The sequence below is a fragment of the Streptomyces indicus genome, from assembly GCF_900100315.1.
GTDB classification, from domain to species: Bacteria; Actinomycetota; Actinomycetes; order Streptomycetales; family Streptomycetaceae; genus Streptomyces; species Streptomyces indicus.
This window is the reverse complement of sequence record NZ_FNFF01000015.1, coordinates 170,599-217,351: the sequence shown is the minus strand read 5'-3', so window position 1 is coordinate 217,351 and position 46,753 is coordinate 170,599. Positions and strand designations below refer to the sequence as shown.

Sequence of the window (46,753 nt, the reverse complement as noted above, 5' to 3'; positions counted from 1 at the left end):
GTCGTGGTCCAGGTGGTCGCCGAAGCGGCGCTGCTCGGTGGAGTCGCCACCCGTCACCACGTTGAGCAGCAGGCGGCCGCGCGTGATGCGCTGGTACGTGGCCGCCATCTGGGCGGCGAGCACCGGCGAGATCACCCCGGGCCGGAACGCGACGAGGAACTTGAGGCGTTCGGTGTGCTGGGCGAGGGCGACCGTGGTGAGCCAGGCGTCCTCGCACCAGGTGCCGGTCGGGGTGAGCACGGCCTCGAAGCCCAACTGCTCGGCGGCCTTGGCGATTTGGGCCAGATACTCGATGTCGGGCGCGCGCACCCCGCTGACCGGGGTGATGCGGGAGCGCTTGATGCCGCCGTCGGTGTAGGCGTGCCGGTCGACGAGGGTGCGGCCGTCGCCGCCGGTCGGCAGGAACCAGTGCAGGTGGACGGTCACGGTCACTTCTCCTTGTAGATACGGGCCGGGGTGGTGGAGGGCGGCAGGTCGCCGTTGAACCGCGGGTCCACGAAGTCGGCGAAGGTGACCTTGCGCGGGATCAGCTTCAGTTCGGCGAAGGTGTCGACGATCCGCTGCTCGGAGTCGATGGCGGCCTGGTCCACGGCGACGGGGACGCGGGTGCCGTTGGAGCGCTTCACGGCCGCGAGCGCCGCCTCGTACGGCAGTCCGGTGTCCTTCGCCCAGACCTTCGCCCACTCCTCGGGGTGGTCGAACACCCAGTCCTGGGCCCGGCGCAGTCGCTCCAGGTAGTCCTCGATCGCGGCGGCCTTCTTCTCGTCCTTCAGGGCGGAGGGCGCGGCCACCTGGAAGCCCAGCCCGTTGACCACGCCTTCGCCGTCGGTGAGGACCTTGCCCTGCTTGGCCGTGAGCACCTGCGAGGTGTACGGGTCCCAGACCGCCCAGGCGTCCACCTTGCCGCCGTTGAAGGCGGCGAGCGCGTCGGCCGGCTGGAGATAGCTGACCTTGACGTCCTTCAGCGTCAGACCCGCCTTCTTCAGCGAGGCGACCAGCTGGAAGTGCGCCGAGCTGCCCTGGGCGACGGCGACGCTCTTCCCCTTGAGCTGCTCCAGCTTCTTCAGCGGGGAGTCGTCCGGCACCAGGATCGCCTCGCCCGCGGGGCTGCCGTGGCTCGCGGCCACGACGGTGATCTTCGAGCCGGCGCCGGCCGCGAAGACCGGTGGCGTGTTGCCCACCGCGCCGATGTCCACGGCTTTGGCGTTCACGGCTTCGAGGAGCGGAGGCCCTGAGGTGAACGTGGACCACTTGATCTTGTAGTCGAGGTCGTCCAGCTCCCCGGCGGCCCGCAGCACGGCCTCCGAACCTCCCTTCTGGTCACCGACGTTGAGGGTCACGGACCCCTTGCCGTCGGTGCCGTCGGAGCCGCCGCCGAGGGTGTCGGCGGAGGAGGAGCCGCCGCAGGCGCTCGCGAGGAGGGCGAGGGGCAGGAGCAGGGCGGGCAGGATGCGGCTTGGGCGCATGGTGGAGTTCCTTAGGTTGTACGGGGGTTGAAGGAGGCTGTCCTACGGGGCCGGGGGCATCCGGAAGGGACCGGGCGTCCGGACAAGGCGGGGAGGCTTCCGTACGGGACGGGGTCAGGCGGCGTGGGCGGTGCCCGGGCCCGCGCCGAGCAGGTCGAGCAGCTCGCCGCGCAGGGCCGCGAACCGCGGGTCGGTGAGGTCGCGGGGGCGGTCGAGGCCGACGGTGACCTCGTGGGCGATCACCCCGTCCTCCATCACGAGGACCCGGTCCGCGAGCAGCACCGCCTCCTCGACGTCGTGCGTGACGAGCAGCACCGCGCAGCCGCGCCGCTGCCACACCTCGCCGACCAGGCGCTGGGCCTTGAGCCGGGTGAGGGCGTCGAGGGCGCCGAACGGTTCGTCGAGCAGCAGCAGGTCGGGCTCGCGCACCAACGCGCGGGCCAGCGAGGCGCGTTGGGCCTCGCCGCCGGAGAGGGTCTTGGGCCAGGCGTCGGCGCGGTGGTCGAGACCGACCTCGGCGAGCACCTGCTCGGCCACCTCGCGTCCCGGGCGGCCGGGCAGCCCGAGCAGGACGTTGCGCCACACCTTCTTCCAGGGCATGAGGCGCGGCGCCTGGAAGGCGGTGGCCTTGCGGCGCGGCACGAGGACCGTGCCGTCGATCTCGCGGTCCAGGCCCGCGAGGATCTTCAGGAGCGTGGACTTGCCGCAGCCGCTGCGGCCGAGCAGGGCGACGAACTCGCCCGGGCGCACGGTGAGTTCGAGCTCGTCGATGACGCGGCGGCCGTCGAAGGAGCGGGCGAGGCCCTGGACGCGTACGGCTGCGGGCCCCTGTGCGGCCTCGGGCGCGCTCGTCGATGCCGTCTCGGGCGCGGTCGCGGGTGCCGTCTCGGGTGCGGTCGAGGGTGCCGTCTCGGGTGCGGTCGAGGGTGCCGTCTCGGGCGCGGCATCCGCCGCCGCCCCGGACGCGGTCACTGGCCGGTGAAGGTCGGTCGCCATTGCAGGAGCAGCCTTTCGAGGAGTCGGACGGCGAGGTCGGCGAGCAGGCCGAGGAAGGCGTAGACGATCAGGCAGACCACGATCACGTCGGTGCGCAGGAAGTCGCGGGCCTGCATCATCAGGAACCCGATCCCGGCGTCGGCGTTGACCTGCTCGGCGAAGACGAGGGCCAGCCAGGAGACGCCGAGCGAGTAGCGCAGCCCGGTGAGCGCGCCCGGCAGCGCGCCGGGCAGCACGACGTGCCGGACCAGGCCCCAGCGGGTCAGGCCCAGGGACTGCCCGGCCTCGATCAACTGGGCGTCCACGCCGCGGATCCCGGCGTACGCGTTGAGGTAGAGCGGGAAGACCACGCCGAGCGTGATGATGGCGATCTTCGGGGCCTCGCCGATGCCGAACCAGATGATGAACAGCGGGATCAGGCCGACGAACGGCACGGTCCGCAGCATCTGCATCCCCGCGTCCACCAGGTCCTCGCCGACCCGGAAGAGGCCGGAGAGCAGGGCGAGCGTGGTGCCGATGACGGCGCCGAGCAGCAGGCCGCTGGCCACGCGCTGGACCGAGACCCCCATGGCCTGGGTGAGCGAACCGTCGGCGATCAGGTCGCGGGCGACGCCGGCGATCGTGCCGGGCGAGGCGAGGATCTCGGGCGGCAATGCGCCGGTGGAGCTGAGGAGTTGCCACAGGGCGAGCAGCAGGAGGGGCCCTGTGGTGCGGCGCAGCCAGCGGGGGACGCGGGTGCGGCGGGCGCGGGTGGAGGTGAGGGGTTCGAGTTCGGGTGCCTGCGCCGGGGCGGCGACCGGCGCCTTTTCCACGGATATTTCGGGTGTGCCGGATTGCGGCGGGGCATGACTGACGGTCATGGGGACTCCAGGCGTACGCGGCCTATGGGCACGCTGCGTGAGAACAGCGGGAAGCACGCCCCGGTACGGGCACGCGGGAATCAGCGCGCCGAATTCAGGGCGGTGGGAAAATGCGAGCGACGGCTCGGGGAAAAGCGGGACGGGACGACGTCAGGAAACGCTCAGGCGTGACGTCGGCACACGCCGGAAGGCGTCGTCAGCAGCCGCGGCGACACGCGGCGGAGGCCACCCGCAGCAGGTCGATGTGACCGCGCGTGGTGAGCAGAGCTGAACGCAACATGTCGCCGAACGTAGCGAGTTGATCCTTCTGCGGTCAATCGGCGTCTCGCTCCGCGGACAACGACCCCCGGGGTCCTACCCGTTCGCTCGGATATCGCCCGCTTCGCCCCCGGTGACGTATGGCGGAAGTACGCCATGGCCCCATCCCGCCACGGAGTGCCCTCCTCAAACAGCGGTCCCATACGTAATGCTGAGCGGTCATTCGGCACCGGATTACGGACCGAACCGGAATACGGACCGGTCCGCGACAACGGACCGGGTTTCACTTTCCTGCCCGTCTTTCACACAGGGACGCAGATGACGCTCGAATCCCCGCGCGCACCCCGAACGGGTGCCAGACGCGCGGCCCGAATAGCCGTGGCGGCAGGGCTTGTTGCGGCGCTCGGCGCCGCAGGGCCCGTACCCGCTTTCTCAGCCGACCCGGGTGGTGAGCCCGCTCCCGCGAAGTCCGCCGCCGAGAAGCTCGGCTCCGACGACGCCAAGCTGCTCGCCCAGGCCGAGGCCGAGGGCGAGAAGACCGTCACCGTCATGGTGGCCACCACCGAAGGGGCGACCGAGCAGGCCGCCGAGACGTTCGACGAGGTCAAGGGCGGCATCGTCGGCAAGCGGGACGACAAGCTCGGCTACGTCCGCGCGACCGTCCCCACCAAGCAGGCCAAGGCCGCGATCAAGGAGGCCTCCGCGCTCTCCTCGGTCAAGGGCATCGATCTCCTCCAGGAGATCAAGATCGACGACCCGACACCGGCCGGCGACCGCGCCAAGGGCGCGCAGACGCAGGACACGGCCCCGGGTTCGTACCCGGCGCCCGGCAAGAACACCCCCGCGAAGAACCCGTACAACCCGTCCTTCGAGACGGGCGCGGTGGACTTCGTGAAGGAGAACCCGAAGGCCGACGGCCGCGGCGTGACCATCGGCATCCTGGACTCGGGTGTCGACCTCGGCCACCCCGCGCTCCAGAAGACCACCACGGGCGAGCGCAAGATCGTCGACTGGGTCACCGCGACCGACCCGGTGGTCGACGAGGACGAGACCTGGCGCCAGATGGACAACGCGGTCTCCGGGCCGACGTTCACCTTCGACGGCAAGACCTGGACCGCTCCCGCCGGCTCCTACGCGGTCGAGTGGTTCAACGAGTCGGCCTCCATCGGCGGTGACGCCAACGGCGACCTGAACCGCGACGGGGACACCACCGACCGCTGGGGCGTGCTCTACGACGCCGCCGCGGGCACGGTGCGCGTGGACCTCAACGGTGACAGCGACTTCACCAACGACGTCGCGATGAAGCCGTACAAGGACGGCCACCAGGTCGGCTACTTCGGCACCGACAACCCGGCGACCGACGTCGTCGAGCGCGTCCCGTTCGTGGCCGAGATCCGCAAGGACGTCGTCTACAACGGCGACGGCGACAAGGCCGACTACGTCAACATCGGCATCATCGAGGGCTCGCACGGCACCCACGTCGCCGGGATCACGGCCGCCAACTCGCTGTTCGGCGGCAAGATGAACGGTGCGGCGCCCGGCGCCAAGCTGGTCTCCTCGCGTGCCTGCACCTGGAGCGGCGGCTGCACCAACGTCGCGCTCACCGAGGGCATGATCGACCTCGTCACCAAGCGCGGCGTGGACATCGTCAACATGTCGATCGGCGGCCTGCCGCCGCTGAACGACGGCAACAACGCGCGCGCCACGCTCTACACGCGCCTCATCGACGAGTACGGCGTGCAGCTGGTCATCTCGGCCGGCAACAGCGGCCCGGGCACCAACACCATCGGCGACCCCTCGCTCGCCGACAAGGTGATCTCGGTCGGCGCCACCGTCTCCAAGGAGACCTGGGCCGCCAACTACGGTTCGGGCGTGGAGAAGAAGTACGCCATGATGCCGTTCTCCTCGCGCGGTCCGCGTGAGGACGGCGGCTTCACGCCGACCCTGTCCGCCCCGGGTGCCGCGATCAACACCACGCAGACCTGGATCCCCGGCGGCCCGGTCGCCGAGGCGGGCTACCAGCTGCCGGCCGGCTACTCGATGCTCCAGGGCACCTCGATGGCCTCGCCGCAGGCCGCGGGCGCCTCGGCGCTGCTCCTGTCGGCCGCCAAGCAGCGGAAGATCGACCTCGACCCGCTGACCCTGCGCACCGCGCTGACCTCGACCGCGAACCACATCCCGGGCGTCAAGGCGCACGAAGAGGGTGCGGGTCTGATCGACATCGTCGACGCGTGGGACTCGATCAAGGACGGCGCCACGGCGCACGGCTACCAGGTGAAGGCCCCGGTCGACACCGCGATCGACGAGTTCCTGAAGACCCCCGGCTTCGGCACCGGTCTCTACGACCGTGAGGGCGGCCTGAAGGTCGGCGAGCGCAAGACGTACGAGATCGAGATCACCCGTACGTCGGGCTCCTCGCGTCCGGTGGAGCACGAGCTGGAGTTCGAGAACAACGACGGCACGTTCCGCATCCTCGGCGACGACGAGATCCGGCTGCCGCTGAACCAGCCGGTCAAGGTCAAGGTCCAGGCCCGTGCGGGCTCCGCCGGGATCCACAGCGCGATCCTGGAGCTGGACGACGAGCGCACCGAGGGCGTGGACCGCCAGATCATGACGACGGTCGTGGCCTCCGCGCAGCTCGCCAAGCCCTCGTACGCCTTCAAGGCCTCGGGCTCGGTGCAGCGCAACAGCCACAAGTCGTACTTCGTGACGGTCCCCGAGGGCGCCAAGACCTTCGAGGTCGCGCTCGGCGGTCTGAAGGCGGGCAGCCAGACCCGCTTCATCTCGATCCACCCGTACGGCGTCCCGGTCGACCCGACCGGCACCCCGAACTGCTACCCGAACTACAACAACCCGGCCAACACCTGCCGCCCCGACCTGCGTTCGTACGCGAACCCGCAGCCGGGTGTCTGGGAGATCGAGGTCGAGTCCCGTCGTACGTCGCCGCTGCTCGACAACCCGTACGAGCTGACGGCCACCGCGCTCGGCGTCACCTTCGACCCGGCGGTGCAGACCGTCGCCGAGGCGAAGATCGGCACCCCGGCCGCGGTCGACTGGACCGTGACCAACGACTACGCCCCGATCACCGGCGGCAAGCTGGCGGGCGGCGCGCTCGGCTCCTCCAAGCAGGCGCGTCCGACGATCGCGCACGGTGCGGACCAGCAGTACCGCATCGAGGTCCCGGCCGGCTCCGAGCGTCTCGACGTCTCGATCGGCAACACCTCCGACAAGGGCGCCGACCTCGACCTGGCCCTGTACCGCATCGTCAACAATGCGGCGCAGCTGGTGGGCCAGTCCGCCGACGGCGACTCGGAAGAGGCCGTCTCGGTGGCGAAGCCCGCGGCCGGCACGTACATCGCGCTGGTCCAGGGCTACGCCGTTCCGGCCGGCTCGACCGAGTTCGACTACCTCGACCTGTACTTCGCCCCTTCGCTCGGCGAGGTGAAGGTCGACGCGTCGAAGCCGGTGGACCTGGCGCAGGGTGCGTCGGCGAAGGTCGCCGCGGAGATCGTCGTCGCGGGCGCCGCACCTGAGGGCCGCCAGTTCTTCGGCGAGGTCCGGGTGCTCAACGCCAAGGGCACGAAGGCCGGTTCGGGCAGTGTGCGGATCGAGAAGGTCGTTCCGTAAGGAGCTGACTTCTTCTCGTCACGAGTGAGGGGCGGGCGTCCGGGTTCCGGGCGCCCGCCCTTTCGTGTGCGGTCTTTCGTGTGCGGTCGGGGAGCTCCGGCTCGGCTAACTCTTCAGAGGGTTCGGGCAGTCGAGTGTCTTCGCCTCCGGGAGCGCCGCGAGGAGTTCGGGGCGGACGTCGGCCACGCCCCAGCCCGTCTCCACGTCGTACCCGTCCTCGGGGTGCCGGTAGACGCTGATCAGGACCGGTTCGCCGACCGAGATGTCCGCGGCGTGGTCCTCCGGCAGGGCGACGGTCGTCGTCGGCTGCTCGGCCGCGGTCCGCTCCGGCCGGTACCAGCGGTCCACCTTCACGGTCACGTCCACCGTGCCGTCCGCGTGCGGCGCCAGCTCCGTCGCCGTGCCCTCGACCAGGATGCGGGTGCAGGCGATCTGCCGGGCGCGGTCGAACGGGGCGCGGTCCTGGGCGGCTTCGGAGGAGTCGGCGTCTTTCTCCGCGTCGCCGCCCTTGTTGTCCTCGTTGCCGTCGGTCAAACCGGGCGCGTTCTGCCCGCTGTCTCCGGCCTTGTGCCCGTCGGCGCTCCCCAGGCCGTTGTTCGCGCCCAGCCACAGCACCCCGCCGAACGCCGCGGCCACCCCCGCCACCGCGACCGCCCGCACCGCCACGGCGAACATCCGGCGCCTCCGCACCCGCACCGGCTCGGCGCGCACCGGCGGCTCGGTGGGCTCCGGCTCCTCCGCGGCGGCCGGCTCGGCGGCCAGCTCCTCCCCCAAGTCCCGCAGCACGAGACGCAGTTGGCCGAGGTCCGCGACCGCCTCGCGGTACTCCGCCGAGCGTGCGGCCTCCTCGGGGACCTCCTCCCCGGTGATCGCCGCCATCAGGAGGTCGTCGCCGTCGTACGCCCCGGTCCCGAAGACCTTCTCGCCGGCCACTCACACCACCTCGTCCTCGTGCAGCCGTGCGCGCAAGGCCCGCACCGCCCCGTGCAGCCTGCTCTTGACCGTGCCCTCGGGGACGCCGAGCCGCTCCGCGATGGCGCGCACCGGCAGATCGGCGTAGAACCGCAGCACGACCACCTGCCGCTGGGTGTCGGTCAGTTCGTCCAGTCCCTTCGCGACCGCCATCGAGAGCACCTTGGACTCCTCGGTGTCCTTCGCGGGCTGGCTCTCCGTGCGCAGCGAGGCGAGCCGCTCCCCCAGGCGCTCCTGCCGGCGCCGGGCGCGGTGGTAGTCCATGGCCCAGTTGGAGGCCACGACGGCGGCCCAGGCGGAGACGTCGCGCGGCGCCTCACGGCCGTCGGCGGCGCGTTCGAGCAGTTTCAGGCGCACCTGCTGCACCCCGTCCTGCAGCTCGGACGCGGGCACGCCGCCGAGCGCGAGTACCGCCCTGACCCGGCTCACCTGCTCCGGGGCCAGCGGATCCCGCGGATCCTCCGGCCCGGCTCCCCGCCCGCGCCGAAGCGTCCCTCTGCGCAGCAAAGCCCACCCCTCCCTCACCCCGTTCCGCCTCTACGACGTCGGCGCGGCGGAAAACGTTCGGTGCGGCCGGGAAGTTTTTCCGCTGCCCCGCGCCCGCACCGGTCCCGCTCAAGATCACACCGGACATCCCCGCCGCTGTCCCCTCATGTCCTCACGAACGCAAATATCGAACTACTCGTCGACTCACGGCAGTTCAACTGGAACGATGAGCCCATGACGCACATGATCAAGGGCGCCAACGTGCCGGTGCCCACCGAGCTGCTCCGCGTGGCCGTGAGCCGCCTCGCGCAGCCCGGTTCACCCGCCGTGGACGCCTCCGCCCTGCTGCTCGACGCGGCGGGCAAGGTGCGCGGCGACGCGGACCTCGTCTTCTACAACCAGCCGCAGCACCCCTCGGGCGCCGTGCGTCATCTCGGGGCGACCGAGGGCGGCGGGCAGCTCGCGCAGTGGCTCGAACTCGACCTCGCGCGGATCGAACCGGCCGTGCAGCGCGTGGTGATCGCGGCCTCGACCGACGGCGGCGTGTTCGGCGCGGTGCCGGGGCTGTACGTACAGGCGGTGAGCGCCGGCTCCGGGGCGCCGGTCGCGCACTACTCCGTGACGGACGCGGCGGCCGAAACCGCCTTCGTGCTCGGCGAGTTCTACCGGCGCGACGGCACCTGGAAGTTCCGCGCGGTCGGCCAGGGCTGGGCCACGGGCCTCGCGGGCCTGGCCACGGACTTCGGCATCGTGATCGAGGGCGCGGCGCCGGCTGCGGCTCCTGCTCCGGCTCCGGCTCCCGCTCCCGCTCCCGCTCCGGCTCCGGCTTACGGGACCCAGTCCGCGTATCCGCAGCCTCAGCCCCAGTCCCAAGTACCGCAGTACGCCCAGCCCCACACCCCCCAGCCCGCACCCCGACACCCGCAGCCCACACCCCAGTTCGGACAGCCCGAACCCCAGGACGCCCGCCCCCAGACCCCGCACCCCTCCGCACCCCAGGACGCCCGCCCCGTCTCCTTCGGCCCCGAGTTCCCGCTGTACGTGCAGCGCGGGCGCGGGCAGGGTGTCGTGTCCGTGGACGGGCTGCCCGAGGGGCCGGTGCTCGTCGAGCTGTGGCACCAGGGCGAGGGCTACACCTGCGTCTACACGCTCAACCGGCGCAACAAGGACGACGACCTCCTCTTCAACACCACGCTCGAGGACCTGCGCGGCAGCGCCGCCGTCCACCACAAGGGCAACCGACCGCTGCGCCTGCGGGTCGACGCCGACAACGACTGGACGGTGCAAGTCCGTCCGCTGTCGGTGGCCCGCGAGCTCGGCGAGGGTCTGCGGGGCCGCGGCCCCGAGGTGGTCACGTACCGCGGCCGGATGGCGGACCTCGACGTGAGCTTCAGCGGGGACGAGGACGGGGACGACGACAGCGGCTCGATGTCGATCTACACGGCACCGGCCGGCACCGTGCACGAGGACAAGCGCGACCTGCTGATGTACGAGGTCGGCCGCTTGGAGCAGACCTTCCCGCTGGCCGAGGGGCCGCTGATCCTGCTCATCGAGGCGGACGGCGCCTGGTCGCTGCGCACCCGCCCGGTGCCCGTGCCCGACCCGGTGGTCGCCCAGCGGACCGGCATGTACGAGGGGCGCGGCGAGCAGACGGTGACGCTGGTCAACCCGACCCCGGGACGACCCTGTCTGCTCGACTACACGATCGTCTCGGAGGACAGCTGGGGGTACAGGACCGAGCTGCTCGACGAGTACGACGAGTCCGAGACGTACCTCGAAGGCCACCAGGACGGTGAGACCGGCCGGGTCGTCTCGTTCCGCGAGGGGCAGGTGGAGCAGCGGATACGGATCAAGGGTGCGGCCGACTGGAGTCTGCGCCCGATGCCGCTGGAGCACGCGCCGCCGCTCCAGGGACCGGTCGAGGGCGTGGCCTGCGCGGTGTTCCGGCACACGGGCGGTCCGATGATGCTGACCCTCGAGCGCACGTCCAGGGACGAGGACCGCTTGGTGGTGAACGCCGTGCAGGCCACGGGACGCGCCGCCATCGTCGCGCAGGCCGGCAACGGGCGGCGGCCCGTGACCGGACCGGTCTGGGTGCAGGACGGCGAGTGCTACGTGAGCGTGCGGGCCGCGGGCGGTACGGCGTGGAAGCTCACCCCGGCCGCCGCGCAGTCCGCAGCGTCCTTCGACAGCAAGACGGAGGGGCGCGGCTACAGCCTCGTGTACTACTCGGGTCCCGAGTCGGACCTGGTCTTCAAGGGCGACGGCGGGGCGATCGGCGCGGTCTGGGGGCTCGACGCCTCGTTCGAGCCGGTGGACCGGCTGCATGTGGGCCCCGGGGTGTTCCACGTCGCGGGCCCGGGCTTCCTCCAGGTGCGGATCGCGGGCAAGTGGGAGCTTTCGGTGCAGCGCTGAGGCATCTCGCACGGCACTCCCGCGGGACCAAGGGCCCCGGTGACCGAGGACGGACGTCCCGGACACCGGGGTCTTTCGCCGGGCACCGACGGCCTTTGGTATGCCTCAGCCTGGGCGGGTACAGCTTGATCTTTTCCGCTGGGGAGTGCCCGCATGTCCGCGCCGATGGACACCGAGTCCGCATCCGGGGAGCAGCCGCTCCCCGCCAACCACCGCTTCCTGCGCCGGGCCGCCCTGCGCCGCCGCAACCCGAAGCTGCGCGAGACCGACGTCACCGTGACGCCCGAGCCCGCGGTCAAGCGCGCCGTGAAGGCCACGATGCTCGGCAACGCCATGGAGTGGTTCGACTTCGGCGTCTACGCGTACCTCGCCGTCACCATCGGCAAGGTGTTCTTCCCCTCGGGCAACGACACCGCCCAGGTGCTTTCCTCCCTTGCGACCTTCGCCGCGGCCTTCCTCGTACGGCCGCTGGGCGGCATGGTGTTCGGGCCGCTCGGCGACCGGATCGGCCGCAAGAAGGTCCTCGCCCTGACGATGATCCTGATGTCGACCGCGACCTTCGCGATCGGCGTCCTGCCCGGCTACGCCACGGTGGGCCTGTGGGCCCCGGCCATGCTCATCCTCTTCCGCATGGTGCAGGGCTTCTCCACGGGCGGTGAGTACGGCGGCGCCGCCACCTTCATCGCCGAGTACGCGCCCGACAAGCGGCGCGGGTTCTTCGGCAGCTTCCTGGAGTTCGGCACGCTGATCGGCTACACGTTCGCGGCCGTGCTCGTGACCGTCCTCCAGACCGTGCTCAGCGACGCCCAGATGCTCGACTGGGGCTGGCGCATCCCGTTCCTGGTGGCCGCGCCGATGGGCCTGGTGGGTCTGTACCTGCGGATGAAGCTGGAGGAGACCCCGGCGTTCAAGGAGATGGAGGAGTCCTCCGCACAGAGCGCGCCGCAGGAGCGGGTGCCGTTCCTCCAGCGGTTCGCCGGCCTGTGGCCCGCCATCACCGTCTGCATCGCGCTGGTCGCCGCGTACAACGTCGCCGACTACATCCTGCTGTCGTACATGCCGACGTATCTGCAGAACACCGTCGGCTACTCGGGCACCGCCGGTCTGATGGCGATCGTGATCGTGATGCTGATCCTGATGGCCCTGATCAACGCCGTCGGCCGGCTCTCCGACAGCATCGGCCGCAAGCCGCTCCTGCTCGCGGGCTCCATCGGCTTCCTGGTTCTGCCCGTGCCGGCCTTCCTCCTGATCGGCACCGGCCACTGGGCCTCGGTCTTCGCGGGCCTGCTGCTGCTCGGCCTGCCGCTGCTCTGCCTGCTCGCCACGATGTCCTCGGTGCTGCCCGCGCTGTTCCCGACGGCGCTGCGCTACGGAGCGCTGGCGATCGCGTTTAACGTCTCGGTGTCCCTCTTCGGCGGCACCGCGCCCCTCGCGGTGGAGGCGCTGGTCAGCGCGACCGGCAACGATCTGATGCCCGCGTACTACGTGATGGCCTTCGCCGTGGTCGGCATGATCGCGGCGGCCACCCTGAAGGAGTCGGCGGGCAAGCCGCTCGAGGGCTCGCCGCCTTCGGTGGCCACGCGCGAGGAGGCCAGGGAGCTGGTGCAGGCGCAGTACGAGCGGGCCTGACGCCCGCTGTGGCCCGCGCCACAGCGTCTCGCTCCCCGGTCAATCGATTGGACAGGGGTGCCCCACGTCACCGCATGATGGGGACTGTCCACGGGCAGGCGCATCGAGCCAGAAGCGCACAGCGAGAAGGAGTCACCGTGAGGGTCGGAATCGTCGGAGCCACCGGTCAGGTCGGCACAGTCATGCGCAGGATCCTCGCGGAGCGCAAGTTCCTGGTGGACGAGCTGCGTCTGTTCGCCTCCGCCCGCAGCGCCGGCAAGACCCTCGACGGCATCACGATCGAGGACGCCGCCACGGCCGACTACTCCGGCCTGGACATCGTGCTGTTCTCCGCCGGCGGCGCCACCTCCAAGGCCCTCGCCGAGAAGGTGGCCTCGCAGGGCGCCGTCGTGATCGACAACTCCAGCGCCTGGCGCAAGGACCCCGAGGTCCCGCTCGTGGTCTCCGAGGTCAACCCGCACGCGATCAGGAACCGCCCCAAGGGCATCATCGCCAACCCCAACTGCACGACGATGGCCGCGATGCCGGTCCTCAAGCCGCTGCACCAGGAGGCGGGCCTGACCGCCATGGTCGCCACCACCTACCAGGCCGTCTCGGGCTCCGGTCTCGCCGGTGTGGCCGAGCTGCACGGCCAGGTGCAGAAGGTGGTCGCGGAGGCCGACAAGCTCACGCACGACGGCTCGGCCGTGGACTTCCCCGAGCCCGGCGTCTACAAGCGCCCCATCGCCTTCAACGTGCTGCCGCTCGCCGGCTCCATCGTCGAGGACGGTCTGAACGAGACGGACGAGGAGCAGAAGCTCCGCAACGAGTCCCGCAAGATCCTCGAGATCCCGGAGCTCAAGGTCTCGGGCACCTGTGTGCGCGTGCCGGTCTTCTCCGGTCACTCCCTCCAGGTCAACGTCCGCTTCGAGCGCCCGCTCTCCCCCGAGCGCGCCACCGAGCTGCTCGCGGACGCCCCGGGCGTCGAGCTCTCGGAGATCCCCACCCCGCTCCAGGCCGCCGGCCAGGACGTGTCGTACGTGGGCCGCATCCGCACCGACGAGACGGTGGAGAACGGCCTCGCGCTGTTCATCTCGGGCGACAACCTGCGCAAGGGCGCGGCGCTCAACGCGGTGCAGATCGCGGAGCTGGTCGCCGAGGAGCTCGGCGCGAAGTGACGCGCGGGGCGCAGCCCCCTGCCTGTGCCTGAAAGGGCGGTCACCCCTCGGGGTGGCCGCCCTTTTCGCGTACGGCGATATCCCGATGCCCGCCCCACCGCCGACGTGGAAGGATGGCCGAAAAGTCCTGAACCGAGGAGACCGCGTGCCCGGCACCAATCTCACCCGCGAAGAGGCGCAGGAGCGTGCGCGCCTGCTCACCGTCGACTCGTACGAGATCGATCTCGACCTCTCCGGTGCGCAGGAGGGCGGCACCTTCACGTCGGTGACGACGGTGCGCTTCGCGTGCGCCGAGCAGAACGCCGAGTCGTTCATCGACCTCGTCGCCGACGCCGTCCACGAGGTGGTGCTCAACGGCAAGTCCCTGGACGTCGCGGCCGTCTTCCGCGACGCGCGGATCGCCCTGCGGCATCTGAAGCAGGGGGACAATGTCCTGAAGGTCGTCGCCGACTGCGCGTACACCAACACCGGCGAGGGCCTGCACCGCTTCGTCGACCCGGTGGACGGACAGGCGTATCTGTACACGCAGTTCGAGGTGCCGGACGCCCGCCGTGTCTTCGCCTCCTTCGAGCAGCCGGACCTCAAGGCCACCTTCCAGTTCACGGTGAAGGCGCCGAGCGGCTGGACGGTGATCTCCAACTCGCCCACCCCGGAGCCGAAGGACGACGTCTGGACCTTCGCGCCCACGCCGCGGATCTCCTCGTACATCACCGCGCTGATCGTCGGCCCGTACCACTCGGTGCACGCCACGTACGAGAAGGGCGACCATAAGGTCCCGCTGGGCATCTACTGCCGGCCCTCGCTCGCCGAGTTCCTCGACGCCGACGCGATCTTCGACGTCACGCGGCAGGGCTTCGACTGGTTCCAGGAGAAGTTCGACTACGCGTACCCGTTCGAGAAGTACGACCAGCTCTTCGTGCCGGAGTTCAACGCGGGCGCGATGGAGAACGCGGGCGCGGTGACCATCCGCGACCAGTACGTCTTCCGCTCCAAGGTGACCGACGCCGCGTACGAGGTGCGGGCCGAGACGATCCTGCACGAGCTCGCCCACATGTGGTTCGGCGACCTCGTGACCATGGAGTGGTGGAACGACCTGTGGCTCAACGAGTCCTTCGCCACGTACACCTCGATCGCCTGCCAGGCCTACGCCGAGGGCTCGAAGTGGCCGCACGCGTGGACCACCTTCGCCAACTCCATGAAGACCTGGGCCTACCGCCAGGACCAGCTGCCGTCCACGCACCCGATCATGGCGGACATCCGCGACCTCGACGACGTGCTCGTCAACTTCGACGGGATCACTTACGCGAAGGGCGCCTCGGTCCTCAAGCAGCTCGTGGCGTACGTCGGCATGGACGAGTTCTTCAGCGGTGTGCAGGCCTATTTCAAGGCCCACGCCTTCAAGAACACCCGCCTGTCCGACCTGCTCGGCGCCCTGGAGGAGACCAGCGGCCGCGATCTGAAGGCCTGGTCGAAGGCGTGGCTGGAGACCGCGGGCATCAACATCCTGCGGCCGCACATCGAGACGGACGCCAACGGCACGATCACCTCCTTCGCCGTACGGCAGGAGGCGCCCGCGCTGCCCGCCGGCGCGAAGGGCGAGCCGACCCTGCGCCCGCACCGCATCGCCATCGGCCTCTACGACCTGGACGACGCGTCCGGCAAGCTGGTCCGCTCCGACCGCATCGAGCTGGACGTGGACGGTGAGATCACCGAGGTGCCCGAGCTCGTCGGCCGCCACCGGCCCGCCGTCATCCTGCTCAACGACGACGACCTGTCGTACGCGAAGGTCCGCCTCGACGCCGAGTCGCTGCGCCATGTCACCCAGCACCTGGGCGACTTCGAGGCCTCGCTGCCGCGTGCGCTGTGCTGGGCCTCGGCCTGGGACATGACCCGCGACGGCGAGCTGCCGACCCGCGAGTACCTGGCCTTGGTGCTCTCCGGCATCGGCAAGGAGTCGGACATCGGTGTGGTGCAGTCGCTGCACCGGCAGGTGAAGCTGGCCCTCGACCTGTACGCGGCGCCGGACTTCCGCGAGGCGGGCCTGGCGCGCTGGACCGAGGCGGCCCTGACGCACCTGCGCGCGGCCGAGCCGGGCGGCGACCACCAGCTGGCGTGGGCGCGGGCGTTCGCGGCCACGGCCCGCACGGAGGACCAACTGGACCTTCTCAAGGGCCTGTTGGAGGGCACGGAGACCATCGAGGGCCTCGCGGTGGACACCGAGCTGCGCTGGGCGTTCGTGCAGCGGCTCGCGGCCACCGGGCGGTACGAGGAGGCGGAGATCGCCGCCGAGTACGAGCGGGACAAGACGGCCGCCGGTGAGCGGCACGCGGCCACCGCGCGCGCCTCGCGCCCGACGCCGGAGGCGAAGGCCGAGGCGTGGTCGTCGGTCATCGACTCCGACAAGCTCCCCAACGCCGTGCAGGAAGCGGTGATCGCGGGCTTCGTGCAGACGGACCAGCGCGAGCTGCTCGCCCCGTACACGGAGAAGTTCTTCGCGGCGGTCAAGGACGTGTGGGCCTCGCGCTCGCACGAGATGGCCCAGCAGATCGCGGTCGGCCTCTACCCGGCGATCCAGGTCGAGCAGGCCACCCTGGACGCGACGGACGCGTGGATCGCCGAGGCGCAGCCGAACGCGGCGCTCGGCCGGCTGATCTCGGAGTCGCGCGCGGGTGTGGAGCGGGCGCTGAAGGCACAGGCGGCGGACGCGGCCGCCGCCTGAGGCGCTCCGGTGCGCTGAACCGAAGCGGTGCGGCTTCCCTCGGTCGAAGGGAGCCGCACCGCTTTCACTTGCGCTCCGCCACTTCCTTGAGCGCATCGAGTACGCGGGCGAGCGCCGGGCCCGACTCGGCTCCCTTGCGCACGGCGGCCACGACATGGCGGCGCGGCTGGTCCCCGCCGATGCTCACGCGCACCACGCCCTCGGCCGTGGCGGCAGCCATCCGGGGCACCAGGGCGACGCCCATCCCGGCCGAGACCATCGCGAGGATCGCGGTCCAGCCCGCCGCGCTGTGCGCCTGCTCCGGGACGAAACCGGCCGCCTCACAAGCGGCCGTGGTGATCTCGGACCAGGGCCCGCTGCCGCCGAAGATCCAGGCCTCCTCGGACAGTTCGGCCAGGCGCACGCTCCGGCGTGCCGCGAGGCGGTGGTCGGCGGGCAGGGCGATGTCGAGGGGATCGGCGAGCAGCGGGACGCGGGTGAACTTCGGGTCGCGGGCGGTGGGTGCGTGCGCGGCGAGCGACAGGGCGAGATCCACGTCCCCGGCGGCGAGCAGCTCGTAGGCCTCGGCGGCCTCCGCCTCCCGCACGCGGACGTCGAGTCCGGGCGCGTCCTCGCGGAGCCTGCGCACGGCGGGTACGACGAGGGCGGGCACGGCGGTGGAGAACGCGCCGATCCGCACCTCCCCCGCCTCGCCCCGCGCATAGCCCGCCAACTCGGCCTCGGCGAGCTCCAGTTGGGCGAACACCGCATCGGCGTGCCGCAGCACGAGATGGGCCGCGTCGGTGAGCCGCACCCGCCGCCCCTGCGCTTCGAGCAGCGGCACGCCGACCTGCTTGGCGAGGTTGGACAGCTGCTGCGAGACGGCCGAGGGGGTCATCAGCAGGGCCTGCGCGGTGGCGGTGACGGTCCCACGCTCACTGAGGGTCCGCAGGATCTGCAACTTCTTGATGTCCCACTCGGTCATGTCCCGCAAGGTATCTCCTCTCCGGGTACGTCAGCCGGGCAGAGCCTCACCGGTACGTCAGCCGGACAGCGCCTTCCTGCTGACCGATCCCAGCACCACCCCGCCCAGGATCAGCACCATGCACAGCACCTGCATCGGCCCCGTCGGCTCGCCCAGGATCAGGTAGGACAGGAGCGCGACGAAGACGGGCTGGAGGTAGTAGACGAGGCCCGCGCGGCCCGCGCCGATCAGGGCGATGGCCTTGTTCCAGGTGAAGAAGGCGATCGCGGAGGAGAAGACGCCCGCGTACAGGAGCGGCGCGACCGTGCCGGGCGTGGGCGTGAAGCCGCCCTGGACGGCCAGGCTCGTGAGGAACACCGGCGTGAGCAGCACCGCACCGACGGCGAAGCTGGTGAACAGGAAGGCGAGTGCGCCCAGTTCGGCCGGGCGGCGGCGCAGGAGCGCGCTGTACGAGGCGAAGCTCAGGGCCGCGGCCAGCATCCACAGGTCGCCGGGCGCGAAGTCAAGCGCGAGCCGGCCCTTGCTGACCAGGAGCAGCACCCCGACGCAGGCGATCAGCATGCCCGCGACCCGGCGCGCACCGAGCCGGGCGCCGCCCAGCTTCTCGTAGACCGTCATGACCACCGGCGACGCGGCCATGATCATGCCCATGTTCCCGGCCGAGGTGGAGATGCCGGCCTGGTAGACGAGGGTGTTGTAGACGGCGATGCCGAGCAGCGAGGCGAGCAGCACGAAGCGCCAGTGGCGCAGGATGATGTGCCGCTCGCGCCAGGCGTGCCGGGCCGCGAAGGGCGCGGCGGCGGTGAGCGCGATGATCCAGCGCCAGTAGGCGTGCTGCACGGGCGGGACCGTGTCGGCGAGGGCGCGGGCGCCGATGAAGCTCCCCGACCAGACCACCGTCGCGGCGAGCGCGAACAGCAGGCCGACGGTGGCGGTGCGGCCCGCCTTCCCCTTCGGCTGCGCCGGCGTCGCGGTCGCCTGGTTGGTGCGTACGCGGTCGAGGACTGCCATCTCGTATCCCTGGCCCAACTGCCCCGGTGCGGGGCGGTAGTCGTGTGCTTGCGGGATCAAGACTGACAGCGGACCGTTGCGTAGGTCCATCGAAAAGAATCGACGGTTCTTTTAAGGAAAACCGAACGAATGCGAGTCGCCGGAAGAATACGGGTCGCCGGAGGACGGGCACGCGAAAGCGCCCCCCGGCTCCGGGCACAGGCGGAGCCGGGAGGCGCTCCCGGAGTTCAGGTGAGGGTGCGGGTCAGCCCTGCTGCTTGCGGGACTTGTCCCCGACCATGACCAGACCGGCGATCACGAGGAACAGCACGATCGGGGCCACGACGAACAGACCGAGCGTCTCCATGACGGAGAGGCCGGTACCCGGGTCGTCGCCGTCGTCGCGGGTCAGCGCGAGCGCGGGGGACGACATCAGCAGCATCATCAGCGTCGTACCGGCTGCTACGGCGCCGGCGCGCAGGGCGTTCTTCTTGTCCACGGTGCCAACCTAGCGAATGCCTTCCGGGGGCGCGCGCCCGGGGTGCCGCTCGGGTGCCGGGACGGCAGGGCGGGGCCCGGCAGGGGCCGGGCTAGGACTCCCCCCGTACCGCCGCCATGAACGCGTGCAGCCGCGGCGAGGCCGCCAGCTCCTCCAGACTCATGACCCGCCCGTCGGCCCCTGTGACGGGGACGCGCCAGTTCGGGTACTGGTCCCAGGTCCCGGGCACGTTCTGCGGCCGCAGGTCGCCCACCGCGTCCGGCAGCCAGATCCCGGTGAGCCGGGCCGGGGTGCGGCGCAGGAGACGGTACAGCGCCTGGATCTCCGTCTCCTGGTTGCCCTCGGCGTCCAGGCCCAGCGCGGCCGCGAGGCCCAGCCACTCGCGCACCTCCGTGCTCTCCGCCGCGAGCTCGGCGGTGAGCGGACCGGGCAGGAGGCCGAGGCGGTGGCGCAGGCGGACGTGGTCGCCGGTGAGCTTCGCGGCCGTGGACGGCAGGTCGTGGGTGGTGACCGTGGCGAGGCAGTCCGCACGCCAGCGGTCCGGGGGCAGCGGACGCCCGTCGTGCTCCCAGTCGCGCTCGAACCAGAGCACCGAGGTGCCGAGGATCCCCCGCGCGGCCAGGGCCTCGCGCACCCCGCGCTCCACGGTGCCGAGGTCCTCGCCGATGACCACAGCGCCCGCCCGGTGGGCTTCCAGCACGAGCAGCGCGAGCAGGGCCTCGGCGTCGTAGCGGACGTACGCGCCGTCCGTGGGCGGGTGGCCCTCGGGGATCCACCAGAGCCGGAACAGGCCCATGACGTGGTCGATCCGCAGCGCCCCCGCGTGCGCGAGCAGCCCGCGCACGAGCGCGCGGAAGGGCGCGTAGCCGCACTCGGCGAGCCGGTCGGGGCGCCAGGGCGGCAGCCCCCAGTCCTGGCCGCCCGCGTTGAAGGCGTCCGGGGGCGCGCCCACGGAGGTGCCGTGCGCGTACAGGTCGCCGTGCGCCCAGGTGTCCGCGCCGTCGGGGTGCACGCCGACGGCGAGGTCGTGGATCAGGCCGAGGGCCATGCCGGCCTCGCGGGCCGCCGCCTGGGCCGCGCCCAGCTGGCTGTCGGTGAGCCAGACCAGCCGGCTGTGGAAGTCGATCCGGTCCATCAGCTCGCGTGCGGCACGGGCGGTCGCCGCCGAGCGCGGGTCGCGCAGCTCCGCGGGCCAGGCTCGCCAGTCGGGGCCGTGGCGTTCGGCGAGGGCGTACCAGGTGGCGTGCCGTTCCAGGTCGTCGCCGGCCGCGGCGAGGAAGTCGCAGTAGGCGGCACGGCGGCCGGGTCCCAGCGGCACGGCCGCGATCCGTTCCAGGGCACGGGACTTGAGGGCCCACACCGCGTCCCGGTCGATCAGCGCGCCCTTGCCGAGCACCGACTCCCGTAAGGCGGCGGCCTCTTGGAGCAGGGCGTCGGTCTCCGCCCGGTCGTCGGGCGGCAGATAGGCGTACTCGGGGATGTCCTCGACGCGCAGGTGCACGGGGTCCGGGAAGCGGCGGGACGAGGGGCGGTACGGGGAGGGGTCGGTGGGGCGGTCCGCGGTGCCGGGGACCGCCGCGTGCAGCGGGTTGACCTGGAGGAAGCCGACGCCCAGCGAACGGCCCGCCCAGGCGGCGAGTTCGGCGAGGTCACCGAGGTCACCCATGCCCCAGGAGCGGTGCGAGAGCAGGGAGTAGAGCTGGACGAGCAGGCCGTGGTGGCGGCCGGAGGGGGCGGGTGCGCGCTCCGGGGCGACGATCAGGTGGCTGGAGGAGGCGCGCCCGTCCGGCGTCTCGGCCGTCAACTGGTGTACGCCGTACGGGAGTTGTGGCAGTTCACCCGTCCAGGTGCACTCGACCGGGGCGTCGCCTCCCTCGGGGGCGACCCGGATCAGGGTGCCGTGCGGCAGCGCGTCGAAGGCGGCCGCGCCCGCGACCACCGTCTCGGGCAGGGCGCGTCCGCGGCGCCGCGCGTGCACCGCGGACGCCGCGGCGTCCACCGCCTCCTCACTCGAGGTGTCCACGCCGAAGGCCGCGAGCGCGGCCCGCAGCGCCTCCTGGGACACCGGCTGCCGGGTGTCCGGCGCGGGTTCGTAGGAGGAGTCGATGCCGTACAGCGCTGCGAGCCGGGCCAGGGACATCGGCGCCCCATCCGTCGTAGGGGTAGAGGTCGGGTCCGCTCCGCGCCGTTCGGGCTGACGCGTCCGTCCGCCGTGCGGGTCCGCTCTCTGTCGTACGGAACTTTCCGGCCGTACGGAATAGGGCGGGGCACGGCAAAGGCGGGCGGGCGAGCCGGGCAGAGCGGACCGCACGACCCGAAGGGGCGGCAATCCACCCGCAATTGACCGTATTTGTGCGCTGCGAAACGTGCCCGCCCGTACGGGAACTCAGGCGACGGCGGAGGCCGTGCCGAACGCCGTGGGTTCGCTGGTCAGGTGTGCCTCGTCGGCGAGCGGGGGCTCGCTGGTCAGCGGCGTCTCGTCGGCCAGGGGCGGCTCACTGGTGAGCGGCGCCTCGACGGAGAACTGGCCGTACGGCACGGAGTCGGGGTCGGAGACCTGTGACAGGTCCGGCTGCTCGGGCAGTTCCGCGTGTTTGGACAGGGCGTCGAACAACAGCTGAGCGCTCACCCAGGGCCTCCTTGGTCGGTGGGTCGGTCCCGTTCGGTGTGATCGGCAGAGGGTCAGCCCTACCCGCAGCTCGCGGGCCCATGCGCGGAACGTGGCGATGGTCACATGGCGACGGTGCCGTCCCGAAGCGTGAGTTGCCGCCTGCGCCACCGCGCCGATCCGGAAATTCCCGGCGGGGCAAACCCGGCACAATGGCCTCTCGCATTGACACTGTCACCACCGCGGTGGTGGGCTCGACACCATCCGGAACCCTGCCGTCAGGGAGCCGCGGCAACCGGCTCCCGGACGTGTGCGGGACCTGAAAAGAAGGGCGGGAGAAGCCGTGCTGGTCCGGCGATCGAAGGGTCGGTCGAAGAGTGCGGTGGCACTCGCTGCCGCAGTCATCGGCGGTCTGCTCGGCGGTGCGCCCGGAGCGCTCGCCGACCCGCCCGAACCAGGTCTGAACGCGCCCGACCGCGAGACGGATTCCTCGCTGCCCGCCGTCTGGCCGCGTCCGCACTCGCTCCAGTCCGCCGGCGCTCCCGTGCCGGTGACCGAGCAGGTGTTCCTGCTCGCGGACGAGAAGGCCGACCCGTATGCGATCGAGGCCCTGCGCACCGTGCTGCGCGCGGCCGGCGCCCGGCAGATCACCGAGGTGACGGACGCGGACCGGCTGCCGGGCCCCGGCCTCCTCGTGCGCGCCGCCCGCGACCGTGGCCCCGCCGGTCCCTCCGTACTGCCCCCGCGCAGCGACCCCGCAGGCACCGACTTCGCGCTGCGCGCCCTGAAGGTGACCGAGCGGGGCGACCTGCCCCCCGGCGGCTACCGGATCGGGGTCGGCAAGGTCGAAGGCAGGGACACGGTGGCGCTCTCCGGCGTCGGCGAGGACGGTCTCTTCCACGCGGTGCAGACGCTGCGCCAGCTGGTCGTGGACGGGCGGTTCGCGGGCGTCCGCGTACGGGACTGGCCGGCCGCGGCGGTACGCGGCACGACCGAGGGGTTCTACGGCACCCCGTGGACCACCGAGGAGCGCCTGGAGCAGCTGGACTTCCTCGGCCGCACCAAGCAGAACCGCTATGTGTACGCGCCGGGCGACGACCTGTACCGGCAGGCCAAGTGGCGCGAGCCCTACCCGGCCGCGCAGCGCGCCGACTTCCGCAGGCTGGCCGAGCGCGCCCGCGCCAACCATGTGACGCTCAGCTGGGCCGTGGCGCCGGGACAGGCGATGTGTCTGTCGTCCGAGGACGACACCAAGGCGCTGCTCAAGAAGATCGACGCGATGTGGGCGCTGGGTGCGCGCGCCTTCCAACTCCACTTCCAGGACGTCTCGTACAGCGAATGGCACTGTGACGCGGACGCCCGTGCGTTCGGTTCGGGACCGGAGGCGGCGGCGAAGGCGCAGGCACGCGTGGCGAACGCGGTCGCGAAGCACCTGGCCGCACGGCACCCGGAGGCGGCCCCGCTGACGCTGCTGCCGACCGAGTACTACCAGGACGGCTCGACCGAGTACCGCGAGCGGCTCGCGCGGGAGCTGCACGACGGGGTGCAGGTCGCCTGGACGGGCGTCGGGGTCGTGCCGAAGACCATCACGGGACGCGAACTGGCCGGTGCGCGGCGGGCGTTCGGCGGCCACGACCTGGTCACGATGGACAACTACCCGGTCAACGACTTCGCCGAGGACCGGATCTTCCTCGGTCCGTACGACGGGCGCGAGCCCGCCGTGGCCACCGGCTCCGCGGCGCTGCTCGCCAACGCGATGCAGCAGCCGACGGCCTCGCGCATCCCGCTGTTCACGGCCGCCGACTACGCCTGGAACCCGCGGGGTTACCGGCCCGGCGACTCCTGGCGTGCGGCGATCGCCGATCTCGCGGGCGGCGACGCGCGCGAGCGCGAGGCGGTGGGCGCGCTGGCCGGCCATGACGCCTCCTCGGTGCTCGGCGCGCAGGAGTCGGCGTATCTGCGGCCGCTGATCGACGCGTTCTTCGCGGCGCGCGCCACGACGGACGCCGACCGCCTGGACCGCGCGGCCGCCCGCCTGAAGGACGCGTTCACGGTGATGCGCGAGACCCCGGCCCGCCTGGAGTCCACGGACCTCGGCCGTGAAGTGCGGCCGTGGACCGAGCAGTTGGGACGGTACGGCGAGGCGGGCGAGCAGGCCGTCGACCTGCTCCTCGCGCAGGCCGGAGGCAGGGGCGAGGAGGCGTGGCGCGCGGCGCGGCGGCTGGAGTCGCAGCGCGCGGCCCTGAAGTCCGCGCGGGCGACGGTGGGCGAGGGCGTGCTCGACGCCTTCCTCGACCGGGTGCAGGAGGAGGCCGCGGCCTGGACCGGCGCCGGCCGCTCGCACGGCAAGGACAAGCACTCCGGGGACGCGAAGGCGCCGGTGGAGCGCCCGGACGGGGACACCCTGAAGCTCCCCCGCCCCCGCCCGCTCGACGCGGTCACCGTCATGACGGACCCGGGCACGCGCGGCACCCTGGAGGCGCACGTCCCCGGCAAGGGCTGGGTGACGCTCGGCGAGGTGTCGGAGAGCGGCTGGACCGAGGCGCACGGACCGTCCGGCGCCGAGGTGGACGCCCTGCGGGTGGTCTGGCAGGGCGAGCGGGGACGTGTGGAACACCTCGTGCCCTGGTACGCGGACGGCCCCGCCGCGGCCCTGAAGCTGTCGCGTTCCGAACTCGACGTGGAGATCGGTGGCGCGCCCCGGCGGATCGCGGCCCGGCTGACCTCGCAGCGCCCGGAGGCGGTGAGCGGCCGGGTCACAGCGAATCCGCCGAAGGGCATCGAGGTGCGCACCCCGCGCTCCTCGACCCTCCCCCGCGGCACCGGGATCGACGTGCCGGTGGAGATCACCGTGCCGGCGGACACGCCCTCGGGCACGTACGAGATCCCGGTGACCTTCGGCTCGCAGACGCGGACGCTGACCGTACGGGCGCATCCGCGCGTGGCCGGCCAGGACCTGGCGCGCACCGCGAAAGCATCCTCCTCCGCGGACGAGACCCCGGACTTCCCCGCGGCGGACGCCAACGACGGTGATCCGGCGACCCGTTGGTCCTCACCGGCCGAGGACGGCCAGTGGTGGCAGATGGAACTGGCCTCCCCGGCCCGCATCGGCCGGGTGGTCCTCCGCTGGCAGGACGCGTACGCCTCGCGCTACCGCGTGCAGGTCTCGTCCGACGGCCGGGTCTGGCGCACGGCGGCCACGGTGCGGGACGGCCGCGGCGGACGCGACGCGGTCGGCCTCGACGCGCGGGACGTGCGGTTCGTGCGGGTGCAGACCGACGAGCGGGCCACCGAGTACGGGGTGTCGCTGTGGTCGGTGGAGGCGTACGCGGTCGCGGAATAGTGCGGCCCAACTGCACTACAGACAGGGCGGATTGAGGCGTTCGGCCCCGATCCGCCCTGTTTCTGCACCCGTTGATCCGGAACCCCGTCCCTCACTTCCCGCCTGATTCCGGCCAGCTATTCACTGAGTACATATCGCGGGTACATAGTGGAGCCATGAGCACCCGCCATGTCCTGCTCGGTCTGCTCTCCGCGGGCCCGAGCCACGGTTACGACCTGAAGAAGCGCCATGACGAGCGCTTCCCGCAGGCGCGCCCGCTGGCGTACGGGCAGGTCTACACGACCCTGCAACGGCTGGTGCGCGACGGGCTCGCCGAGGTCGAGGGCACCGACGCCGACGGCGGACCCGAGCGCACCCACTACCGCTCCACCGACAAGGGCTCGGTCGAACTCGCCCACTGGCTGGCCGAGATCACCCCGCCCGCCCCCTTCGTGACCAACGACATCTTCGCCAAGGTCGTCGTGGCGATACTCGCCGAGGCGGCCGGCGAACCGGCCGACCCCGCGGCCTACCTGCGCGCCCAGCGCACCGCCCACATGGCGCGGATGCGGGAGCTGACCGCGCTCAAGACCGCGCCGGGCGCGGACCTCGCGACGGTGCTCTCCGCCGATTACGCGCTCAGCCATCTCGACGCCGATCTGCGGTGGATGACCACCACAGCGGGCCGGCTCGCCGCTCTCACCGAGGAGATCAGGAACGTATGACCACATCGACACCGCCCTTGATCACCGCACGCGGGCTCGAGAAGGCCTACGGCAGGACCGAGGCCCTGCGCGGCGCCTCCGTCTCCCTCGGCGCCGGCGAGATCCTCGCCGTCACGGGCGCGAGCGGCAGCGGCAAGTCCACGCTCCTGCACTGCCTCGCGGGGATCGTCACGCCCGACAGCGGGAGCGTGGAGTACGCGGGGACGCGGATCGACGGGCTTTCGGAGGCCCGGCGGACCGAGCTGCGGCGCACCGACTTCGGGATCCTGTTCCAGTTCGGCCAGTTGATCCCCGAGCTGTCGGCCCTGGACAACGTCGCGCTGCCGCTGCTGCTCGCGGGGGCGCGCCGGACCGCGGCCCACGAGCAGGCCTCCGACTGGCTCGGGAAGTTCGGGGTGTACGGGCAGGCGCGGCTGCGGCCCGGCGAGATGAGCGGCGGGCAGGCCCAACGCGTGTCGCTGGCACGGGCGTTGGTGACCGGTCCCAAGGTGGTGTTCGCGGATGAGCCGACCGGCGCCCTGGACAGCCTCACCGGAGAGCAGGTGATGACCACGCTCGTGCAGTCGGCCCGCGAGAGCGGCAGCGCGGTCGTGCTCATCACGCACGACGCCCAGGTGTCCGCGTACGCGGACCGTGAAGTGGTGCTGCGCGACGGTGTGGTGAGGGCCGACGAGCCCTGGGCCGCCGAGCACTTCAGCACGGCGGAGGTGCGGGGCAATGACTGACCTCGCTCCCCCGCGCACCGCCCTGCCCGGGCCCTCGCGCGGCGGTCTGCGCGGGCACACCCGGCTCGCGGTGATCCTGCTGCGCGGATCCAACCGGCGCGAGTGGTGGCGGATCGGGCTCACCGGCTTCGGTGCGCTGCTCGCCACGGTGTTCGGGCTGGCCGCGGTGCTCGTCGCGTCGATCTCCTGGGACGACCGCGCGCAGACCGGATCCGACCTGCTCCTGACCAGCGGCCGCTACAGCATCCCGGTGCTCAACGACCCGGGCGTGCGCCCCGGCTTCGCCTTCGCCATCGGCATGCTGCTCGTGCCCGTGCTCGGTTTCCTGGCCCAGACCACGCGGGTCGGCGCCGTGCACCGCGACCGCCGCTTCGCCAACCTGCGGCTCGCGGGCGCCACACCCCGCCAGGTCCGCTCCCTCGCGGCGGTGGAGGCCGGCCTCACCTGTCTCGTGGGCGCGGTGGCGGGACTGCTGCTCTTCCTCGGCGTGCACGCCCTGGCCGGGCGGCTTCAGGCCGGTGACGAGACGCTGCACTGGCCCAGCGACGTGGCCGTCGACTGGCCGCTCTTCCTCGGCGTCACCCTCGCCGTGCCGCTGGCCGTCACGCTCCTGAGCGTCCTGGTCCTGCACCGGGTCGTGACCTCGCCGCTCGGGGTGGTGCGCCGTGCGCGCAAGCAGCGCAGCCGCGGGTTCTACGTGGTGTTCGTGCTGTGCACGGCGGGTGCGTACGCGACGGTGCAGGTAGGCCTGGAGGCGGACTTCGTGAGCGCGTTCTTCCCGGTGCTCGCCCTGGTGGCCGTCGTCCTGGTGGGCCTGGGCGCCGTGGCCTCCGCCGCCGCCTTCGCCCGGTCGATGGGCGGCGCGCTGCTCGAGCGCGCGCAGCGTCCCGACGTCCTGATCGCGGCGGGCCGCCTCAAGGCCGACCCCTGGGCCTCGGCCCGCGTCCACGGCACGCTGCTGCTGATCACAGTCGCCGGAGTGATCCTCGTCGGGGTCCGCGCCCTGATCCTGGGCGAGGTCGACCGCTACGGCGGTGACGACGAGGACTACTACTCCAGCGGCATCAACCTGGTCGCGTGCGCCTTGGCCGTCGCTGCCGTCGTCGCCTTGCTCGCCCTGGTCACGGGCACCGCCGAATCACTGATCACCCGGCGCCGCGCGCTCGCCGCACAGTCCGCCGCAGGGGTGCCGCACTCCGTGCTGCGCCGGGCGGTCCTCCTGGAGACCGCGCTGCCGCTCGCCCCCGCGCTGGCCGTCGCCGGCATCGGCGGTACGGCCCTGTACCTCGCGTACGGCGGCCTGATGGGGCAGCCGCTCCCGCTGGCCTCGACCCTGCTCGTGCCGGTCGCGGTGTACGCCGCCTGCCTGCTGGCCACCACCTGCACCCTGCCCCTCCTGCGCCGCACCCTGCACCCTGCGGAACTCCGCTACGAATGACCTCACCCGAGGGGGGAACACGGACGGGGTGCCGCCACCGACGGCGGCACCCCGTCTCCGTATCCGAAGAGAAAAGGGCACACAAAAACCCGGATCAAAGATCAGGCAGAGATGCCGTCGATCCGGGCCATCGCATCGTCCGCGCCATATGGCTGCAGGTACGGCAGCCAGCGCGGGTCCCTATGCCCGGTGCCGATGATGCGCCAGGCGAGACCGGTGGGCGGGGCCGGTTTGTGGCGCAGGCGCCAGCCGATCTCGACCAGGTGGCGGTCCGCCTTGACGTGGTTGCAGCGGCGGCAGGACGCCACCACGTTGTCCCAGACGTGCCGGCCTCCCCGGCTCTTGGGGATCACGTGGTCGACGCTGGTTGCGACGCCACCGCAGTAGACACAGCGCCCGCCGTCGCGGGCGAAGAGAGCGCGCCGGGTGAGCGGAACGGGCCCCCGGTAAGGGACCCGCACGAAGCGCTTCAGCCGGACGACGCTGGGAGCCGGGATGGTACGGGTCGCGCTGTGCAGGAATGCGCCGGATTCCTCGAGGCACATGGCCTTGTTCTCGAGGACGAGGACGAGAGCGCGGCGGAGCGGTACGACGCCGAGCGGCTCGTACGACGCGTTGAGGACCAGGACATGCGGCACCGATGCCTCCTAATACGCCGGCGGCGCGTGGCTCGCGCCGGGACGATCTGTAGTCAGTCTCCCCTCATGGCTGGTCGAAGCGCCACCATGTCCCGGTAACGGGCTCGGAGTGTTTTCGACCACACTCTGTACATCCCCAGGTGAGGAGCGTCTCTCCCACCCGCATGGCAACGATCCACGCACAATGCCCCGTTAGTGTGGTTGGTCTGCCCGCGCACCATCGCCGACGCTGTCCGGCGGGCAGACCGCTACACCGTGGAGGTCCCTGCCGTGTTGTTGTCCGTTCTCGCGGCCGCCGGTCCCAGCGCGCCGCCGTCGATCCAGGACGCCCAGGAGCAGGCGGAGAACGCCGCCGGCTGGGTCGAGGAGAACTGGTCGACGTGGCTGTCCGTCGGGCTGCGCGTGCTGCTCATCCTCGTGATCGCGATCGTGCTGCGGCACTTCGTCCGCAAGGCGATCACCAAGCTCATAGAACGGATGAACCGCACCGTCCAGGCGGTGGACGGCACCGCGCTCGGCGGGCTGCTCGTGAACGCCGAGCGGCGCCGGCAGCGCTCCGAGGCCATCGGCTCCGTGCTGCGCTCCATGGCGACCTTCCTGATCCTCGGCACCGCGGCGCTGATGGTCCTCGGCGCGTTCGAGATCGACCTCGCGCCGCTGCTCGCCTCGGCCGGTGTGGCCGGTGTGGCACTCGGTTTCGGTGCGCGCAACCTGGTGACGGACTTCCTCTCCGGTGTGTTCATGATCATCGAGGACCAGTACGGGGTCGGTGACACCATCGACGCGGGCGTGGCCTCCGGCGAGGTCATCGAGGTCGGCCTGCGCGTGACGAAGCTGCGCGGGGACAACGGCGAGATCTGGTACGTGCGCAACGGCGAGGTCAAGCGGATCGGGAACCTGTCGCAGGGCTGGGCCACCGCGATGGTCGACGTGACGGTCCGCCCGGACGAGGACCTCGACAAGGTGAAGGCCGTGCTGACCGAGGTCGGCGAGGAGATGGCGAAGGACGAGCCCTGGAACGAGCGGCTGTGGGGCCCGGTCGAGGTGCTCGGCCTCGACGCCGTCTACCTGGACTCGATGGTCGTACGGGTCTCCGCGAAGACCATGCCGGGCAAGGCGCTCGGGGTGGAGCGCGAGCTGCGCTGGCGGATCAAGCGGGCGTTCGACGCGGCGGGGATCCGGATCGTGGGCGGGCTGCCGCCGGCGGTCGAGGAGGCGGCCGGGCCCGATCCGGCGGCGGGGGTTGCGGCGCCGTCTGCTTATGCCTCGCCCACGTCTCCGCAGTCGGTGGCGGCTACGCCGTTGGCTCCGCCGCCGAATATGGCCAAGTAGCGATTCGCCGCTTGCGGTGCTTTGGGCCCCCTCCTGGTAGAGGCCCTTCTTCTTTTGGGGCTCCGCCCCAAGCCCGGCGAGGGCTGCACCCCTGACACCCCCGGCCAACTGTCGGTCGGCGCAGGTGTATCAGGTGCCGTCCGGCGGGGTGCCGCTGTGCCCACCCGTGCCGCCCTGCGGCACGACTGCCCACAGCTACGGAGACCGATAACGACTTGGTTTCCGCCCTCGCACCGACCCTTGACGGCCCCCAGCCCCCCGCTGCTAACTTCGCCGCAAGCGATAGGAAACCTTCCTAACAGACAGCCGGGTACCGTTCCCCGCGTCGTGAGGAGGGCCGGGCGAGGGAGCACCATGGCTGGAAACCCGCCGGGGACACCCGGTACCCCCAAGGTGTTGCGTGCCATGAACGACCGGGCCGCGCTCGATCTGCTGCTCGCCCACGGCCCCTTGTCCCGTACGAGGATCGGCAAGCTCACCGGCCTGTCCAAGCCCACCGCATCCCAGCTGCTCGCCCGGCTCGAAGCGGCGGGTCTGGTCGTGGAGACCGGGACGAGCGAGGGGCGTCCAGGACCCAGCGCCCAGCTCTACGCGGTCAACGCGGGCGCGGCCCACGTGGCCGGTCTCGACGTCACCCCGGAGCGGATCCTCGCCGCCGTCGCCGACATCACGGGGACGACCGTCGGCGAGTACGAGCTGCGCACCCCGGGCCGTTCCGGCAAGAGCGTCGTACGGCAGGTGCTCGACGCGCTGGACGGCGCGGCGAAGGCCGCCGGGCTCGCCCGCCCCGACCTGCACCGCGTCGTGATCGGCACCCCGGGCGCCTTCGACCCCAACACCGGGCGCCTGCGCTACGCCAGCCACCTGCCGGGCTGGCACTCCCCCACGCTGCTCGACGAGCTGGCGGCCGCGCTGCCGATGCCCGTCGAGTACGAGAACGACGTGAACCTCGCGGCCATCGCCGAGCAGCGGCTCGGCGCCGCCCGCGAGCACGGCGACTTCGTGCTCCTGTGGAGCGAGGACGGCCTCGGTGCCGCGCTCGTGATCGGCGGCCGGCTGCACCGCGGCTGGACCGGCGGCGCGGGCGAGGTCGGCTTCCTCCAGGTGCCCGGCACACCCGTGGTCCGCCAGGTCACCAAGACCGGCAGCGGCGGCTACCAGGAGCTGGCCGGTGCGCAGGCGGTGCCCCGTATCGCCAAGACCCTCGGCATCGAGACCCCCGAGACGCCGTACGCCGAGGTCGCGGCCGGACTCCTGCGGCACGCCGCCGAGGGCGGCAGCGGCGACGAGCGGTACGCGGAGCTGCTGCGGCAGACCGCGCAGCGGCTCGCGACCGGTCTGTCCTCGGTGGTCTCGGTGCTCGACCCCGAACTCGTCGTCCTGTCCGGCGGAGTGCTCACCGCCGGCGGTGAGCCGCTGCGCACGCTGATCCAGGACGAGCTCGCCGAGCTGGCCGCCGCCCGGCCCAAGCTCGTGCTCGGCGAGGTGCAGCAACTCCCCGTCCTGCGCGGCGCGTTGGAGAGCGCGCTCGCCGACACCCGCGACGAGGTCTTCGACACCTCTCGCTGACCCAGCACCGCACCACGACCCACCCTTCACCCGGCTCAGCCCTGCCAAGGGAGACCCCGTCATGCCCAGAAACCGTGTGCTGACCGCTGTCGTAGCGGCCGCCTCGATATCCCTGCTCGCCTCCGCCTGCGTCGGCTCCTCCGACAGCGGGGCGAACGACGACCCCGACGCCAAGACCACGCTGACCTTCTGGCACGGCTGGTCCGCGCCCAGCGAGGTCAAGGCGATCGAGGAGAACATCAAGTCCTTCGAGAAGAAGCACCCCAACATCAAGGTGAAGATCGTCAAGGGGGTGACCGACGACAAGCTCAACCAGGCGCTGCGCACGGGCGGTTCGAACAGCCCGGACGTGGTCTCCTCCTTCACCACGGACAACATGGGCCGCTTCTGCACCTCGAACGCGCTGGCCGACCTGAAGCCCTTCCTCGACAAGGCGAAGATCGACCCGGCGAAGGTGTTCGTGCCCTCGATGGCGAAGTACACCGAGCACGAGGGCAAGCGCTGCACGGTGCCGCTGCTCGGTGACGCGTACGGCCTCTACTACAACAAGGACGCGTTCAAGGAGGCGGGGATCACCGAGCCGCCGAAGACGTTCTCCGAGTTCGACAAGGTGGTCAAGAAGCTCACCAAGCCCAAGGGCGACACCTTCGAGCGGCTGGGCTTCATGCCCAACTACCTCGGCTACGAGACCACGGTGGAGCACTACGGCAACGCGTTCGGCGTCCAGTACCTCGACGGGAACGGCAAGTCGAACACCGCCAAGGACCCGGCGGTCAAGAACATGCTGAAGTGGCAGAAGAACCTCGTCGACGAGCTCGGCGGGTTCCAGAAGCTGAACAAGTTCCGCACCTCGCTCGGCGACGAGTGGGGCCCCAAGCACCCCTTCCACACCGGCCAGGTGGCCATGCAGCTGGACGGCGAGTGGCGCGGCAAGATGGCCGCCGACGCGGGCCTCGACTTCGAGATCGGCGCGGCCCCGCTGCCCGTGCCGGACGACCAGGTCGCCGACTACGGCAAGGGCTACCTGTCCGGCACGATCCTCGGCATCGCCAACAACTCCCCCAAGAAGAACGCCGCTTGGGAGCTGGTGAAGTACCTGTCCACGGACACCGAGGCCGTGGTCTCCTTCGCCAACGCGATCCACAACGTGCCCTCGACGGTGGCGGCCCTCAACTCGCCGAAGCTGAACGACGACCCGGTCTACCGCACGTTCGTCGACATCGCCCAGCACCCCAAGTCCTCGCACGCCCCCTCGTCCGTCAACGGCGGCGCCTTCCTGCTCACGCTCCAGGACAGCGCCCAGAAGTACGAGAACGGCAAGGAGAAGGACCTCGACGCCCTGCTGAAGAAGAACGACGAGCAGGTCGACAAGGACAACGAGCAGGCCGGCTGAGACAGATGAGCACCGTCCCGTACGGGCTGAGGGCGAAGCGCCGCCGGTCGGCGCTTCGCACCCTCGGTTTCCTCTCCCCCTGGCTGATCGGCCTGTCGGTCTTCTTCCTCTATCCGCTGCTCTCCACCGTCTACTTCTCCTTCATGAAGTACGACGGCTTCACGGCCCCGACGTACGTGGGCCTGAAGAACTGGCTGTACGTCTTCCGGGACAACCCGCACTTCTGGCCGGCCCTCTCCAACACCCTGTGGCTGGTCCTGGTGATGGTGACCATGCGGGTGCTGTTCGGACTCGGCATCGGCCTCCTGATCACGAAGATCAAGAAGGGCGCGGGAGTCTTCCGCACCCTCTTCTACCTGCCGTTCCTCGCCCCGCCCGTCGCGGCGAGCGTGTCCTTCGTGTTCCTGCTCAACCCGGGGACGGGACCGGTCAACCACCTTCTGGAGAAGGTCGGGATCGAGGGGCCGCAGTGGTTCAACGACGCGAGCTGGTCCAAGCCCTCGCTGACCATCCTGGCGCTGTGGTGCATCGGTGACCTCATGGTCATCTTCATGGCCTCGCTGCTCGACGTGCCCAAGGAGCAGTACGAGGCGGCCGAGCTGGACGGCGCGAACGCCTGGCAACGGTTCCGCTTCGTGACCCTGCCGAACATCTCGCCGATCATCCTGTTCGCGGTGGTCACCGGCGTGATCGCGACGATGCAGTACTACACCGAGCCGCTGGTGGCGGCGAAGGTGGCGAGCGGGGTGATCGGCGGCTCGGGCCAGCAGTTCGAGCCCGGCTACCCGGACAAGTCCACGCTCACCGTGCCGCAGGTGGTCTACAACCTCGGCTTCCAGCGCTTCGACACCGGCGCCGCGTGCGTGGTCGCGCTCGTCCTGTTCGCGCTCGCCATGGTGTTCACGGCGTTCCTGATGCGCCGCCGCAGCGGCTTCATGTCGGCGGAGGACTGAGCACATGACCGAGACGACACAGACAAGCCGGTCGGCACGGACGACGCCCGTACGGACGGGCGAGCTGCCCGCCAGCACCTCCGCGCCCCGCACCGCCGACTCCCGTAAAGCCAAGCGGAAAGCGGCACTCGAGTGGATCGCCGTCCACTCGCTGGCCCTCGCGGCCGCGCTCTTCTTCGTGCTGCCCTTCGTCTTCGTGTTCCTCACCGCGGTGATGAGCGACGACCAGGCGCTGACCCGCGCCCTGTGGCCGAAGACCTGGGAGTGGGGCAACTTCGGTACGGTCTGGGACACCCCCGGGTTCCTGACCTGGTGGAAGAACACCCTGCTCTACGCGGGCCTCGGCACGGTGCTCGCGGTCGGCTCCAGCCTGCCGGTCGCGTACGCCCTGGCGAAGTTCCGCTTCCGCGGGCGCAACGTGATGATGATGGTGGTCATCGCGGCGATGATGCTGCCGCCGCAGGTGGTCATCGTGCCCATGTACCTGTTCTGGGCCAAGCAGATGGACCTGGCGGGCACGCTGTGGCCGCTGATCATCCCGTTCGCCTTCGGCAACGCGTTCACGATCTTCCTGCTCCGCCAGTTCCTCCTGACGATCCCGAAGGAGTACACGGAGGCCGCGAAGATCGACGGCTGCGGGGAGTTCAGGACGCTGATCCGGGTCGTGGTGCCCATGTGCCGGCCCGCGATCGCCGCGTCCGCGCTGTTCCACTTCTTCTACTGCTGGAACGACTACTTCGGGCCGCAGATCTACGCGTCCGAGAACCCGGCGGCCTGGACGCTGAGTTACGGCCTCGAATCCTTCAAGGGAGCCCATCAGACGGACTGGAACCTGACCATGGCCGCGACCGTTCTCGTCATGGCCCCCGTGATCGCCGTCTTCTTCTTCGCCCAGAAGGCATTCGTCGAAGGCGTCACCCTGACCGGAGTGAAAGGCTGAGCACCGTGAAGCTCGCAGTAGTGGGGGGCGGTTCCACGTACACCCCCGAACTCATCGATGGATTCGCCCGCTTGAGGGAGGTCCTGCCGATCGAGGAGCTCGTGCTCGTCGACCCGGCGGCCGAGCGCCTGGAGCTGGTCGGCGGCCTCGCCCGCCGGATCTTCGCCAAGCTCGGCCACCCCGGCCGCATCGTCACCACCTCCGACCTGGACGCGGGCGTCGAGGGCGCCGACGCGGTGCTGCTCCAGCTGCGTGTGGGCGGGCAGGCGGCCCGCAACCAGGACGAGACCTGGCCGCTGGAGTGCGGCTGCGTCGGCCAGGAGACCACCGGCGCGGGCGGCCTCGCGAAGGCCCTGCGCACCGTCCCGGTCGTGCTCGACATCGCCGAGCGCGTGCGCCGCACCAACCCGGACGCATGGATCATCGACTTCACCAACCCGGTGGGCATCGTGACCCGCGCGCTGCTCCAGGCCGGGCACAAGGCGGTCGGCCTGTGCAACGTGGCCATCGGCTTCCAGCGCCGCTGGGCCGCGGCCATGGGCGTGGCGCCCTCCCAAGTGCACCTGGACCACGTGGGGTTGAACCACCTCACCTGGGAGTTCGGGGTACGGATCGGCGGGCCCGACGGCGAGGACGTGCTGCCGCGGATCCTCGCCGAGGGCGGCGACGAGCTCGCGGACATGCTGAAGCTGCCGCGCTCGGTCCTCGACCGGCTCGGCGTGGTCCCCTCGTACTACCTGCGCTACTTCTATGCGCACGACGAGGTCGTACGGGAGATGGGCACCAAGCCGTCCCGCGCGGCCGAAGTGGCCGAGATGGAACGGCAGTTGCTGGAGATGTACGGCGATCCGCAACTGGACGAGAAGCCGGAGCTCCTTGCCAAGCGCGGCGGCGCCTTCTACTCGGAGGCCGCCGTGGACCTCGCGGCCTCGCTGCTCGGCAGCGGTGGATCCCCGTACCAGGTGGTCAACACGCTGAACCAGGGCACGCTCCCCTTCCTGCCGGACGACGCGGTGATCGAGGTGCAGGCGAAGGTGGGCCGCGAGGGCGCCGTACCGCTGAAGGTGCCGGCCCTGGACCCGCTGTACTCGGGCCTGATCTCCCATGTCACCGCGTACGAGGACCTGGCCCTGGACGCCGCCCTGCGCGGCGGCCGCGACCGGGTGTTCAAGGCGCTGCTCGCGCACCCGCTGATCGGGCAGTACGACCGCGCCGAGGGCCTCACCGACCGCCTGATCGCACACAACCGGGAGCACCTGGCGTGGGCGTGACGGCAAGCGTGCTCGCGGTGGACGCGGGCAACAGCAAGACCGATGTCGCGGTGGTCGGCGCGGACGGCGCGGTGCTCGCGACCGCGCGGGGCGGCGGGTTCCAGCCGCCCCGCGTGGGGATCGAAGCCGCGATGGACGCGCTGTCCGTGCCGGTCGCGCAGGCCCTGGACGCGGCGGGCGTGACATCGGTGTCACACGTGTCGGCCTGCCTCGCCAACGCCGATCTCCCGGTGGAGGAACGGGAGTTGACGGCCGCCGTCGCCGCCCGCGGCTGGGGCGAGACGGCCACCGTGCGCAATGACACCTTCGCGATCCTGCGGGCCGGCGTGGACAGCCCGCTGGGCGTGGCGGTGGTGTGCGGCGCAGGCATGAACTGCGTGGGCATGACCCCGGACGGGCGCACCGCCCGCTTCCCCGCGATCGGCCGCATCTCCGGTGACTGGGGCGGCGGCTGGGGCCTTGCGGAGGAGGGCCTGTGGTTCGCGGCCCGCGCGGAGGACGGCCGCGGCGAGCCGACCGAGCTGGCGCGCACGCTGCCGGGGCACTTCGGGCTGCCGACGATGTACGCGCTGATCGAGGCGCTGCACCTGGAGCGCATCCCGATGCTGCGCCGCCACGAGCTCACCCCGGTGCTGTTCGCGACGGCGGCGGCGGGCGACGCGATCGCGACGGCGATCGTGGACCGGCTCGCGGAGGAGGTGGTGGCGATGACGCAGGTGGCCCTGCGCCGCCTGGACCTCCTGGAGTCCCCGGTCCCGGTGCTCCTCGGCGGCAGCGTCCTGGCGGCCCGCCACCCGCAGCTGGACACGGGCGTACGGGAGCGGCTGGCCGCCGTGGCCCCGCTGGCCGAGCCCCAAGTGGTCACGGAGCGGCCGGTGTTGGGGGCGGCGCTGCTGGGGCTGGATGCGGTGGGGGCGGAGGCCGAACCGGGTGCGGCCGCGCGGGTGCGCGAGCACTTCAGCTCCAGCCGGGCCGGGGTCTGAGCGGCCTGTGTCCGAGCGCGGGAGAGGCGGTGGGGAAGCGAACCTTCCCCACCGCCCTCTCGTCTGTCCCACCCCTGGTCGTTCCCTAGTCGTTCCAGCCCGGCCACTCCGGCGCGTAGGAGCACCAGTCCGACGGGCACCCCACCTTGAACGCCCGCGTCACCGTCTCGGTGACCGACGTGCCGTCCGGAGCTGTTCCGGTGACCCGCAGCGAGACGTGCGACTCGGCCAGCCCCGGTACGGACACCGACCACGCGCCGTCGTGCCTACGGGACACGGTGGCCGAGGTCCAGGTGGAGCCGTCGTCCGTGGAGTACTCCACCTTCACGCGCCCGACCGGCACCCCGGACGCCCCCTTCTGGTACGGGAAGGACACCCCGAACGAGAACGGCCGCTCGGCGGCGAAGGAGTTGTCCCCGTCCAGCACGGCCATGTCGTACCGGACGTCGAGCAGCGGCAAAGCCCGCGAGGACGCGGTGTGTCCCGAGCGGAACGTCCAGGTGTCGCTGACGGACGTACCCAGGTACCAGGAGGAGTCCTCCCGCTGCGCGGAGGCCGTCAGCGTGTACCGGTCCGAGCGGGCCGGCACGTCGAAGGAGCCGCGGCCGCCGAAGCCGTTGCGGCCCACCAACTCACCCTTGGAATTCCGCAGTTCAGTCGTGCCGCTCTCGATCGAGGCGACCCGCTCGCTGCGGTGGCCCGCCGCGTCCGAGAACATCGGCACGTCGAGCTTCAGCTTGTCACCGTCGCGGGCGGCGGGCGTGGCCCCGTACAGGGTGGACTGGCCGAGCGCGGGACCGAACGGGCCGGTCAGCCAGTGGTCCTTGCGGGGCGCGCGGCCCGCCTCGTACACGGTCGGCGCGGTGTACTGCGCCCCGAGCGCCACGTCGGTGGCGTACTCGAAGGTCGCCGTCGTCCAGGGCAGGCCCGGCGAGTAGTAGCCGGTGAAGCGGTGCGGCGCCCGTACGAGCACCTCCTGCTGCGCCAGGACGGTGCCCTCGTAGGTCACCCAGCCGTAGAACGCCTTGGGGTCGTTCGGGTAGCCGGTGGTGCGCAGGCTGTGCTGCACGGCCGCGAGGTCGCGCTTGCGGTCCTTCCAGCGTGCGCCGCCGGGCACACCGTCCTCGGAGTGGTGGAAGGTGAAGTACTTGTCGCCGGTGTTGCGCTTGCCGGCGATCTTCAGGGTCACCGGGCCCTCCGAGGCGGCGAGGCGCTCGCGCAGGAGGGTCGGCCCGGGCTCCTGGGTGAGGACGATATTGTCCTCGGGCTCGGAGTCCAGCCATGAGCCCGCGAAGATCACGGCGGCCGGCTTGTGCTCCAGGATCGCCCGGTAGCGGCGGGTGCGCTCGGCTCCGTTCGCGGCGGACTCGGGGGTGAACAGGACGATCTTGTCCGTGAGTTCGAGCCCCGTGAGGTCCGCTCCCGTTCCGGCGTCCGCGAGTTCGGCCTCGATGTCCCACTCGATCCGAGCGAAGTAGACCGGATACACGGAGATGTCGACGGGATCGTCGCCGAGCGTGGTGGCCCGCATCAGCGGTTCGGACCAGGTGCCGCCCGCGAAGTAGCTGAGGCCTTCCATCGGCTCGCTCTCGACGGCGTACGGGGTGAAGCGGCCCGAGAACATCGGCGTCAGCAGTCCGGTCGGGCCCGTCCCCGTGTCGGACACGAGGCCCTGTGCCGAGACGCCGTCCAGACGCACCGCCGGGTCGTCCACGCCGACCTCGACGGGCTTGGCGTCCGAGACGTCGATGGTGACCGCCTTGTCGCCGTCGAGCCGCACGCGCTCGGCCAGCGAGACGGTGGACATGGCGGTGGTGACGCCGTTGCCGGCGTTGCGGTACTCCCAGACGTCCGCGAGGAGGCGGTACTCGCCCTTCGGCAGCGTGATCTCCTCGGTCCCGGTGGTGAAGCCGACGATGTCCGAGGCTCCGGTCCGCACGTTCTGCCACACGACGTGCGTGTACGCGTGGCTCACGCCCTCGCGCAGTCCGCCCGGCGCGAGGGTGAGCTTGGCTTCACCGGGGACGGTCTCGATGCCGACCGGGGTGCGCACCCGGCTGCCGTCCGAGCCGCGGGCCTCGATCCACGCGCTGTGCGTGCCGGCCGCGGCGCGGGAGGCGTCGATGCGGACGGCGACCTCGGTGCTGCCGCCGGCCGGAACGGTCAGGCGGTTCGCGGCGAGGCTCACAGCAGCGCTGCCCTCGGTGCCGAGGCTCAGACGGACGTTCCGCGTACCGGTGTTGCGGTACGTGAGCGTGCGCGTGACGTCCTCGGCGCCGTCCCCGACGAGCTTCGCGGACACGGCAGCCGGGGAGGCCTGGACGCGGGCGCCGAGCGCGGCCGGAATGTCCACGCTGCCCGCGCCCTGCTCGTACACGGAGGCGTCCGGCACCGCGTCCGCGCTGCCCACGAGGGCCGACTTGAGCTGCTGCGCGTCCCACTCGGGGTGCTTCTGCTTGAGGATGGCCGCGGCGCCCGCGACATGCGGGGTGGCCATCGACGTACCGCTCATCGTGACGTACGCGTCGGAACCCTGGCCCTCCTCGGAGGTGCCCTTGGCGCGCGCGGCCGTGATCTCGCTGCCGGGAGCGGTGAGTTCGGGCTTCACGGCGGACTCCGCGAGGGCGGGGCCCTGCGAGGAGAACGCGGACATGCCGCCCTGCTTGGTGACCGAGCCGACCGTCAGGGCGCTGGGCGCCACACCCGGGGAGCCGACGCTGCCGGGCCTGCCCTCGTTGCCCGCGGCGATCACGAACAGCGGGCCGCCGTCCGCGGTCAGCCGCTCCACGGCCTGCGACAGCGGGTCGCTGCCGTCGCTCGGCAGGCTGGAGCCCAGCGACATGGACACGATGTCCGCGTCCTGGGCCGCGGCCCACTCCATGCCGTCGAGGATCCAGCTGATGTAGCCGCTGCCGCCGCCGTCGAGCACCTTGCCGTTGATCAGCTCGGCGCCGGGCGCGACGCCCTTGTAGCGGCCGCCGGAGGCCTGGCCGCCGCCCGCGACGGTCGAGGAGACGTGCGTGCCGTGGCCGTTGAAGTCCTGCGGGGACTCGTCCCAGGTGAAGTCCTTCTCGGCGCTCACGCGGCCCGCGAGGTCGGGGTGCGCGGTGTCGGCGCCCGTGTCGAGCACGGCCACCTTCACGCCCTTGCCGTCGAGCCCGCTCTTCCACGCCTGCGGAGCGCCCGTCATGGCCACGCTCTCGTCGAGACTCGCCTTCACCTTGCCGTCCAGCCACAGCTTGGTGGCCCGCGCGCTGCGGCTGTCGCCCGCGGCGTCCTCGACGAACTCCCGCCAGACGTCGGCGGCTTCGGACTTCTGCACCGTACGGGCGGTCAGCCCGAGTCCGTCGAAGGCGGCACCGCGCGCCGCGCCCTCCAGGGCCGTCTGCTCGGTGGCGATCAGCGGAATGGTCTTGCGCGAGGCGTCGTCGTACCCCTCGGCGGCGAGCGTGCTCACGTCGAACAGGCCGCGGTCCAGGCGCCCTCGGGCCAACGCCTCGGTGGCGTCGACCGGGATGACGTACTCGCGCCCCTCGACCCGCGCCCGTGAGAACGCGATGTGCTCGCGCCCCTCGCCCGGTGTCACCGAGGTCACCTGGAGGCCCTCGCCGCTGCCGGTGAGCGCGACCCTGTCGCCGCTCAGGAGCGTCACCGTCTTGGTGGCCGGCGCCGGGAGGCGCCGCGGGTCCGCCGCTGCTTCCCCGCCGCCGGGCGCCGCGGGCGCCTGCGGTATCCCTGTCGCGAGGAGCGCCACGGCGGTGGCCGCCACGATCCCCGCGTATCTTCTCCGTCTTGCCATCCCAACCCCTTACGCGCTGCCGAACCCACGTCGTGCCGTGCCGTGCTGTGTGCCGAGCGGCGCTCTTCGCTGTGAGGTGCTCTGCGCTCGCCGTGCGGTGCTCTTCGCCGTGCCGAACTCGCGTACTGCCGTGATCCATTGGCGCGGGCGCGGCGGGAGTTGCGCCAGAGGCAGGCGTGGCGACTACCTGCCATGGCACATTTGTGCCGGGCGGACGGCGCCGGGATCGGGAACCGAACTGATCCCCGCGACGTATTAATGGCCGGGGCGACGTGGCTCCCGGGGGTGTACGGGGCATTTCGTGCGATGTGCCGCGGGGTCCGGTGCCGTGGGGCGCGGGAGACCCGCGGGGCCGGAGAACAATCCGAACAAGATCGCGTGAAGCATGGCGCGGATGTCGGTCCCTGCGGCCATACTTGCGGCCGGGGACGAGTTTCCCGGTGCCTTCCGTCCGCCGCGGGAGCACCGGAGCACGACGGATGACCAAGGGGGAGGTCAAGCGTGACATTTCCGCCGAACGGCAGCGCGATGCCACCGGCGCCGCCGGCACCGGCCGCGCCCACGCTGCCGGCCGTGCCGCCGCAGGGTGCGCCGCCGCCCGCCGCGGTGCCCGAGCGGCGCAGCGCACGGGCCGAGTTGACCGACCGCCTGCGCTCCGCGTCGACCACGGAGCCGGGGCGGCTGCGGATCATCGGCGCCGTGATCGCCGTCCTGGTCATCGCCTTCGGCGCCGTCACCGCCTGGCAGATGGCGGACCGCTCCTCGGCCGCGGACGACGTGCTGCACCGCAGCCAGCCGCTGAGTGCGGACGCGGCGGCGATCTACGGTTCGCTCGCCGACGCCAACACCGCTGCCGCGAGCGGATTCCTCGCGGCCGGACGCCAACCGGCCGACGGCGTGACCGATCAGCAGCAGAAGCAGCTCAACGCGGAGTACCAGCGGGTGACGAACGCCCGCTTCCAGAAGGACCTGGACACGGCGGCCGAGAAGCTCTCGACGGCCGCCGCCAGCAGCCGCGGCAAGGGCAAGTCCGCCGAGTACATCGCGCAGTTGAACCGGCTGCTGCCCGAGTACGCGGAGCGCATCGAGACGGCACGTACGTACAACCGCCAGGGCCTCCCGCTCGGCGGCGCCTACCTGCGCAATGCCAACGACCTGATGCAGAAGGAGATGCTGCCCGCGGCCAAGCTGCTCTACGACGCGGAGAAGAAGCAGCTCGACGCGGACTACTCGGACGCCAAGTCCTACCCCTGGCCGGCCATCGGCCTCGGTGTCGTGGTGCTCGTCGTGCTCGTGCGGGCTCAGCTGCGCAACTACCGGCGCACGAACCGGGTGTTCAACCACGGCCTCGTCGCCGCGACCGCGGCGAGCACGGTGGTGCTGCTGTGGCTCGCGGTCGGGCACACCGTCGCCTTCAGCGGCCTGAGCAGCTCGTACGACGAAGGCGTGCGCTCGCTCAACACGTTGAACGACGCACGGATCAGCATCCTTCAGGCCCGCGGCGGCGAGAACCTGACGCTGGTGGCACGCGGCGCCGTCACCGTCGACGGCAAGGACGTCTACGAGATCGGCTTCCAGGAGCAGATGGACGCGCTCGGAGACGACACCGCCAAGCGCGCCGGCACCCTGGCCGCGGCGTTGGACACCGCGGAGGACGCGGCGGGCAAGAAGTACGTGAAGGACACGATGGGCGCGGTCAAAGCCTGGCAGGAGCGCCACGCGGAGGCCCGTAAGGCCGACAGAGGCGGCGACTACGACGGGGCCCTGTCCCGGGTCGTCGGAGAACTGAAGCAGAAGCCCACGGGCGAGTGCTTCGATGTGGCGGACGCGGCGCTGGCCAAGGCCATCGACCACGAGCAGAAGGACTTCCGCAGCGCGGCGGAGGACGGACGCGGCGCCATGACCGGGCTGCCGGTGGGCGCCGCGGTGCTCGCGGTGCTCGCCGCCACGGGCGCGGTGCTGGGCATCGGGCGCAGGCTGTCGGAGTACCGGTGAGAGGGGGCGCCATGAGGCAGAGGAACAGCACGAGCGCGCCCGTTCCGCACGCGGCGCGGATACGGGCCATGGCCAGGGCGAGCCGGCTGCGCGGGTGGGGCGGGGTGGCCGCGATGGCGCTGGCCTGTGCGCTCACCGCGCTGTTCACCCTGCTGCCGCTGCACCGTGTGAGCGACCGCCCGGACACCGGGGGCCGGGGCGTGGCGCACGCCACGCCCGCCGCGGCCCCGGACTGCAAGGACCCGGAGGCGAGCCTGAAGCCCTCGGGCGCAGGCGGTGCCACCATCGAGGCCATCAAGAAGAAGGGCAAACTGGTCGTCGGCATCGATCAGAACAGCTACCGGTGGGGTTACCGCAACCCCAACACCGGTGAGCTGGAAGGCTTCGACATCGATCTGGCCAAGCGGATCGCCGCCGCGATCCTGGACGACCCGGATCCCTCGAAGGTGGTGTTCCGCGCCGTTCCCACCCAGGAGCGCATCCCCGCCATCGACTCGGGCCAGGTCGACATGGTGGTGCGCACGATGACGATCAACTGCGACCGCATCAAGCAAGTCGACTTCTCCACCGCCTACTTCGAGACGAGCCAGCAGGTCCTGGTGCCGCAGGGCTCGAAGATCGAGGGCTTCGACACGCTCAAGGGCCACAAGGTGTGCGTCGCGTCCGGCTCCATCGCCGAGGAAGCCCTCAAGAGTCAGGGCCACCCTGCCGAAGACACCATCACAGTGGCCAACCAACTCGACTGCCTCGTACGGCTTCAGCTCGACGAGGCCGAGGCGGTCGTGACGGACGGCGCGCTCGCCGCGGGCCAGGCCGCGCAGGACCCGACGGTCAAGGTCCTCGAGGACACACTGGACCCTGAGTACTACGGCGTGGCCATGAAGAAGGGCGCCGACGATCTGGTCCGCCAGGTGAACCAGGTGCTCGAGGACTACCGCGACGACGGATGGCAGCAGTCGTACGACAAGTGGCTGGCCGCCGACCTCGGCAAGGGCAGTCCCCCGGCCCCCAAGTACAAGGACTGACCGCCCATTTGACGGGGCAAAGGCGAGGCAGAACGCAGGCGCCGGCCCGGCCGGCACAGCAGAGAGGCGAAACGCGAATGGGCGCCACGGGAGCCCCCGGTCCCGTCATGGACCGCGACGAGGTGGACCGTGCGCTGGCACGTCTCGGCGCCGAGCACGAGGCCATCGAGACCTCCCTGCTCGCCCTCCAGGACCACGCGGGGCGCAGACTCCTCGAAGGGGCCGAGCTGACCGGTCTCACCAAGGAGCGCTGGGCGGCCGCCGAGCAGGACATCAGCCGCCTGTGGGCGTACTTCGACGCCTACACCGAAGCGCTGCGCGGCGCGCGCGAGCTGCGCGCCCGCAGGCGCTGGCCCAGCCGCGAGGAGCTGGTGGAGCTCACCGAGCTGCTGCGCGGCGAGTCAGTCACCATCGCAGGGGGCGCCCCGGCCACCGGGGCGCCCGCTTCGCTGACCGGTCCTGCCCGGCTCTCCGAGCAGTTCACGCTCGCCGCGCTGGTCGAGCGGATGAATGAGCTGTACGCGTCCTCGCTCGACATGGTGGTCGCCGCCGACGCCGTCTGGTCCGCGCTGCCCGCCCGGATCGACCTGCTCTCCGCCGAGCTGGCCCGCACCCGCCAGCTCGCCCAGTCGGTGGGCGTGCGGCCGGGCGAGCACCCCTCGGGGGACGATCTCGAGCACATCACCGCGGAGTTGACGGCGCTGCGCGCCCAGGTGGTCTCGGACCCGCTGGCGTTCTGGCGGCCCACCCCGGGATCCTCGGCGCCCGGCGGCGGCAGACCCGACACCGAGCGCTACGACGGCCAGGCGCGCGCCCTCGAAGAGGTGCGCCGCGAGATCGACGCGGTGCTCGGCGTACGGCAGGACGCCGAGCTGCGGCTCGGCAAGCTGCGCGATCTGCTCTCGCGCGCGGACCGCACCCTCGCCGAGGCACGGGCCGCGCGCGGCGAGGTGCTCGCGAAGATCGCGGCCTCGGAGGTGCCGGCGGTGAGCGGGCCGCCGACCGCGCTCCAGGAGCAGTTGGCGACCGCGGCCGAGTACCGCAGGAGCGCCCAGTGGCACCGGCTCTCGCCGCTGCTCGAATCCCTGGAGCAGAAGGCCGAGGACGAACTCCTGCGCGCCCGCGACTCGTTGGAGAAGGTGACGGCGCCGCTGGCGGTGCGCGCGGAGCTGCGCGGCCGGCTCGACGCCTACCGCGCGAAGGTGGCCCGGCACGGCGCGGCGGAGGATCCGCTGCTCATCGAGCGCTATGACGCGGCGCGCCGGATGCTGTGGAGCGCGCCCTGCGACCTGCGCGTGGCCGAGCAGGCGGTGCTGCGCTACCAGCAGGCGGCGGCCGAGGTGCTCGCACCTCGCGTACCGCATCAGGGACAGCCGTCGGACCGTAGGGGGGACTGAGGATGAGCACCGACAGCAAGTGCCAGCGGCCGAACTGCACCGGCAGCTATGAGGACATGGACGGCGGCGAGCTGTACTGCGACACCTGCGGCCTCGCGCCCGTGGTCTCGCCGAACGGCATGGTGTCTTCACCGCCGACCGGGATCACCGGCGGCGGCAAGGGCAGCAGCTCCTCGTCCTCGTCACGCTCCTCCCGCTCTTCACACTCCTCGCGCGCGTCCTCGCGCTCCTCGTCCTCGCGGCGCTCGGTCTCGGGGCGTCTTTCGCGGAGCCTGTCCGGCGGCAGTTCCTCGACCCGCAGCGTCTCCGTGCGCTCCACCGGCGCGACCGGCTCCTCCTCGGGGCGCGGCAAGCTCGGCGTGGGCCTGGTGTCCGTACCGCAGGTGCCGCGGCCCGATCCGCGCTCGATGGTGCAGGAGAACCCGGAGGTCCCCGAGCGGAAGCGTTTCTGCTCGCGCTCGGACTGCGGGGCTCCGGTGGGACGTGCGCGCGGGGACCGCCCCGGCCGTACGGAGGGCTTCTGCACCAAGTGCGGCCACCCGTACTCCTTCGTGCCGAAGCTGTCCGGCGGCGACATCGTGCACGGGCAGTACGAGGTGGTGGGCTGTCTCGCGCACGGCGGGCTCGGCTGGGTCTACCTCGCCGTGGACCGCGCCGTCTCCGACCGCTGGGTGGTCCTCAAGGGCCTGCTCGACACCGGCGACCAGGACGCCATGGAGGCCGCGATCTCCGAGCGGCGCTTCCTCGCCGAGATCGAGCACTCCAACATCGTCCGCATCTACAACTTCGTCGAGCACCTCGACCAGCGCACCGGCTCCCTCGACGGCTACATCGTCATGGAGTACGTGGGCGGCAAGTCGCTCAAGGAGATCGCCAACAGCCGCCGCACCCCGGAGGGCAAGCGCGACCCGCTGCCGGTGGAGCAGGCCTGCGCGTTCGGCATCGAGGCCCTGGAGGCCCTCGGCCACCTGCACAGCCGCAACCTGCTGTACTGCGACTTCAAGGTGGACAACGCCATACAGACCGAGGACCAGCTCAAGCTGATCGACATGGGCGCGGTCCGGCGGATGGACGACGACGAGTCCGCGATCTACGGCACGGTCGGCTACCAGGCCCCCGAGGTCGCCGAGGTCGGCCCCTCGGTCGCCTCCGACCTCTACACGGTGGCGCGCACCCTCGCGGTGCTCACCTTCGACTTCCAGGGCTACACGAACGTGTTCGTGGACTCGCTGCCCAACCCGGACAACATCGAGGTGTTCCGGCAGTACGAGTCCTTCTACCGGCTGCTCGTACGGGCCACCGACCCCGACCCCGCCCGCCGGTTCTCCTCCGCACAGGAGATGGCCGAGCAGCTGACCGGCGTCCTGCGCGAGGTCGTGGCACTCCAGACCGGACGGCCGCGGCCCGCCCTGTCCACCCTGTTCGGCTCCGAAGTGCGCGTCACGGACACCGAGTTGTTCCGCGAGCAGGACGGCGAGGTCTCCAAGCTGGGGGCGCGCTCCGTACCGGCCGGGCGCAAGGCGCGGCGGAACGGGGCGGCGGCACTGCCCGCCTCCGCGAACGGCCAGGCGGCCGCCCTCGGCCCCGGCGGCGTCCCGGCGA

General features: G+C 71.6%; 34 protein-coding genes (1 of these 34 cut by a window edge). 20 read left to right on the top strand and 14 right to left on the bottom strand.

What is annotated here, in order from left to right:
• The 5 genes from BLT97_RS29420 to BLT97_RS39130 form a co-directional block, all read right to left on the bottom strand.
• On the bottom strand, positions 1 to 426 hold a 426-nt coding region (locus BLT97_RS29420; RefSeq protein ID WP_143041402.1), incomplete at its 3' end, for an LLM class flavin-dependent oxidoreductase.
• A 2-nt stretch (positions 427 to 428) separates the two neighbouring features.
• The gene (locus tag BLT97_RS29415; RefSeq protein WP_093615550.1) at positions 429 to 1,466 is read right to left on the bottom strand and encodes an ABC transporter substrate-binding protein; all 1,038 of its coding nucleotides are present in this window, start codon (positions 1,464 to 1,466) and stop codon (positions 429 to 431) included.
• Positions 1,467 to 1,580: 114 nt separating this feature from the next.
• Positions 1,581 to 2,462, bottom strand: a complete 882-nt coding sequence (locus BLT97_RS29410) for an ABC transporter ATP-binding protein (RefSeq protein ID WP_093615548.1) — start codon at positions 2,460 to 2,462, stop codon at positions 1,581 to 1,583.
• Positions 2,435 to 3,322 carry an ABC transporter permease gene (locus BLT97_RS29405; protein WP_093615546.1) on the bottom strand — a complete coding sequence of 296 codons (888 nt, stop codon included), beginning with the start codon at positions 3,320 to 3,322 and terminating at the stop codon, positions 2,435 to 2,437. Before BLT97_RS29405 ends, BLT97_RS29410 begins: the two co-directional genes overlap by 28 nt.
• 196 nt (positions 3,323 to 3,518) lie before the next feature.
• Complete coding sequence (locus tag BLT97_RS39130) at positions 3,519 to 3,602, bottom strand: putative leader peptide (RefSeq protein ID WP_349817350.1); 84 nt, start codon at positions 3,600 to 3,602, stop codon at positions 3,519 to 3,521.
• Between the two features lie 296 nt (positions 3,603 to 3,898).
• On the opposite strand from BLT97_RS39130, the gene BLT97_RS29400 reads away from it, so the two are divergent.
• Positions 3,899 to 7,207: a S8 family serine peptidase gene (locus tag BLT97_RS29400; RefSeq protein WP_093615544.1), complete on the top strand. Its 3,309-nt coding sequence runs from the start codon at positions 3,899 to 3,901 to the stop codon at positions 7,205 to 7,207.
• Positions 7,208 to 7,312: 105 nt separating this feature from the next.
• On the opposite strand, the gene BLT97_RS29395 is transcribed toward BLT97_RS29400, so the two are convergent.
• The gene (locus BLT97_RS29395; protein WP_093615542.1) at positions 7,313 to 8,140 is read right to left on the bottom strand and encodes a hypothetical protein; all 828 of its coding nucleotides are present in this window, start codon (positions 8,138 to 8,140) and stop codon (positions 7,313 to 7,315) included.
• The gene (locus BLT97_RS29390; RefSeq protein ID WP_425442777.1) at positions 8,141 to 8,683 is read right to left on the bottom strand and encodes a sigma-70 family RNA polymerase sigma factor; all 543 of its coding nucleotides are present in this window, start codon (positions 8,681 to 8,683) and stop codon (positions 8,141 to 8,143) included.
• Positions 8,684 to 8,899: 216 nt separating this feature from the next.
• On the opposite strand from BLT97_RS29390, the gene BLT97_RS38705 reads away from it, so the two are divergent.
• From BLT97_RS38705 to pepN, 4 genes are all read left to right on the top strand, one after another.
• Positions 8,900 to 11,080, top strand: a complete 2,181-nt coding sequence (locus BLT97_RS38705) for a TerD family protein (RefSeq protein WP_093615538.1) — start codon at positions 8,900 to 8,902, stop codon at positions 11,078 to 11,080.
• A 153-nt stretch (positions 11,081 to 11,233) separates the two neighbouring features.
• Positions 11,234 to 12,709 carry an MFS transporter gene (locus tag BLT97_RS29380; RefSeq protein ID WP_093615536.1) on the top strand — a complete coding sequence of 492 codons (1,476 nt, stop codon included), beginning with the start codon at positions 11,234 to 11,236 and terminating at the stop codon, positions 12,707 to 12,709.
• 137 nt (positions 12,710 to 12,846) lie between these two features.
• Positions 12,847 to 13,866, top strand: a complete 1,020-nt coding sequence (locus tag BLT97_RS29375) for an aspartate-semialdehyde dehydrogenase (RefSeq protein WP_093615534.1) — start codon at positions 12,847 to 12,849, stop codon at positions 13,864 to 13,866.
• 145 nt (positions 13,867 to 14,011) lie between these two features.
• Positions 14,012 to 16,585, top strand: coding sequence for an aminopeptidase N (gene pepN / locus BLT97_RS29370; RefSeq protein ID WP_093615532.1), 2,574 nt, complete (start codon positions 14,012 to 14,014; stop codon positions 16,583 to 16,585).
• 64 nt (positions 16,586 to 16,649) lie between these two features.
• Here the strand turns inward: pepN and BLT97_RS29365 are convergent, their stop codons facing one another.
• The 5 genes from BLT97_RS29365 to BLT97_RS29345 all read right to left on the bottom strand — a co-directional run bounded on the left by BLT97_RS29365 (position 16,650) and on the right by BLT97_RS29345 (position 21,667).
• Positions 16,650 to 17,549 carry a LysR family transcriptional regulator gene (locus BLT97_RS29365; RefSeq protein ID WP_093615530.1) on the bottom strand — a complete coding sequence of 300 codons (900 nt, stop codon included), beginning with the start codon at positions 17,547 to 17,549 and terminating at the stop codon, positions 16,650 to 16,652.
• 57 nt (positions 17,550 to 17,606) lie between these two features.
• The gene (locus BLT97_RS29360; RefSeq protein WP_093615528.1) at positions 17,607 to 18,560 is read right to left on the bottom strand and encodes a DMT family transporter; all 954 of its coding nucleotides are present in this window, start codon (positions 18,558 to 18,560) and stop codon (positions 17,607 to 17,609) included.
• Between the two features lie 244 nt (positions 18,561 to 18,804).
• The gene (locus tag BLT97_RS29355; protein WP_093615526.1) at positions 18,805 to 19,038 is read right to left on the bottom strand and encodes a hypothetical protein; all 234 of its coding nucleotides are present in this window, start codon (positions 19,036 to 19,038) and stop codon (positions 18,805 to 18,807) included.
• Positions 19,039 to 19,129: 91 nt separating this feature from the next.
• A complete protein-coding gene (malQ, locus tag BLT97_RS29350) occupies positions 19,130 to 21,178 on the bottom strand; it encodes a 4-alpha-glucanotransferase (RefSeq protein WP_093615524.1) in 2,049 nt (682 codons plus the stop codon).
• A 246-nt stretch (positions 21,179 to 21,424) separates the two neighbouring features.
• A complete protein-coding gene (locus BLT97_RS29345; protein ID WP_093615522.1) occupies positions 21,425 to 21,667 on the bottom strand; it encodes a hypothetical protein in 243 nt (80 codons plus the stop codon).
• Positions 21,668 to 22,028: 361 nt separating this feature from the next.
• Here BLT97_RS29345 and BLT97_RS29340 point away from each other — a divergent pair, with 361 nt between their 5' ends.
• The 4 genes from BLT97_RS29340 (at position 22,029) to BLT97_RS29325 (ending at position 27,856) form a co-directional block, all read left to right on the top strand.
• The gene (locus BLT97_RS29340) at positions 22,029 to 24,989 is read left to right on the top strand and encodes a glycoside hydrolase family 84 protein (RefSeq protein WP_093615520.1); all 2,961 of its coding nucleotides are present in this window, start codon (positions 22,029 to 22,031) and stop codon (positions 24,987 to 24,989) included.
• Positions 24,990 to 25,144: 155 nt separating this feature from the next.
• The gene (locus BLT97_RS29335) at positions 25,145 to 25,693 is read left to right on the top strand and encodes a PadR family transcriptional regulator (protein WP_093615518.1); all 549 of its coding nucleotides are present in this window, start codon (positions 25,145 to 25,147) and stop codon (positions 25,691 to 25,693) included.
• Entirely contained in the window at positions 25,690 to 26,418 is a 729-nt protein-coding gene (locus tag BLT97_RS29330) for an ABC transporter ATP-binding protein (RefSeq protein WP_093615516.1), read from the top strand. The genes BLT97_RS29335 and BLT97_RS29330 overlap by 4 nt, the downstream gene beginning before the upstream one ends.
• Entirely contained in the window at positions 26,411 to 27,856 is a 1,446-nt protein-coding gene (locus BLT97_RS29325; RefSeq protein ID WP_093615514.1) for an ABC transporter permease, read from the top strand. The genes BLT97_RS29330 and BLT97_RS29325 overlap by 8 nt, the downstream gene beginning before the upstream one ends.
• Positions 27,857 to 27,957: 101 nt before the next feature.
• Here BLT97_RS29325 and BLT97_RS29320 read toward each other — a convergent pair whose 3' ends face one another.
• Positions 27,958 to 28,494 (bottom strand): HNH endonuclease, encoded by a 537-nt coding sequence (locus BLT97_RS29320; protein ID WP_093615512.1) that lies wholly within the window; start codon positions 28,492 to 28,494, stop codon positions 27,958 to 27,960.
• Positions 28,495 to 28,764: 270 nt separating this feature from the next.
• On the opposite strand from BLT97_RS29320, the gene BLT97_RS29315 reads away from it, so the two are divergent.
• The 7 genes from BLT97_RS29315 (at position 28,765) to BLT97_RS29285 (ending at position 36,935) form a co-directional block, all read left to right on the top strand.
• Positions 28,765 to 29,826, top strand: coding sequence for a mechanosensitive ion channel family protein (locus BLT97_RS29315; protein WP_176953928.1), 1,062 nt, complete (start codon positions 28,765 to 28,767; stop codon positions 29,824 to 29,826).
• A gap of 354 nt (positions 29,827 to 30,180) precedes the next feature.
• Positions 30,181 to 31,395: an ROK family transcriptional regulator gene (locus tag BLT97_RS29310; protein WP_093615508.1), complete on the top strand. Its 1,215-nt coding sequence runs from the start codon at positions 30,181 to 30,183 to the stop codon at positions 31,393 to 31,395.
• Positions 31,396 to 31,456: 61 nt separating this feature from the next.
• Entirely contained in the window at positions 31,457 to 32,788 is a 1,332-nt protein-coding gene (locus BLT97_RS29305) for an ABC transporter substrate-binding protein (protein WP_093615506.1), read from the top strand.
• Between the two features lie 5 nt (positions 32,789 to 32,793).
• Positions 32,794 to 33,741: a carbohydrate ABC transporter permease gene (locus BLT97_RS29300; RefSeq protein WP_093615504.1), complete on the top strand. Its 948-nt coding sequence runs from the start codon at positions 32,794 to 32,796 to the stop codon at positions 33,739 to 33,741.
• Positions 33,742 to 33,745: 4 nt separating this feature from the next.
• Positions 33,746 to 34,681, top strand: a complete 936-nt coding sequence (locus BLT97_RS29295) for a carbohydrate ABC transporter permease (protein WP_245769604.1) — start codon at positions 33,746 to 33,748, stop codon at positions 34,679 to 34,681.
• 5 nt (positions 34,682 to 34,686) lie between these two features.
• Positions 34,687 to 35,952, top strand: coding sequence for a 6-phospho-beta-glucosidase (locus BLT97_RS29290; RefSeq protein ID WP_093615502.1), 1,266 nt, complete (start codon positions 34,687 to 34,689; stop codon positions 35,950 to 35,952).
• Positions 35,943 to 36,935, top strand: a complete 993-nt coding sequence (locus tag BLT97_RS29285) for an N-acetylglucosamine kinase (RefSeq protein WP_093615501.1) — start codon at positions 35,943 to 35,945, stop codon at positions 36,933 to 36,935. Before BLT97_RS29290 ends, BLT97_RS29285 begins: the two co-directional genes overlap by 10 nt.
• An 85-nt stretch (positions 36,936 to 37,020) precedes the next feature.
• Here BLT97_RS29285 and BLT97_RS29280 read toward each other — a convergent pair whose 3' ends face one another.
• Entirely contained in the window at positions 37,021 to 40,734 is a 3,714-nt protein-coding gene (locus BLT97_RS29280; RefSeq protein WP_093615499.1) for a S8 family peptidase, read from the bottom strand.
• Between the two features lie 501 nt (positions 40,735 to 41,235).
• Here BLT97_RS29280 and BLT97_RS29275 point away from each other — a divergent pair.
• From BLT97_RS29275 to BLT97_RS29260, 4 genes are all read left to right on the top strand, one after another.
• Positions 41,236 to 42,729 carry a hypothetical protein gene (locus tag BLT97_RS29275; RefSeq protein ID WP_093615497.1) on the top strand — a complete coding sequence of 498 codons (1,494 nt, stop codon included), beginning with the start codon at positions 41,236 to 41,238 and terminating at the stop codon, positions 42,727 to 42,729.
• 68 nt (positions 42,730 to 42,797) lie between these two features.
• The gene (locus tag BLT97_RS29270) at positions 42,798 to 43,754 is read left to right on the top strand and encodes a glutamate ABC transporter substrate-binding protein (RefSeq protein WP_245769608.1); all 957 of its coding nucleotides are present in this window, start codon (positions 42,798 to 42,800) and stop codon (positions 43,752 to 43,754) included.
• Positions 43,755 to 43,831: 77 nt separating this feature from the next.
• Positions 43,832 to 45,151 (top strand): coiled-coil domain-containing protein, encoded by a 1,320-nt coding sequence (locus BLT97_RS29265; protein WP_093615495.1) that lies wholly within the window; start codon positions 43,832 to 43,834, stop codon positions 45,149 to 45,151.
• A 2-nt stretch (positions 45,152 to 45,153) separates the two neighbouring features.
• Positions 45,154 to 46,753, top strand: partial view of a serine/threonine-protein kinase gene (locus BLT97_RS29260; RefSeq protein ID WP_093615493.1) — the 5' portion only. Its footprint extends 1,085 nt past the window's final position; 1,600 of the gene's 2,685 nt are visible here — the first part of the coding sequence; it begins with the start codon at positions 45,154 to 45,156; its stop codon lies beyond the right edge, outside the window.

Coding starts and splice junctions, on each gene's coding strand:
- BLT97_RS38705 (WP_093615538.1), top strand. CDS start 8,900: ATGACGCACATGATCAAGGGCGCCAACGTGCCGGTGCCCACCGAGCTG.
- BLT97_RS29360 (WP_093615528.1), bottom strand. CDS start 18,560: ATGGCAGTCCTCGACCGCGTACGCACCAACCAGGCGACCGCGACGCCG.
- BLT97_RS29380 (WP_093615536.1), top strand. CDS start 11,234: ATGTCCGCGCCGATGGACACCGAGTCCGCATCCGGGGAGCAGCCGCTC.
- BLT97_RS29280 (WP_093615499.1), bottom strand. CDS start 40,734: ATGGCAAGACGGAGAAGATACGCGGGGATCGTGGCGGCCACCGCCGTG.
- BLT97_RS39130 (WP_349817350.1), bottom strand. CDS start 3,602: ATGTTGCGTTCAGCTCTGCTCACCACGCGCGGTCACATCGACCTGCTG.
- BLT97_RS29335 (WP_093615518.1), top strand. CDS start 25,145: ATGAGCACCCGCCATGTCCTGCTCGGTCTGCTCTCCGCGGGCCCGAGC.
- BLT97_RS29300 (WP_093615504.1), top strand. CDS start 32,794: ATGAGCACCGTCCCGTACGGGCTGAGGGCGAAGCGCCGCCGGTCGGCG.
- BLT97_RS29295 (WP_245769604.1), top strand. CDS start 33,746: ATGACCGAGACGACACAGACAAGCCGGTCGGCACGGACGACGCCCGTA.
- BLT97_RS29405 (WP_093615546.1), bottom strand. CDS start 3,322: ATGACCGTCAGTCATGCCCCGCCGCAATCCGGCACACCCGAAATATCC.
- BLT97_RS29415 (WP_093615550.1), bottom strand. CDS start 1,466: ATGCGCCCAAGCCGCATCCTGCCCGCCCTGCTCCTGCCCCTCGCCCTC.
- BLT97_RS29310 (WP_093615508.1), top strand. CDS start 30,181: ATGGCTGGAAACCCGCCGGGGACACCCGGTACCCCCAAGGTGTTGCGT.
- BLT97_RS29265 (WP_093615495.1), top strand. CDS start 43,832: ATGGGCGCCACGGGAGCCCCCGGTCCCGTCATGGACCGCGACGAGGTG.
- BLT97_RS29400 (WP_093615544.1), top strand. CDS start 3,899: ATGACGCTCGAATCCCCGCGCGCACCCCGAACGGGTGCCAGACGCGCG.
- BLT97_RS29410 (WP_093615548.1), bottom strand. CDS start 2,462: ATGGCGACCGACCTTCACCGGCCAGTGACCGCGTCCGGGGCGGCGGCG.
- BLT97_RS29270 (WP_245769608.1), top strand. CDS start 42,798: ATGGCCAGGGCGAGCCGGCTGCGCGGGTGGGGCGGGGTGGCCGCGATG.
- BLT97_RS29365 (WP_093615530.1), bottom strand. CDS start 17,549: ATGACCGAGTGGGACATCAAGAAGTTGCAGATCCTGCGGACCCTCAGT.
- BLT97_RS29325 (WP_093615514.1), top strand. CDS start 26,411: ATGACTGACCTCGCTCCCCCGCGCACCGCCCTGCCCGGGCCCTCGCGC.
- BLT97_RS29330 (WP_093615516.1), top strand. CDS start 25,690: ATGACCACATCGACACCGCCCTTGATCACCGCACGCGGGCTCGAGAAG.
- BLT97_RS29305 (WP_093615506.1), top strand. CDS start 31,457: ATGCCCAGAAACCGTGTGCTGACCGCTGTCGTAGCGGCCGCCTCGATA.
- malQ (WP_093615524.1), bottom strand. CDS start 21,178: ATGTCCCTGGCCCGGCTCGCAGCGCTGTACGGCATCGACTCCTCCTAC.